Source organism: Streptomyces cucumeris, from assembly GCF_024295805.1.
Lineage (GTDB): Bacteria > Actinomycetota > Actinomycetes > Streptomycetales > Streptomycetaceae > Streptomyces > Streptomyces cucumeris.
This window is the reverse complement of sequence record NZ_JANCLX010000006.1, coordinates 128,192-183,324: the sequence shown is the minus strand read 5'-3', so window position 1 is coordinate 183,324 and position 55,133 is coordinate 128,192. Positions and strand designations below refer to the sequence as shown.

Below are 55,133 nucleotides of genomic sequence, written 5' to 3'. Positions count from 1 at the left end.
ACGCCAGGGGCGGGAGTGAGCTGCGGGGTTGTTCGGTTGTGCGGGCGTAGTGGTTTCCGGCTGCGGCGGCAACGGGCGGGCGCCGCGGCGGTCAGGAGCGGTCAGGCGATCAGGAAGTCGGCCTCGCCCGCCTTGGCGGCCTCCAGGAAGGAGGCGACCTCGGAGCGGGTGTATATCAGCGCGGGGCCGGAGGGATCGGCGGACTGGCGCAGGGCGACCCGGCCGTCGGGGAGCCGCTTGGCCTCGATGCAGGTGCCGCCGTTGGTGCCGCTCCAGGGCTTCTGCCAGCCCTCCGTGCCCAGGTCGTCGGCCGGCATACCGGTGTAGACGGGGTCATGCATCTCAGAACTCCTTACGCAGTTCGGCCAGGACGGTGCCGGTGTCGGCGATGGGTTCCGCCTGGACCGCCATCCGGTCCAGGACCTCCAGATAGGCGACCACCTCGGCCGGCTGGTCCACGTAGACCGCGCCGGTGAGGCTCTCGGTGTAGACCACGTCCGGGAGTTCGGAGAAGCCGAACCGGAAGTAGTGGAACGGGCCGAAGGCCCCCGGATGCGGACCCGCCGCGAACCGCATCACCTGGAGCCGGATCCTGGGCCGGTCCAGAGCGGCGATCAGATGGTCGATCTGTTCGCGCATCACCTGGTGACCGCCGACCGGGCGCCGCAGCACCGTCTCGTCGAGGACGGCCCAGATGGTCGGCGCGTCCGGTTTGGTGAGCAGCTCCTGCCGCTGGACGCGCAGGGCGATACGCCGGTCCAGCTCCTCCTCGGTGTCATTGGGGAAGCCGGTGCGCAGTACCGCTCGGGCGTAGTCCTCGGTCTGCAGCAGCCCGGGGACGTAGTGCGGCTCATACGCCCGGATGACGGTCGCCTCGCTCTCGAGACTGACATACGCACTGAACCAGTCGGGCAGGACATCCCGGAACTGATGCCACCAGCCGGGCTGGTTGGCCTCCCGGGCGAGGGCGAGGAAGTCCTCGATCTCCGGACCCCGGACACCGTAGTTGCGCAGCAGTTCCTTGACGTACGGGATCTTGAGGCCGACCTCCGCCTTCTCCATCCGGCGGACGGTCAGCGGGGTGACCTCGATGGCCTTGGCGGCATCCTCGAACGACACCTTGGCGCGTTCGCGCAGTTGACGCAGACGCTTGCCCAGCACCCTGCGCAATACGGTGGGGGCGGCCCCGGCCGAGCGTGCCTCGCTCACGTCCCGCCTCCCCAAATGGCCGTCATATGCCCGCACAGTGTGCCACGCATCTGCGCGACATATACAGCACGCGCGGATCGATTTGAAATTATCAGAACGACGGTTGCGGGGTGAGTGTGTCACCACCCATAGTGAGCACGTGACCCATCTCACCCTCCATGGCGAGGGCTCCCATTCACCCCTGCCCACAGCGCCGTTGGGGTGTCCGGCCGGCCGGTCGGCGCCCCGCGGCGGGGATCCCGCAGATCGCCGTGGCCCGAACTCGGGACGGTCACGGTGACGCACGACGCACAGTCCACGGGCCCACGCCGGAGCGCCGCCAACGGCGCCCTGGCCGCCGCCCTCAAGGAATCCGGGTGCTCCTACGCCTCGTTGGCCCACCGGGTCAATGAACTGGGCCGCCGTCAGGGACACGAGTCGAACTACGACAAGGCGTCCGTGACCCGCTGGCTCCAGGGCGGACAGCCGCGCGGCAGCACTCCGGAGCTGATCGCCGCCGTGCTCTCCCACCGGCTCGGCAGGCCCGTGGGCCCCGCCGAGCTCGGCTTCATCGCCGACCGACAGCGCCCGGTGGTCGCCAGGGCGCTGGCCTACCGGGAGGACGTAAGCGAAACCTTGCACACGCTCGCCGAACTCGGCTCCACCGATATCTCCCGCCGCAGCCTGCTCGGTGCGGTGCCCTTCGTCGCCGGCGCGCTGGTGACCCCACAGCGCGAATGGCTGCTGTGGCTGGTCGAGAACCAGGACTCCGCCCGTCTGGCCGCCGCGGCCGACGGCGGACGCGTCGAGCAGGTCCACGCGGCCATCAGCATGTTCGACGAGATGGACAACCGGTTCGGCGGCGGCCAGGTCCGCGCCAGCATCGTGCTCTATCTGTCGACCGAGGTCGTCCCCATGCTCCAGCAGCGCGGCGCGCCCCCGCACGAACGGCGCCAGCTGTTCACGGCGGCCGCCAAACTGGCCGCCACGGCCGGCTGGAGCAGCTATGACAACGCCGAATACGGCCTGGCCCAGCGCTATATGACCCAGGCCCTGCGGCTGTGCGCCGAAGGCGGCGACCGGGTGCTCGGCGGTCAGATCCTCGCCGGGCTCTCCCATCTGTCCACCAGCCTGGGCCAGCCCGAGGCGGGGGTCGAGCTGGCCCGGGTGGGGGTGGCCACCGCCAAGCACGCGGGCAGTCCGCTGGGACTGATGCGGCTGCACGCCATGGCGGCCCGTGGCCATGCCGCCCTCGACCGGCCCCGGGAGGCGTCCAAGTCGCTGCGCGCGGCCGACGCCCAGCTCGAGGCGAGCCGCGGCGCCGAACAGGAATCGCCGTGGGTGCGCTTCCTCGACCACCACTATCTGGCGGCCGAGGCGGCGCTGTGCTTCCGCGACCTGGGAAACTCCGCGGAGGCCGAGCACGCGGCGGCCGAGTCGGTGCGGGCCAATGCCGACCGGCGGCGCCGCCAGGCCATCAGCCGGTCCGTCCTGGCCACCGCCTACCTCCAGCAGAACCGGCTGGATGAGGCGATAGGCACGGCGAGTGAGGCGCTGGACACCCTCGGCGGGGTGCACAGCGAGCGCTCCATCCAGGCGCTGCGTGACTTCCGGGCGCGGCTTCGGCCGCGCCAGAAGGAGCCTCTGGTCAGGGAGTTCGAGCGGCGGTCACGGACCGTGCTCGGGACGGCAGCCTGACCGGTGGCGTTCGGCAACGCCCCTTCGGGGGAGCGCCGGGTGGTTGTTAGTAGCCCCCCGGCGTAGGGGCGTTCTGAGCGCGGTCGACGGGCAGGTGTGCGCCGGAGATACCGCTCGAGGCATCCGAGAGCAGGAACGCGATGACTCGGGCGACCTCTTGCGGCGCCACCAGCTCGCCGTGCGGGAACTCCGCCGCGAACCGGGCGAACGCCTCGGGTTCCTCGGCGCGCATCCGGTCCCAGCGCTTCCCGGGGATGAGCATCGACCCCGGTGAGACGGCGTTGACCCGGATCCCGTCCGGCCCCAGTTCGCGGGCGAGTGAGCCCGCCAGATGGATCTGGGCCGCTTTCGCGGCCCCGTACTGGGCCTGCGGCCCCGGCTTCCATCCGGAGATGGAGGCGATCACCACCACCGAGCCGCCGCCCGCCCGCCGCAGATGCGGCACCGCGGCCTTCACCAGCCGCGCGGTGTGACCGACGTTCATCTCCCAGGTGAGGGACCAGTCCCGGGCGTCGGCCTCCTCCAGCCCGCGGCCACGGGCCCCACCCGCGCAGGCCACCACTCCGTCCAGTCCGCTGAAACGTTCCGCCGCGGCAAGGACGAACTCCTCCAGCCGGTCCGGCTCGGTGAGGTCCAGGGCCCGGGTGAACAGCGGGCCATATCCCTCGGCGGCCAGTGAAGCCGAGAGTCCGCGCAGGTCAGCCGCTGTCCGTGCACAGGTGGCCACCCGAGCGCCGTCCACGGCCAGCAGCCGCACGATCTGCTCGCCGAGCCCGCGGGTACCGCCGGTGACCAGAATCCGCTTGCCCTCCACACCGGACCGGTCCCTCGGGCGGAACCGCCCGTTCCGGCCCCCGTTCATCCGTGCCACGCCGGGACCGTACAGCCCGAACCACTACGCCCGTACAACCGGACAACCCCCATGCCCTCTCGCCCGCCGGTCGGTCCAACCGTTTGTCTACATGAACGGCGGCCGTTGACGCTGTGCGCTGCCTTCGAAGGAGGAATCATGCCGGTATCCGGCACTCACCGCGACCGGGCCCTCTCCGTCCATGGCAGCCGGTCCAGGCGGCTCGGGCTGGGCGCGCCCCCCACCCTTCACCAGCACGGATACGGCGTGGTCGGTCGCCAGAATGCGCTTACCCGCTCCCCTGGACGTCAACCACGCCCCGTGCCCGTATGCCAGCAGAGCCGACAGACCGAAGAGGACCGTGAGGACCGACACCGTGAGCCGATCCTTCCCAGGGCCGCAGCGGCGGCCGGCGGCGGCCGATGAGGGAGGTGAACCGACCGTGTTCCCGTCCACGACCACCGCGCTCGCGCCGTCCGCGAACCGCCCCCGCGCCGAACCGGGCACCGCGTCCGGCCAGCGCACCCTCCCCGGCCGGCGAGGGGGGAGCCCGATGATGTCCGTGGACACCTGCCGGCTCTTCCGTGCCGAGTTCCCCGCGCTGGCCGACCGCGCCTCGGCGGTACGCCGTATGGTCACCGGTCATCTGCACGAATGGCGGCTCGACGCGCTGCTGGACTGCGCCGTCCTCGCGACCAACGAACTGTTCGCCAACGCCGTGGAGCACGGCAGCGCCGGTCCCGCCGACACCGTCACCATCACCGTCACCCTGGAGAACCGCGGTCATGAGCTGAGGGTCGAGGTGGCCGACGGCTCGCCCGTCGTCCCCCGGTTCCGCGAGGCGGCGCCGACCGCCGAGTCCGGCCGGGGGCTGGCCATCGTGGACGGTCTGGCCAGCGACTGGGGCACCGAGCCCCCCGATCCCGGGAGCGTGGGCAAGAAGGTGTGGTTCACCCTGCCGCTCGAGCACCTGGGGAGCCTGTCATGAGGGCGGGGGAGCGCCGGACGCGGCTGACCGCCGAGGGCGACGCGGCCGACTGGCTGCTGTCCGCCAGTGAGGACCCCGGCCGGGTACGGCTGGAGTGGGCGAGCGGCAGCGGTCTCGCCGACCTTCCGGTGGGCCCGCTCTTCGACCTGATCAGAATGGCCGATGACATCGGCACCTCGGTGATCCAGGCCCTCCAGCGGCGGGACGCGGCCACCGGTCCGGTGATGCTGGCCACCGCCAGCCATGTGCTCTCGTTCCTCGTACCGCCCGGCTCCGCGGCCGAGTGGAAGGCGTGGCTGACCGGGACGCCGTACGCCCGTCGCCGTTCGGTGGCCGCGGCCGGACCGGGCCGGACCCTGCGCTGCCCCCGGCCCGGCTGTGTACGGCAGGGCCATGTGTGGCTGATCCGCCCCGGTGGCGGACTGACCGACAGTCACACCCTGCGCGCCGCGCTGGAGGAGGCCGCCGACCGGCCCGCCGACCGCCTCGCGGGCGCCCTGTTCCGCTGAGCGTTGGCGGAGAGCGCCGGGGGAGCGGGCTCAGAACGGGCGCAGCCCCTCCGGGATCTGCACCACGAGCGTGGCCCGCTTCTCCTCGGCGGTGGCGCCCTCCCGCCGGGCCCACGGCTCCGCGGAGCGCATCCACGCGGGCAGCCCCGCGGGCAGATCGGCCTCCGGGATGGCCGCGAGATCGCCCGGGGCGAAGCCCGAGCCGCCGTACGGGGCCAGGGGGCGTGCGTGGTCGGGGCGGACGATCGCGCCGTGCAGCGCCTCCAGGGCGGTGTTCCAGTCGGCGAGCAGCTTGGCCATCGCCGTGGCCAGCGGGGTGCTCCCGGAGGACGATGCGCTCTCGGGGTAGGTGGGGTGCAGTACGTGCTGGTAGGCGCCCTTGTAGCGGCGGCCCGTCGGGGTCGCGTGCCAGGTGCGGAACGCGGTGTCGGCCAGTCCGCCGAAGGCGATGACCGCCTCCACCGGGTTGTGCTCCATCAGTGCGTCCAGCCAGGCGTGGCGGTAGTCGGCGATGGCCGGGTCATGGGCATGGGCGGTGCCACCGCCCTGTCCGTACACGCTGTACAGGAACGTGTTGACCATGACATAGCCGGTGTCGATGCCCAGTTTGGCCAGGAACCCCTGGACGCGGCGGCCCGCGGTGCCCACCAGGATCCGCCGGGTGACCGCTTCGTGGGCCGCCGGGTCCTGTCCGATGACCAGGACCCGGGCGCTGCCGTCGAGCCGTCCCCGGTGGAAGACCGGGCCCCACTCCACGCGGAAGTCCGCCGGTGGGTAGACCTCGGGGCCGGGGTGGGAGCGGACCAGGGTGGCGTAGGGCTCGTGGGCGTACCCGGTGTCGAAGTCGTGCACCGCGGACTCCTCCTCCGTGGGGGCTTCCGGTCTCTCCACCGGATGGGCCGGAGAACAGGGCATAGCTGGATAAGTCACATCATCATCGCTTAGTGGGGCGGCGGTCGCCCGTGGACGGCCGCCGGTCCGGCAGCGAGGTGAAGGGACCAGCCATGCCACCTCCGGTGGATTCCGAGGAGGAGCCGCGCTTCGCACTGCGGGGCCGGATCGTCACGATGGACCCGCATGACACCGTGCTCGACGACGGTGTGCTCTACATCGGCCGGGGCCTCATCGACGCGGTGCTGCCCGCGGGCGCGCCCCGGCCCCCGGGCCATGAGGACACCCCGGTCGTCCGCACCGGCGGCACGGTCTACCCGGGTCTGATCGAGCTGCACAACCATCTGCCCTACGATGTGCTCCCGCTGTGGCGGATCCCGCGGCGCTACGACAACCGCTCCGACTGGGGCGGCCGGGTCAACCCGGCCTACCGCACCCTGGTCACCGGACCGATGACGGTGCTGGGCGAGGACCCCGGGCTGATGCCCGCGGTGGTGCGCTACGTCGAGGCCAAGGCCCTGGTCAACGGCACCACCACCAGTCAGGGCATCGCGCTGTTCAGCAACACCGGCTCCCGCCGGATGTACCGCGGTATCGTCCGCAACGTCGAGGCCACCGATGACCCCGCGCTGCCCGAGGCCGCCTCCCGGATCGCCGATGTCGAGGCGGCCGACGCCCGCCGGTTCCTCACCCGGCTCCAGCAGCCCCACCGGCTGCTGCTGCACCTGGCCGAGGGCACCGACGAGGAGGCGCGCGGCCACTTCCAGGCGCTGGAGTTCGAGCGGGGCCGGTGGGCGATCACCGACAACCTCGTCGGCATCCACTGCACCGGGCTCAGCGCCGAGGACTTCACGGTCTTCGCCGGGCACGGCGGCTCCATGGTCTGGTCACCCCTGTCCAACCTGCTGCTCTACGGCCGCACCGCGGACATCGCCGCTGCCCGGCGCACCGGCATGCTCATCGGGCTCGGCTCGGACTGGTCGGTCTCCGGGAGCAAGGGGCTGCTGGGCGAGCTCAAGGCGGCCCGGCTGGCCTCCGCCGCCGCGGACGGTGTGTTCGACGACCGCGACCTGGTCGCCATGGCCACCCGTGACGCGGCCGCCATCCTGCGCTGGGAGCACACCCTGGGCTCGCTGCGGCCCGGGATGCGCGCCGATCTGGTCGCCGTCGCCGGGGCGGACGGCGACCCGTACACCGCGCTGATCGACGCCCGTGACCGGGACATCGTCCTCGTCGCCATCGACGGTGTCCCGCGCTACGGCACCACCGCCCTGATGCGCAAGCTCACCCCCGACCCCGGGGAGCTGGAGCCGCTCACCGACGGGGCACCCGCCCGGCGCAGCGTCCGGCTCCGGCAGACCTCCGCCGATCCGGTGGTCGGCGGTCTCACCCTCACCGAGGCCGCCGAGCGGCTCAGCCGGGCCCTGGCCGATCTGCCCGGCCTCGCCGAACGGGCCGCGCGACGGGCCCCGCCCCCGGCGGACGAGGGCCCGCGCTGGCGGCTGGCCCTGGACGAGATCGAGCCGAACGGTACCGAGCTGCGCCCCCGGCTGGCACCGCGCGGAGCCGCCCGGCAGGCCCGGCCCGGTCCCAGCGGACCCGAGATCGCCCCGCCGGCCGCCGGTGCGGCCGCGCTCACCGCCCTGGCGCTGGACGGTCTGACCGCCGGAGGCGACCCCGGGTTCCTGGCGAGCCTGGCCGCCGAGCCCAATCTGCCCCCGGACTACGCCGCCGAACTCTCCGACCTGCTGACCTGACCGCCCCGCCCGACACCCCTGACCAGGAGTCCCCCATGGCAATCGGCCTCTCCCTCCACATCGGACTCAACCAGGTCGACCCCGCGGCCTACGACGGCTGGAGCGGTGAGCTGAACGCCTGTGAGCAGGACGCCACGGACATGGCCTCGCTCGCCGACAGCGCGGGGTTCGATGTCACCGATCCGCTGATCACCTCCGAGGCCACCTCCGAGGCGGTCGTCTTCGCGCTCGAAGCGGCCGCCGGGCGGCTGGCCGGCGGTGACATCCTCTTCCTCACCTACTCGGGCCACGGCGGCCAGGTGCCCGACCTCAACCACGACGAGACCGGCGACCGGCTGGACGAGACCTGGGTGCTCTACGACCGCCAGCTCGTGGACGACGAACTCTTCGAGCTGTTCGGCAAGTTCGCCAAGGGGGTGCGGATCTGGATGCTCTCCGACAGCTGCCACAGCGGAACCGTGGCCCGCCGGCTGCCGGAGCTCCTCAGCGCCCGAGAACTGGACCGCCGTTTCCACACCGAGGACCCCGACGAGGTCGGCCGCAGGATCAGGGCGATGCCCCAGACGGTGCAGTCCACCGTCTACCGGCGCGACCGCGAGATGTACGACCGGATCCAGAAGGCGCGGACCGCCAAGGACCTCGCCAAGATCGAGGCCAGCGTGCTGGAGATCTCCGGCTGCCAGGACAACCAGACCTCGGCGGACGGCATCGTCAACGGGCTGTTCACCGGCACCCTGCTGGAGGTCTGGCGCGGTGGCGCCTTCCCCGGCAGCTACCGGGGGCTGCACCGGGAGATCGTGAAGCGGATGCCGCCCGACCAGACCCCCCATCTGTTCCTGGCCGGGGCGCCGAACCCGGCCTTCGCCCGGCAGCGTCCGTTCACCATCTGATGGCGCGGTCGTATCCCACTGGTGTGCGCGGGTCCGCCCGGCGAGGTATGACAGAAGAAGCGCACACGAGCCGGTGAGGTGCCGGTATGACGCATGACCGTCTTGACCAGGGCGGCGAGGCGGGCATGAGCGGCCTGACCGCCGCCCCGGGAGGGGTGCTCGACCTGTTGCAGGTCGCCGCCGTGGTGCTGGACGGCGACGGCCGCATCGTGCTGTGGAGCCCCGAGGCGGAACAACTGTTCGGATACCGGGCCGCGGAGGCGCTGGGCTGCCGGGCGGACCGGCTGCTGGTCCACCCCGACGACCGCCGGTCGGCCGTGGAGCTCTTCGCACGGGTACGGGCGGGCGACACCTGGGCGGGCGTCTTCCCGGTACGGCACCAGGACGGGCGTACCCTCCAGGTCGAATTCCGCACCATGGGTCTGCGGGATGTGGACGGCGACGCCTACGCCCTCGGGCTCGCCGCCGACGAGGGGACCGTCCTCCGGCTGGAGACCGATCTGGCCGTCTCCGGATTCCTCATCACCCAGTCGCCCGTCGGCATGGCGGTCTTCGACACCCGGCTGCGGTGGGTGCGCGCCAATCCCTCGCTCCAGCAGATGAACGGGCTGACCGAGGACGAGGTACGCGGCCGCCGGATCGCCGAGGTGCTGCCGGGGCTGGACGCGGAGGCCATGGAGAGCGCGATGCGGCACGTCCTGGAGTCCGGCGAACCGCTGCTGGACCAGCAGAGCGTCGGCCGCACCCCCGCCGACCCCGACCACGACCACGCCTGGTCGGACTCCTACTACCGGCTGGAGGACCCCAGCGGCCGCATCCTGGGCGTCGCGGTGTCGGTCATCGACGTCTCCAAACGCCACCGGGCGGCCAGTGAGATCGCCGAGGCACGGGAGCGGCTGGCCGTCATCGCCGACGCCGGGGTCCGCATCGGGACCACCCTGGATCTGCGGCAGACCGCCCAGGAGCTGGCCGATGTGACCGTGCCCCGGCTCGCCGACCTCGCGGCCGTCGATGTGCTGGACGCCGTGGTGCACCGCGAGGCCATGGCCCGGGTGCGCACCGACGGCTCGGCCCGCTTCCGGGCCCTGGCGGTGGCCGCCGGCTATCCCACCGAGGCGGTGCACGCGGCCGACCCGGTCGGCGAGATCGCCCGCTACGACCCCACCCGCCTGATCACCAAATGTGTGCGCGATGCCCAGCCGATCTTCGTTCCGCACGTCACCGAGCAGGACGTCCGCCGTATCGCACGGGACGAGGCAGCCGCCGCGGTCCTCCACCGGGAAGGGGTGCACTCCTACCTCGCGGCGCCGCTGATCGCCCGGGGCAGTGTGCTGGGGACGCTCAGCCTGCACCGCACCGTCAACCCCCGGCCGTTCGACGAACAGGACCTCACCCTCGCCTGTGAACTGGCCATCCGCGCCGCGCTGTGCATCGACAACGCCCGGCTCTACGGGCGGGAACGCGACGCCGCCCTCACCCTCCAGCGCAGTCTGCTCTCCCAGCAGCCACGCGACCTGGACGGGCTGGAGATCGCCTCACGCTATCTGCCCGCGGTCAGCGCGGCGGGCGGTGACTGGTTCGATGTGCTGCCCCTCCAGGACGGCCGGGTCGGACTGGTGGTCGGGGACGTCATGGGCAAGGGCATCCACGCCGCGGCCATCATGGGCCAACTCCGCACCGCCACCCGGGCCTTCTCCCAGCTCGACCTGGAGCCCGTGGAACTGCTGCGCCATCTCGACGAGATCACCCTCAGCCTCGGCGAGTCCATCGCCACCTGTCTCTACGCGGTCTGCGATCCGCGCACCGGCCGGTGCGAACTGTCCACCGCGGGTCATCTGCCCCCGGTGCTGGTGCACCCCGGCGGGGACGCCGAGCTGATCGACATTCCCACCGGGGCACCCCTGGGCGTCGGCGGTGTCCCCTTCGCCGCGGTCGACTGCGTACTGGCCGAGGGCGCGCTGCTGGCCCTGTTCACCGACGGTCTGGTGGAGAAGCGGCACCAGTCGCTGGACGTCGGACTGCACACCCTGGTCCAGCTGTTGCGCCGGCACCACGGCTCCCTGGAGCGGATCTGCGACCAGGTGCTCGCCGCACTGCACGGCGCGCCCGACGACGATGTGGCGCTGCTGCTCGCCCGGCTGCGCGCGCCGTCGTAGCCGGGGTTCCGGTTCCCGTGGCGGTCAGCGGGCCGGGGTGCCGCGGAAGGCGGACCGGTAGGCGCGGGGGGAGACACCGAGTGCGGTGTGCAGATGCCGGCGCAGTGACGCGGCGGTGCCGAACCCCGCGTCCGCCGCGATCCGGTCCACCGGCAGATCGGTCTCCTCCAGCAGCTCCCTGGCACGCTCCAGCCGGGCCCGGGTCAGCCACTGCACCGGTGTCATCCCGACCTCCTCGCGGAACCGCCGGGTGAAGGTCCGTACGCTCATCGACTCCCGCTCGGCCATCTCCCGCAGGCTGACCGGCCGGTCCAGCCGGGTCAGCGCCCAGGCGCGGGCCGTGCCGGTGGACGAGCCGCGCCGCTCGGGGACCGGCCGCCGGATGAACTGGGCCTGTCCGCCCTCCCGGTGCGGGGCCACCACGGAGCCCCGGGCGACCTCGCCCGCCACCGCCGAACCGTGATCGCGCCGGATCATATGGAGGATCAGATCGATCCCCGAGGCGTCCCCGGCGGAGGTGAGCACCGCGCCCTCGTCGGCGTAGAGGACATCGGGGTCCAGTTCGACGGCGGGGAACAGCCTGCGGAAGTGGTCGGCGGACTGCCAGTGGGTGGTCGCCCGGCGGCCGTCGAGCAGCCCGGCGGCGGCCAGGACGAAGGCGCCGGTGCAGATCGAGGCGATCCGGGTGCCGGGGCGGATCCGTGCGAAGGCGGCGCCGAGTCCGGCGCCGAGAGACCCCTCGGTCTGCGGCGGATCCGCCTCGTTGGCGGCCGGGACGAGCACCGTGTCGGCCTCGGCCAGCGCCTCGGGCCCATGGCGGACGTTCACGCTGACGTCGGAGTCGGTACGGACCTCGCCGGGCACCAGGGCGCAGGTCACCACCTCGTACAGCAGCTCGCCCGCGGCGGACACCGCCCGGCCGAACAGCCGGTGGGCCATGCCCAGCTCGAACGGCAGCAGTCCATGCCGGACCAGCACGGCGACCCGGTGGCGGTCGGTGTGGACGAAGGACGGCGAGGCAGCCATGGCCCGATTTTTTCACGGCGGCCGGATCCGGCCGGAACGCCGGTGGTCCACCGGAGGTCCCCGGGAGTCCACCGGAGGTTCAGCCCTCGCTCCTCGCCCGGCTCGGCTGCACCCGCTTGGGCTCGCCCTTCATCTTGGGATGCTCCGGGGGATAGGGCAGATCGCCCAGTCCGTGTTCCCGTTCGTCCCGGTCGGCCAGTTCCAGCGCGCTCTCCAGCCGGAAGGCGTGCTCGTCCATATCGGCGTGCACATCGCCCAGTTCGCGGTAGCGCACCGGCATGGTCACCAGGTCGAAGTCCTGCGGCCGCGCGTCGGCCACCTCGTCCCAGCGCAGCGGCGCGGAGACCGGGGCGTCGGGGCGGGGGCGGACGGAATAGGCGCTGGCGATGGTGCGGTCCCGGGCGGTCTGGTTGTAGTCGACGAAGATCTTCGCGCCGCGCTCCTCCTTCCACCACGCGGTGGTGATCCGGTCCGGTGCCCGCCGCTCCAGCTCCCGCGCCACCGCGATCGCGGACCGGCGCACCTGGGTGAAGGTCCACCGCGGTTCGATCGGGACGAAGACATGCAGCCCGCGCCCGCCCGAGGTCTTGGGCCAGCCGCGCAGCCCCAGTCCGTCCAGCACCTCGCGGAGCTGCTCCGCCGCGCGCACCGCGTCCCGGTAGTCGGTGCCCGGCTGCGGATCGAGGTCGATCCGCAGCTCGTCGGGGTGATCGGTGTCCTCGCGCCGCACCGGCCACGGATGGAACGTCAGACAGCCGAGATTGGCCGCCCACACCACCGCCGCCACCTCGGTCGGGCAGATCTCGTCCGCATAGCGCCCGCTGGGGAAGGAGATCCGGCCGGTGGGGATCCAGTCGGGGTGGTTCTTCGGCGCCCGCTTCTGGAAGAACGACTCCCCGTCTACGCCGTCCGGGTAGCGCTCCATCGTCGTCGGCCGGTCCCGCAGCGCCCGCAGCACCCCGTCACCGACCGCCAGGTAGTACCGGGCGAGGTCCAGCTTGGTGTACCCGCGCTGGGGGAAGTACACCTTCCCGGGGTTGGACAGCCGCACCGTACGCTCGCCGACCGTGAGCTCCACCGTCTCTCCCATAGGGTCACGCTAGGCCCGGCCGGCCATGGTCACCTCCCGGCGGGCACCTCCCGGCGGGCGCGCGGCCCCTGGCCGACGCACAATCGGACACCATGGACCTTCCGGTGATGCCCCCCGTCGCGCCGATGCTGGCCAAGTCCGCGGCCGCCATCCCCGCCGGTATGCGCTACGAGGCCAAGTGGGACGGTTTCCGGGCCATCGTCTTCCGCGACGGCGACGAGCTGGAGATCGGCAGCCGCACCGGCAAACCGCTGACCCGCTACTTCCCCGAACTGGCCGAGGCCCTGCTCGCCCAGCTTCCGCCGCGCTGCGTACTGGACGGTGAGATCGTCATCGTGCGCGGCGGACGCCTGGACTTCGACGCCCTGCTGGAGCGCATCCACCCCGCCGACTCCCGGGTCCGGATGCTGGCCGGGGCCACCCCCGCGAGCTTCGTCGCCTTCGACCTCCTCGCCCTCGGCGACGCCTCCCTGATGGACGCCCCGCTGAGGGAGCGCCGGGACGCCCTGACCGAGGCACTGCGCCAAGCCACCGATCCGGTCTTCACCGCGCCCTGGACGGACGACCAGCAGGTGGCCCGGGAGTGGTTCGAGCGGTACGAGGGCGCGGGGCTGGACGGAGTCGTCGCCAAACCCTTCGACCTCGGCTACCGGCCGGGTGAACGCGTCATGGTCAAGGTCAAACACGAGCGCACCGCCGACTGTGTCGTCGCCGGACTGCGCCACCACAAGTCCGGCCCGGTCGTGGGCTCGCTGCTGCTGGGACTGCACGACGCCACCGGCCGTCTCCAGCACGTCGGGGTGTGCGCCGCCTTCCCCATGCGCCGCCGCCAGGAGCTGATGACCGAACTGGAGCCGCTGGTCATGCCCACCGTCGAGGGCCACCCCTGGGCGGACTGGGCCCGGGAGGAGGCGCACGCCCGGTCCCGGATGCCCGGCGCGCCCAGCCGCTGGACCGGGGTCAAGGATCTGTCCTGGGTGCCGCTGCGCCCCGAGCGGGTCTGCGAGGTGGCCTATGACCATATGCAGGGCGACCGCTTCCGGCACACCGCGCGGTTCCGCCGCTGGCGCCCCGACCGCGACCCCGACGGTTGCACCTACGCCCAGCTGGAGGAACCGGTCTCCTACGACCTGGCGCAGGTGCTGGGCACCGGCGCTTAAGGGCAGTCAGCGGCGGGCGCCGCGGGCCGGACGGCGGCTCATCCGCGCGAACCAGTCGCGCGCCGCCTCGGCCGCCTGCTCCAGGGTGCCGGGTTCCTCGAACAGATGGGTCGCACCGGGCACCACATGGACCTCGTGCGGGGCGGCGAGCATGGCGGCGGCCTGTTCGTTCAGCGCCAGCACCTCATGGTCGTCACCGCCCACCACCAGCAGGACCGGCGCGCCCACCCGGTTCAGCACCCCGCCCGCGAGATCCGGCCGCCCGCCGCGCGAGACCACGGCCCGCACCCGGTCCGGCCGCTCCGCCGCGGCCGTCAGCGCCGCCGCGGCGCCGGTGCTGGCGCCGAACAGGCCGACCGGCAGCCCGGTGGTGGCCGGATGTCCGGCGAGCCAGTCCACCGCGCCCACCAGCCGCCGCCCCAGCAGCGGAATGTCGAAGCGGTGCTCGGCGGTGATCGCGTCCACTCGCTCCTCGGCCTCGGTGAGCAGGTCGAACAGCAGGGTGGCGAGGTCCGCCCGCTGGAGCACCTCGGCCACCGCGCGATTGCGCGGACTGTGCCGGGAGCTGCCGCTGCCGTGCGCGAAGGCCACCACGCCGACGGGGTGTTCGGGTACCACGAGATCTCCCACCAGCATGGCGTCGTCCACGGCGATTCGGGCGGTCTCGGAGCGCATCGGCACCTCCTGCCGGGGGTCAGGTGTCAGGCGTCAGGCGCAGGCCATGAGTCCCTGGCGCAGCTCGCTGTAGAGGCGGGAGAGCCTGCGGGATATGTGCATCTGTGAGAAGCCGAGGATCTCGCCGATCTGGCTCTGTGAGAGTCCGGCGAAGAAGCGCAGGTACAGCACATAGCGGTCCTGTTCCGAGAGATGCGAGATCAGTACCCGCAGCGCCTCCCGGTTGACGACGCGTTCGATCGCCGCGTCGTCCGCGCCCACCGTCTCGGCGAGCAGCCGCTCCTCGGCGCCCTGGACCGCGGCGTTGAGCGAGAGCGGGGTGCACGAGGCGCTGGCCTCCAGCCCGGCCTTCACATCCTCCTGCGGCATCCCAGTGCGCAGACAGATCTCGGTGACGGTGGGGGTGCGGCCGCCGAGCTCCTGTTCCAGCGCGTCCCGGGCGGAGCGGGTACGTGAGCGCACCTCCTGGATGTTGCGCGGGATGTGCAGCGTCCACAGGTAGTCGCGGAAGTGCCGTTTGAGCTCACCGGTGATGACCGGGATGGCATAGGAGGGGAACGCGTGCCCGAGGTCCGGGTCATAGCGGTCGACCGCCTTCACCAGGGCCAGCGAGGCGACCTGGGTGAGGTCCTCCATGTTCTCGCCCTTGTTCCGGAAGCGCAGCGCCAGCCGTTTCGCGACCGGCAGCCAGGCGCAGATGATGGCCTCGCGCAGGGCGTCGCGCTCGGGCCCGGAGGGCAGTCGGGACAGACGCTGGAAGGCACCGCCGGTGTCGGGAGTGTCGTCATGGCGCCGTCGGCGAGTCGCGGTTGCTGACATGGTCACTCGCCTCCGTGGTCCGATGTCACGGCGGTTTCCCCCCACCGTCGCATGATCCTTAACCACTCGCAATTCGGCCATATTGGTATGCGTTTATGCGCTTTTCAGGGGGAATGCGGACTGGTCCGGGGTTCGGGGATCCGGCACCGGGTACACAGCCGGGATGGACGCCACCCTTCGCCTCGCCCAGCAGCCCGCGGCCGACGCCCTGCTCGGGCGCAGCCCGCTGGCCCTGATGACCGGGATGCTGCTCGATCAGCAGGTCCCCATGGAGTGGGCGTTCTCCGGTCCGCACACGATCGCCCAGCGCATGGGTTCCGACGATCTGGACGCCCGGGAGATCGCCGCCCAGGACCCCGAGCGGTTCGTGGAGCTGCTGTCGCAGAAGCCCGCGGTGCACCGCTACCCCGGGTCCATGGCCAAGCGGATCCAGCAGCTGTGCCAGTACCTCGTCGAGCATTACGACGGGGACGCCGAGGCGGTCTGGCGCGATGTGGACAGCGGTGCCGAACTGCTGCGGCGGCTGCAGGAGCTCCCCGGGTACGGCAAGCAGAAGGCCCAGATCTTCGTGGCGCTCCTCGGCAAGCGGCTGGGGGTGCGCCCCGAGGGCTGGCGGGAGGCCGCCGGTGCCTACGGCGAGGAGGACGCACACCGTTCGGTCGCCGACATCACCGGCCCCGATTCGCTGGACAAGGTCCGCGCCCACAAGCAGGAGCTCAAGCGGCAGGCGAAGCGCGCCGCCGGGAAGTGAGTCCCCGGCGGCGGTTCAGCCGGTGTGCAGCGCACCGCGCAGGGTGTCCACGGCCAGGTCCAGGGCGGCGCGCGCGGCCCGGGTGTCGCGGAGCGCGTCGAGCATCAGGAAGTCATGGATGATGCCCTGCATCCGCGCGGCGGCGACCGGCACTCCGGCGGTGCGCAGCTTCGCCGCGTACGCCTCGCCCTCGTCCCGCAGCACATCCGCCTCGCCGGTGATCACCAGGGCCGGGGGCAGTCCGGCGAGCTGGGCGGGGTCGGCGCGCAGCGGGGAGGCGGTGATCTCGGCGCGCTGGGCCGGATCGGTCGTGTACTGGTCCCAGAACCAGCGCATCCCCTCACGGGTGAGGTAGTAGCCCTCGGCGAACTGGTCGTAGGAGCCGGTGTCGAAGGCGGCGTCGGTGACGGGGTAGAACAGCACCTGGTGGATCAGGGAGAGATCGCCGCGCTCCTTGGCCATCAGGGTGAGCGCGGCGGACATGTTGCCGCCCACCGAGTCACCGACCACCGCGATCCGCGCCGGGTCGAGTCCCGCGCCCTCGCCGTGGGCCACGATCCACTGCCCGACGGCGTAGTTCTGCTCCAGCGCCACCGGGTAGTGGACCTCGGGCGAGAGGTCGTACTCGGGGAAGACCACCGCGGCGCCGACCCGGACGGCCAGCTCCCGGACCAGCCGGTCATGGGTGTGCGCGTTGCCGAACACCCAGCCCGCGCCATGGATGTAGAGGATCACCGGCAGGGTGCCGCCCACCCCCGGCGGACGCAGGATCCGGGCCTTGACACCGCCCTCCGGGATCCCCGTGACGCTGATCCACTCCTCGTCCACCTCGGGTTTGTCCACCTGCCCTGACTGGGCCTCGTCCACCGCCCTGCGGCCCTCGGCGGGCGACATCTGGTACAGGAACGGCGGCTTGGCGCTGGCCTCGGCCAATTCGGCGGCGGCGGGCTCCAGTACCGGGCGGGCCGGGGCGGTGTCACGGGACATCTGCTTCTCCATCGCCTCTCCTCGACATGCGGGGGCAGCGCCGCCGTCCGCCCGGCCACCGCCACCGTCACACCGCGACGCGGCGCTCCCCGGCGGTGATGGGCAGGTCGTTGATGCTGGCGTAGCGCTTGCGCATCAGGCCGTTTCCGTCGAACTCCCAGTTCTCGTTGCCGTAGGCGCGGAACCACCGGCCCTCGGTGTCGTGGTACTCGTACTCGAAGCGGACGGCTATCCGGTCGCCGGTCCAGGCCCACAGTTCCTTGCGCAGCCGGTAGCCGAGTTCGCGCTCCCACTTGGCGGTCAGGAATTCGACGATCTCACCCCGGCCGCGCAGGAACACATCGCGGTTACGCCACTCGGAGTCCTCGGTGTACGCGAGGGCGACCCGGGCGGGGTCCTTGGTGTTCCAGGCGTCCTCGGCGAGCCGCACCTTCAGGCGGGCGGTCTCCTCGGTGAAGGGCGGCAGCGGGGGCTTCTGGCCGGTCATGGCGGTGTCTCCTCGGGACGGGCACGGCGAACGGCCGCGCCAAGGCGAGAGAACCATCGTTCTCCCCTGGAGTCACCACGGTAGGAGAACGGTCGTTCTCGCGCAAGCGGATGCCCGTGGACGCACCGCGCCCCACCGTGCGGCGAGGGCACGGCGGGGCGCGGTGGACGGTCCGGGGGCTACGGGTTCTCGGTGAGCGGTCCCGGGGCCGGTGAGGGATCGGGGACCGGGTCGGGGCCCGGCGGGTTGGGCACCGGGTCCGGGGACGGCCCCGGCGGCGGTCCCGGAGTGGGGCTCGGTGGCGGGCTGGGCGGGGGAGTGGGTACCGGGTCCGGCGAAGGTCCCGGCGGTGGGCCGGGTACCGGCCCCGGTGCGGGACCCGGCTCCGGGCCGCCCGGGCCGGGTGACGGGGTGGACGATGCCGGCCCGGGGTCACGCGGTGCCGGGTGCGGGGGAATCGGGTCGTTCTGCCGTGCCACGGTGTCCTCCCGGGGTCGTCGGCGGTGGCCACGTCATCTGCGGGGCGAGTGCCCCGTCCCCCGCCGTCCACGCATGACCCCACGCCGTTCGCGGCGGAAATTCACCCGTACGACGGACCTGGCCGATTCCGGTCGTTGGCTCGGATCGCCCCGTTGACCACTCCCATCTCGTCATGGCCCTGACACAGAACCTCTGCAGATTGTTCACCATCGGACGATCACGTGTCTGACACGCTTTCGGGGATCGAACAACGGTCGCAAAGAGGGGAAAGGAGACCACCCGTGCACGTCACCCCCCACCGATGGAAAGCACTGGCCCTGCTGGCCGGCGTCACCACCATCGCCGTCACGGTACAGACCCCGGCAACCGCCGAGGTCACGGCCACTTCCACGCCGTACGACGACACCTACTACAAGGACGCCATCGGCAAGACCGGTGACCCCTTGAAGAACGCGCTGCACACGATCATCAGCACCGACGTCACCAAGCTGTCGTACGACGAGGTCTGGGACGCCCTCAAGAAGACCGACGAGGACCCGGACAACTCCGCGAATGTGATCCTGCTCTACACCGGGACTTCACAGAGCAAGGACGCAGGCGGCTCCGGACCCGACCAGTGGAACCGTGAGCACGTCTGGGCCAAGTCGCACGGCGACTTCGGCACCGCGACCGGTCCCGGGACCGATGTCCACCACCTGCGTCCGGCCAATGTCACGGTCAACAGCATCCGGGGGAACAAGGACTTCGACGCCGGCGGTTCCGAGGTCGAGGGAGCCCCCGGCAACCGCACCGACGACGACTCCTTCGAGCCGCGGGACGAGGTCAAGGGCGATGTGGCCCGGATGGTCCTCTACATGTCCGTGCGCTACCAGGGCGACGACGACTTCCCCGACCTGGAGGTCAACGACAAGACGGACAACGGCTCCCAGCCCAACCTCGGGCGGCTGTCGGTGCTGAAGAAGTGGAACGACGAGGACCCGCCGGACGCCTTCGAGAAGCACCGCAACGACGTCATCTTCGACACCGTCCAGCACAACCGCAACCCGTTCATCGACCACCCGGAGTGGGTCGGCGAGATCTGGAAGTAGGCCCCGCCGCTCACGCCTCGTCCGCGCCGACGGCCCCGCCGTCGGCGCGCAGCGGCACCGGGTCCGTGCTCCGGGCCGCCGCCAGCAGTTCGGCAGCGGACCCGGGGCGGGCCTGGAGCGAGGGCAGCAGCAGTGTCCACAGATCGGTCAGATGGTCCTCGACCAGCCGTCGGCCGTCCAGCGCCTCCGAGACGGTGTGCAGACCGAAGAAGGCGCACACCACGGTCCTGGCCGCGGCCTGCGGCTCGACATGGGCGGCCAGCTCGCCCTCGGTGTGGGCGTGCTCCAGCATCTTCCCCACCGCGTCGATCCAGCCCACGAAGGGCGGCGGAAGCGGTGCCTCGATCAGCGTGCGCTCCGTCCACAGCCGGGCCCCCGCCCGCACCACGATGTCATCGCGGAAGGCACGGGCCACCGCGAAGCTGAGCCGGACGAGTTGCTCCAGCCCGGAGGCGGCGATGGCGGTGTGCTGCTCGATCAGCGGCGGCCAGGTCGCGAAATGCTCCTCCACCACCGCCAGCGCGAGCCTTTCCTTGCTCGTGTAGTGGAAATACATGGCGCCGCTGGTGTGCCCGGACCGGTGGGTGATGTCGCTGATGCTCGTCCCGGCGTATCCCCGTTCGTCGAAAAGGGATGCGGCCGCCTCCAGAAGGGATCGGCGCGTCTGTTCGGCCCGCTCTTGCACGTGTTCGCCGTCCTTCATCAGCCGCTTCGGGTACGGAGCGAACTTAGCGGAATTTCACCCCGCCATGGAGATGAGGCGAGTCAGGTCAAACATTATTAGTATTTTATAGTGATCGTTCGTGAGGCTCATGGCCTTTCGGAGCCGTCCGGTCCCACCGGGCGGCCGCTCAGTTGGTCCCGCACCGTGGAACGCGAGGCCGTGCACCGGGTCTCGGTGGCCGAGGTGCTGCTCACCGACGTGCGCACGCTCGGTGACGACCGTTTCGAGGCCGCCGCCCAGTGGCCCCGCTCCCATCCGACCTTCCCGCACGGCGGGGACGGGCGGCACCATCCGCTGATGATCGCGGAAACCCTTCGGGAGCTGGGGATCTACATCCCCACCCGGTACTACGCGGTGCCCGCGGGCGCGCACTTCCTCATCCGCGACCTCTTCTACCGCCTCGACCCCGAGGCCGAGCCGCGCGCGCCGCACGGCGCCACCGACATCACCTGCCACGCCGCCGTGACGGACCTCCACACCACGCCCAGCGGGCGGTTCGTCTCCGGGATGCGGCTCGACATCGCGCTCTCGGCCGGCGGCAGACGGTTCGCCTGGGCCGGGGGCACCGCGCGCTTCCTCGACGGCACCTCCTACGCCGAGACCCGCTCGGCCGCCTCGGGCCAGACCGCACGGCGCCGGCTGCGCGCCGCGGTCCGTCCCTCCCCAGGTCAACTGGGCGTTCCCGCGGCCCGCGACGTCCTGGTGGTCAGGGACGGGGGAGTGGTGTACCTGGACCCGGCCGACACCCGCCACCCGTTCTTCTTCGACCACTGGAGCGACCATGTCCCGGGCCTGGTACTGCTGGAGAGCGCCCGGCAGGCCGCGGCCCTGGCCACCGAGGGAACGCTGATCCGCCCCGTCGCCTGCCGGTTGAAGGCGATCCGCTTCACCGAGTCGTATCCGCCCGCCGTGGTGGAGTGCACCTCCCACGGCAGGACCTGTGTCTTCCGGCTGCGCCAGGCGGCGATCTGCACGGCGGTCGGCGTGCTCCAGTACCAGTGACCGTACATCTGACCGTCAAACCGCCCGTACGACGAACGCATTGAGTGACGAACGCGCGCGACGGTGAACGAACCGCCGACGTTCCGTGATGTCTTGCCTACTCCGGGTCATCCAATTAACGTAGTGATCGTTATGTTTCGGGCAGGCGGATTCTCCGTCTGTACGGCCTCCCATGTCGCGCACGCCATAAGGCGCTCGTGCATCGGACAGCAGCGGTGGGCGCATTCGCGCACCGAGCCGCCAGGAAATCCACTGCGCTGCTCCCCGCAGGTACAGGCACCCCCTGCGCCGATTCCTCCACCTCCCATGGAACGGCAGGCAGATGACAGCCGAAAAGCTCCTCGCATGGACCCCAGCCGCCATCGTCTTCGACTGCGACGGCACCCTGATGGATTCCGAACGGCACTGGGAGGAGGCGCGTGAAATCGTGCTCAGAGAGCACGGAGCCGCCCCCACCGAAGAGTTCGCCCGGCGCACCAAGGGTCTCCACTTCAGCGAATGCGGCCGAATGCTGGCGGAATTCGCGGGACACCCCGAACTGGCCGAGCAGATGACCGAGCAGCTGCTCGACGCCTTCCGCGCCCTGGTGGCGGAGGACCCGGTCACCATGCCGGGCGCGCCGGAACTGGTCGAGAAGGCCGCGGCGTTCGCCCCGCTGGCCATCGCGAGCAACTGCCCGCGGGACGTGGTCGAGGACGGGCTCGCCAAGGCGGGGCTGCTGCGCCACTTCGGGCATGTACTCGTCCCCGAGGGCGAGATGCGGCCCAAACCGTACCCCGACGTCTATCTTGAGGCCGCCCGGCTGTGCGGGGCGGCCCCCGGTGACACCCTCGCGGTCGAGGACTCCCACTGTGGATTTCTCTCCGCGGCCCGCGCGGGCATGAAGGTCCTCGGCGTCGGCCCGCGGAAACCGGTGGACGAACGCCCCCCGGTGGACCTGTGGGTGGACACCCTCGCCGACCCCGATCTGGTCAGGTGGGCCGAGACGAGGGTGGCATGACCGGCTGAAACGCTTCGCCACCTGGTCGGCGGCGCGGGTCACATACCGTCCATGCCCTCCATACCGTCCATGCCGTCATGCGATCCGGAACCACCGTGCGATCCGGAGCCGCCCTTCGAGGGGGAGCCCTTGTGCGAGCCCGAACCCCCGTGGGACATGGACATCCCGTGCTCGATGGCCCCGCCGATCTTCGCGCGCAGGGGCTTGAGCGCACCGGTGGACAGGCCGGTCACCGACCAGCGCTTGCCGACCAGGTAGGTGCCTCCGTAGTCCTTGGAGGTCGCCAGCCACTCGTGCTGACCCTTGGCGGTGGCGAAGGTCACCATCGTGTAGCGGTTCTTACCGGAGGTGCAGGCACCCTGCCGGAGCTCCTCCGCCTCGGTGATGACATTCGCCTTGCAGCCGATGGCATCGGCGATCCCGGTGAGCTGGGCGGGTTTGCCGGGTTTGCCGAACTCCTTGGCAGGAGCCGCCTTCTCCCGCGGATGCTTCGCGGCGTCGTGCTCCGTGCTGCTCCCCGCGCAGCCGCCCACGAACAGCAAAGCCGCGCACAGCGCGGTGGCTCGGAGTGCGGGTGACACTACAACCTCCTGATGGGAGTCCGGCGGGGGCCCGGGTCCTCTGCGACCTCGGGCCCCCTGCGGTGACCGTGTTCCGTGTTCACTGCGCCGCGGCGCTCGCCTTCTTGCCCTTGTCGGTGACCGCGAACCACTGGCCCGCCTTGCCCTGGCCGTTGATGTCGCCGGGCTTGGTGTCACCGGTGAAGGTGTAGAGCAGCCAGCAGTCGAAGGCCGCCTGCTTGCTGCCGTCGGGACGGGTGAAGGAGGTGACCTTCGTGGCGTCCAGACCCGCGACCTTGGAGGTGTTCACGGCCTTGACGGGCTTCCAGGTGTCCAGGCAGGCGCCGAGGCAGCCGGTCTTCATCGGCCAGGCGCTGTCCTTGTTGAACCGGTAGACCGTCATTCCCTTGCCATCCACGATGATCTTGCCCAGCTCGGCGTTGTTGTTCACCATCAGCTGGAGGCTCTCGTCGGTGCCCGCGGCCTTCTTGCCGGCCGGCTTGCCGTCGGGTGCCAGCGCGTTCCAGGTGCCGCCCACGCCGTGGCCCTTGGTGTCACCGGCCTTGGTATCACCCGCGTAACGGTAGACCGGCCACCCCTCGAGTGTCAGCTGCTTGGTGCCGTCGGAGCGGGTGACCGAGCCCAGCGCGGACTTCTCGATCCCGGTACCGGCGGCCGCGTCGGCGGGCACCGGGGGCCACTTGGTGGCGCAGGCGTCGTTGCAGTTGGACTTGGCGGGCTTGGGGGTGTCCTCGTCGAACCGGTAGAGCGTCCAGCCCTTCGCGTCCGTGACGATCTCGCCCAGCTTGGCGTCCTTCTTGGCGGTCACCTTCTTGGCCGAGCCGGAGTTGCCGGTGCTGCCGGAGCCCGCAGCCGCACCGGTGTCGCCGCCCGCCTCGTAGCCGCCCGCCGCACCGGAGGACGCCCCGGCCGTACCGGGCGTCGAGCCCGCGCCCACGTTCTGGGCACCGCCGGCGGGCTGGACATTGGAGCTCTGACCGGAGGAGTTGTCCTTGCTGGCTCCACACGCCGCCGTCAGCAGAACCATCGCGACGGACACTCCGGCGAATGCGATCTGACGCCGCTTCTCCATGACCATTCCTCTGCAATCTCTCTCGGTCCGGCGGTGTTTGCGCCGACGCCATGTGCATACGGAGCCGGTGCCGAGCGACGTTCAGCGGGCCCGGAATTTGTCATCCGACGCAAAAAAACGGGAATCATTGAGCACACAGCAGTCGACGGCCGTTGAATAACGGCCGTCGGGGATGGTGCCGGGGGTACTGGGGGCGGCTACTCCTCGATGCGCAGGGCCAGCGCCGGGCAGCGCCGGACCGCGCGCACCGCCTGGGCCCGCAGCTGGCGAGGAACGTCCATCTTCGCCGAGGCGGGATAGCCGTCGATGCCCAACTGGAGCACATCGGGAATGATGTCCGCGCACAGGCCGTGGCCCTGGCACAGCGACCAGTCCACGATGAGCTGCTCCATCCGCTCCCGTGGCTCCCGTTCACGGCGGGGCTCGGGCGCGGAGGGGCCCGGGGGCAGTGCCAGGGGCTGGGAGTCCTCGGGCAGCGGCAGCACACCGAGGGTCGGCCGGCCGCACCCCATGCCCAGGGCGTGGGACTCGATCTCCTCGGGGAAGGCGTCCAGCGCGGTGGTCACAAAACCGGCCGTACCGTCCGGATGGCTGCAGGCACCGCGCTTCTTCACCGAGTTGATGAACGCCCGGACGCTGTCGACGGCGGCCTGGCCGCCACCGCGCTCCACCTGGCCGAGCGCGTCCGCGAGCGCGGGCAGCCCGATGAAGCAGGGCCCGCACTGGCCTGCGGTCTCCGCGGCCAGCCAGCGCGTCACCCGGGCGGTCTCACCCAAGGGGCAGGTGTCCTCGGGGATCGGCAGCACCGCTCCGGCGCCCAGCCGGGCGCCGTACTTCTTCATGGACTCGCGGGAGATGGTGGTGGCGTTGATGCTGTTGGGGTCCAGCCACTTGCCGTGGTACCCCCCGACCAGAACGCCCTGGCCGGGGGTGAGGTTGCACAGCTCCAGGATGTAGGTCAGCGGGACCCCGGTGGGGGTCTCCATGACGAACTTGCCCGCCACCGTCAGCAGTGTGGTGCCCGGTTCGGTGGGCAGTCCCACCGAGCGGTACGGCAGGGCGCCCATCCGCGCCGCCACGGCGAGCTGGGCGAAGGTCTCGGTGTTGGACAGCAGGGTGGGCAGACCCCCGAGCCCGCTGTCACTGGTGCGGATCTTCCGGCCGTTGGGGATGGCCGGGGCGCCGCTGATGCCGTTGACGACGGCACCGCCCTCACCCGCGACGAAGCGGTCCGGGGTGCGGGAGACCCGCAGCCGGGGCCCGCTCGGGCCGCGTTCGGCGATGGCGGCGGCGAGGGACTCCTCCACATCGGGCCGGTGCACCGCGATGCATACGTCCTCCGCACCGAGTGCCTCGGCGGCCAGCATGGCCCCGTCGATCACCAGATGCGGAGTGTGCAGCAGCAGCGCGGTGTCCTTCAGACAGCTGGGCTCGCCCTCACTGCCGTTGACGACGACGGCGCAGCGGCCGTCCCGGCGCGACGCCGACTCGATGACGGCGGTGAGTTTCTTGGCGAACGGGAATCCCGCGCCACCACGACCACGAAGGTCGATGTTCTCCGCGAGGGCCACCAGTTCATCGGCGCGCAGGGCGGGCATCTGCCCGTGCACCGTCAGGTGGCCGACCCGGTCAAGCCGGTATGCCTCGTCCAGCCCGGCGAGCAGCCGGGGCGGATCGATGCAGGCCAGCCTGGGCTTGGCTGTGATCACCGGTCCCACCCGCGGGATGCGCCGAGCGGCTCAGTGTTCCGCCGGTCGGGCTCCGCGGAGCGCGGACGGGGAACACTCGGTCCGCTGCGTGCGGTCCGGCCGTCCTGTCGACCGCGAGCTGGGGGATTCCGCACCTCGATGCCGTCCGTCCTCTCACCGTGCCGGGCCCGCCGGGAAGCGAGCCGGATCCACAACGCGACCGCCACACCAGCCAGGGCCATGACATACCCGATGGTGGCCCAGTCCTTGGCGGCGCGGCCTGCCTTGAGGCCGTGGATCAGCGCGGCACACCACGCCGGATACGCGGCCACGTGCAGCGCACGCCACCAACGGTACCGCCAGCGGGATTTGCCGGCCGATGCGAAAGCGCTGCGGACCGCCCCGGTCACCGCCGCGGTGGTGAAGAGGTACGCGGCGATGGTGCCAAGGCCGATGAGCACAGGCCGATTTGCGTCAGCGAACGGTATCACGATGGATGCGGCGGGCGTGTGGCTCTCCGCCACCTTCACCCAGACATGCAGCGCGAGGAAGCACAATCCGCCGACGGCGGCGGCCCGGTGGACCCCCTGCGCGATCAGCCGGTGGTTGGTGCGCAGGAAGAGCTGGTCGGTGGCCGCGAGTCCCCACAGTACCGCCGAAGTGAGAGACACCAGAGCGAGCACACCGGCACCGAAGTCCAGAAAAGCCCAGGTCTTGGTGAATGCGCCCGCGTTGTTCGCCACAACGAGGGACAACAGCACCGCCGCACCGATAGCGTAGAGACGAAGGTGCCGGGACTGACCGCCCCCGGGGCGGGCACGTGTCCGGGACCGTCGGTCGGCTCGTCGGCCGCCGGGTGCTCCGAGGGTTCCCTCGGGAACCGATCCGGTGTGACGTCCCCTTCGGCGCGGCCCCTGGGAGCGGGGAGTCGGCAACTGGGACATGGACATGGAGCCTCCCGATCGCGCGGATTCGCGCGGGTGACGAGATACGTCAAAGTCGTCTTGGGATCAGCAGCTTCTCGGAACTACACGTGATCTCCATAAGATTTGTCGTAACGTGACAACTTCTTGTGGAGAAACCGTGTCCACACCGTCTCCCACCGATCCGTTGCCATCCCCGTGGCAAAGAAACGGCAAAATGCCGGGACCGGTGGGGGTGAGGATCCTCTATGACGTAGCGGAGGACCCTCGACTCCCTTTCCGGACTGGACGAACCGGAGACGGAGGCACCTCCACGGGCCTGACCGACCCCCCAACGGCCAGGCCCTCCCCCCGGCAAGAACGAGGTAATGATGGGCGAACTCGTGAACCGCATGTGGTCCCGCCCCCGTGGCGAGTGGACCCGCGTTCTGCGGAATGAACTTCCGTCCCTGGCCGATGAGGTGGTTGAGACCCTTCGGCACAGACTCCCGGGATTCTCCGAACTCCTGGAGGACTCCGAGCGGGAGAAGGTCCGGTCCGGAGTCGAGCAGGCTCTGCTGGCGGCACTGGGCTACCGGAAGCCCGGTGAGGAAGGCGCCGGTGAACCGGTCACCTCCGCCCCGACCCGCCCCGGTGACGAACGGATGGCGGAGGTGCCGCCCGAGCGGGCCCGCCGTGAGCTGTTCGAGGCCCTGACCAGCGAAGTGGCCGTCCCCGAACGGACCCTGGCGGAGCTTTCGCGGGCCGCCCGGTGGCCCCTCCCCGAAACCGTCCAGGCCATCGCCCTGCCCACCCCGGGCGAGGCGCCGCAATTGGCCGCCGTGCTGGGAGACACCCTGATCGGCGCGGTCGGGGACGAACTGTGCCTGCTGATCCCGGACCCCGACGCGGACACCGAGTCCGCGCCGGAGGCCGTCGCCGACCGGGCCCTGGACGGTGAGCGGGACCCGGACCGGGAGCCCCCGGTGGACTGTGCCACCCGTGGCGCGCTGGAGACCGCACTGCGCGGCCGCACCGCCGCGGTCGGTCATGTGGTGCCGCTCAACGACGCGGCGTCCTCGGTGCGCTGGGCGCGGAAGCTGCTGACGATGGCTCCCGCACGCAGCGGCCCCGAGGCCCGGGTGCTCTTCGTCGACGACCACCTGTCGATGCTGCTGCTGCTCCAGGACGAGTCGCTGGTCCGGGCCCTGGCCTCACGGTGGCTCAAACCGCTGGTCGGGCTGACCCCCCGGCAGAGCGAACGGTTGCAGATGACCCTGCTGGCGTGGCTCGAGGGCGGTGGCGCACCGGAGGCGGCGAAGGCGCTCAAGGTGCATCCGCAGACCGTGCGGTACCGGCTGCGCCAGATAGAGAAGCTCTTCGGACCGGGGCTGCGGGATCCGCGGATACGCTTCGAGCTGGAGATGGCGCTGCGCGGACGGCGGTTGATGGCACAGATGGACCGGATCCGCCGGCACGCCTCACGGGTGGGCCGCAGGACCCGTACCGGAACGGCCCCCGGAATCCGGCCGCTCGGGATCGCCCGGGAGGCCCGCGTCAACGGACTGTGATCCGGGTGGCCGTCGCATCGCGCCGGCCACCGCACACCGGAACTGCCGACCGCGTCACGCGGTCGGCAGTTCTGTGTGTCCAGGACGTGGCCGAGGACATGGCGAGGGTGTGGTGACGGACACCTTGTGCGTGGTGTCCGGGCAGGTCAGCGCCGGGCGGCCGCGGGCGCCTGGGCCGGTGCTGCGGTGCGCATCGCGGCGTTGAGCCCGAGCAGTTCGCCGTACGCATGGGCGCAGAAGGCGCAGGACGCGAGGTGGTGTGCGAGGGCGTGGCCGCGGACGCCGCCACGGCGCACCGAGGCGCCGATCATCGCGCTGAAGTGGCGGCACCGGTCGTCCCGGGCGGACTCCAGATGTGCCTGGAGGTAGGACTCGCGCAGCCCCTCCCGGGCCCGGAAGGCGAGCGAGGTGACACCACTGGGGGAAATCCCCAGTATGCCGGCCACCTGGTGCGGAGTATCGTCCTCGACGAGGGTCAGCCACAGCACGGTCTGCCAGCGCTCGGGCAGTCTGCGGAAACTGCGGACGAGCAACTGGCGGTTCTCCCTGGCCACCAGATACTGCTGGGGGTCGGCCGAGGGCGCGAGCTGGCGCCATGACTCGAAGTCGGCCGTGAGCAGGATCTGCCGTTCCCCGGCGCTCCACTCGACCGCGGTGTGACGCACCACGGTCAGCAGATACGGCCGCCAGGGCCCGCGCGGTCCGCCACCGGCCCGTACCGCCTGGAAGGTGCGGATGAACGCCTCGGACGCCAGGTCCTCCGCGTCATCGAGGGCGCGGCAGCAGGTCCGCGCATACGACAGTGTGGCCGCGTGGTGGCGGCGGTAGAGGATCTCGCCCGCGGCCGGGCTGGTGGTGCCCGAGCGATAGCCCTCCAGGAGCAACCGGGTCAGCTCCGGGTCGGAGAGCGAGCGGACCGGTCGGTCGGTATGTCCCGGGCCCGCCACATCGGGATGTTCCACGCCATGCTGGTCCGACGGCTCGTCGGCCGCCTCGTGGGAGGTCGCAGCGCGGCGCGCGCCGGCCTGGTGGCCGACGCGCGCCTCGTGGTTCTCGTCGTTCATCAATTGCACTTTTGGCCGCTGTTGATGCAGTCCACCGCCTTGCTCATCAGGTCGTCCGGCATGACGTTGATGAAGTCGTCGTGGTCGGTGATGGGCTTGTGCAACTGCTCGGGGAAGCCGTCCACGGCGAACGGGGTGTTCGGCGGTACATCGTAGGTGATGGTGTTCACCAGCTTGGGAATGGCCTTGAACCCGTTGGGGCAGGAGCCGTCCTCGCCTGCGAAGGCCACGTGGTCCCGGTGGTTGGCGCTGTCGATGTTCTGGCCGTCCCAGCAGCTCTGGAAGTCGAAGGTGCGCGTCACCGAGCTGCCCTCGGGGCAGAGCGGGTACTTGTCGGTGAGCTGCCGGTCCTCGAAGCCGGTGCAGCTCCAGGACGCGTTGGCGTTCTTGTCGCCGTTGGTGAACGCCTTGGCGTCACCGGTGATGATGCGCAGGAACTTCGGCATCGCCACGACCTCGCTCTGCGGGTTGCCCTGGAACTCGATGGTGGAGCTCTTGGGCGTCAGGATGGTCCCGACGTTGCCCTCCTGGCCACCGCCGAGGTCATTGGCGTCCGCTTCGTCCTGACCGTCCTGTGCGCGCACCACCGGCCAGTAATAGGTCGACTTGTCGCCGTTGTTGCAGGAGGTCCCGGCCTGCTCGAAGGTCTGGTTGTTGGCGAACGCGTCGTTGCCGTCGTTGCCCACGTAGTCGTGCATGTGGTGCGCGCCGTTGCCCACACCCGGCGCGACGATCACGTTGTCGCTGTTGCGCAGGTTCGCCTCACCGACCCCGCACTCCGAGGTGAAGGTGCCGTTCGAACCGCCCTGCTGCTGGCCCTGGCCGTCGTCGCCCTGGGCGTTCGGCTGCACCTGGGTGATGTCCACGAAGTCGTCCTGCGACGGGCCGTTGCCCGCCTGGCCACCGGCGTTGCCGGGCACGTCATTGGCGCCCTCGCCACCCTGCTGGTCGCCACCTTGCTGGTCGCCGCCCTGCTGGCCGTCGCCCTGCTGCTGACCGTCACCCTGCTGGTCGTTCTGGCCGTCGTCCTGCTGCTGGCCGTCGCCCTGCTGGTCGTTCTGGTCACCGCCGTCGTCGACCTGCTGCATCTGGCAGTTGCTCATCGAGTCCAGGTCATCGGGGCGCTGGCCGTCCTGGTCGATGGCGTTCCCGATGTTGTCGATGGTCTCGCCCCGCTGCTGTTCCAGGGAGGAGAGCACCGTGTCGTTGGAGTCCCCGCCCTCGGACATCTGCTGGTAGGCCTTGGCCACCTGCGAGTCGAGTTCGGCGAGGTTCTTGTCGACCTCGGGGCGTGCGCCGCTCGGTACGGACGACAGCTGCTGGCCCACGTCGGGGCAGCTGATGGTCCACGATCCGGCGGCCACCGTGCGGTTCTCGCCGGAGTCGTTGTTGTCGCCGCTGGCGGACGCGTTCGCCGCGATGATCGCGGCCCCGCCTCCGCCCAGTGCCAGTGCGGCGACGATAGCGACGGTTTTGTTCGTGAACCTGCCGCGTTTGTGGGTTTGTTGCCTCATGAGATCACTTCACTTAGTCGTTGAGGGCGTCGTAGTCGACGAGCCCGGTGTCCTCGAGGACCGTGATGTGGTCGAGAACGATGGTGTTGGCCCTGGTGGCCAGTGATCGCACCATGGAGTTCTCGCTCTCGGCCCGGATCTTGGCGACCAGCGAGAACACCTTCCCGTGTGCGGCGCGGAGCAGGTTCGCGAACAGCCGCTCGAACTCGGCGCTGCTCGGGGCGCTGTTCATCTGGTTGAGCCAGCCCTGCTGCTGCTCATTGGGCTGGTTGGGCAGATCGATCCCCAGTGCCCGTCCCACCTCGTTGGCGCGGCGGTCGAGTTCGGTGTGGCCCTCGATGAGGTGCTCACCCGCGGTCTTCACGGAGTCCTTGGTGCCGCGCTCCTGGGCCTCCCGGCCGGAGGGGAGCTCCCAGAGGCCGGCGAGCTTCACCTTGCGGACGAAGTCCCGGTCCAGGGCGGTGAGCGGCCCGTACTGGGTGCTGACCGTGCCGCCACCGTCGTCAATGACGCCGGGCGGCAGTGACGATGCGGCGCTGCTCTCACCGAACAGCTGCACGGGGATGAGGATCGCCGCGAGTGTCATGGCGAGTGCCCCAATGATGAGGCCTGTGCCGATGGTTCGGCTGGATGCGATGGATCTGCTGACGAAGGTTGATCGCACAGCGCCCTCCTTGCTTCGGAGTGACACCGGACGCTAGTGCCTGGTGTGGCCCGGACGTGGAGACCTCATCACTAACGAATAAACCCGGGACAACCATCGTTACCGACTGGTACCCTGCGCGGTCGACCTTCGGCCGCCACGTCCATGGCGGCCCCGGAAATTTTTTTCCGGCGCGTTGAGCACATCGCCGGTGCCGTCCGTACAACGGGGAGAAGCCGTCCCCGTCCGAAGGGCATCTGTGATGCGAACAGCGACATCGATCTTCGAACCGTTACTCCCGCGGGCCGGGGTCCGCTCCCCCCTGGCCCGCTGTCACGCGTCCGAAGTGACCGAGTCTCCTGAGAAAGGCCGTGTGTGTTCAGGGTGGAGTGATGGTCCGGCTCCGCCGTAAATCGGCGACTATAAAAGAAAGGGGACAGACGGGTGGTTCCCCGGGGCCGTGAACGGCTCCAACACCGCGTCCAGCACGTTCCGTTCGGCCGTATGGCGGCCCCTTGTGTCACCCGTCCCTGACCTGGTGTGTTCCCCCGTTCACCCCGGAGGTAGCCTGTGCCGCGCACAGGCGGCCGGAAGGCCGGGCACAACGGTGAGGAGCGGCACATGGCCGGGGGCGAACGGCGTGAACCCGTCTCGGATCAGAAGCGGCGGGTGCGCCAGGAGCGCTGGGGACGGTGTGCCCCGCTCTTCGACGGCAGCCCGCGAGTGGAGATCTCCAACGTCAAACTGCCTCCGGACGACGCCGTGTACCTGGCCACCGCCTTCGGCTACCGCTATCTGCGCACCCGGGGGCAGAAGGCCGTCCGGTACCGGATCTTCGTACCGGACCCGGACCCGGCGGCGGGTCAGGAGGCGCTGGCCCCCGGCACCCCGGTCGAGGTGGTCGCCGAGCACCCGGCGTTCCATGGACTCAGCGCCCGTGCCGCCCGGAACCACGCCGAGATGATCCGGGGTGAGCGCAATCTCCCCAAGCTGATCGCGGTCCTGGTGGTGATGGTGTTCGGTATCGCCGTCATGGCGGTGCACGCGGTGAATGCCGGTGCCCCCGCCCTGCTGGCACCGATCGTGTTCTTCACCCTGCTGGTGACCGCACTGCTGCTGATGCTCCGCAAGGGGCTGCGCACCGAGCGGGAACTCAGGGAGCGGGCCGCCCGGCTGTCGGGCGTGTCCTGACCGCCGCGACGGTCGTGGACAGCGGTGAACGCCATGTCCGATTTCCGCCAGCGCCATGCCCCGGACCGGGGCACAGTGGAAAGGTGACGACGGCAGACGGTAAGTACGAGGCGGTGCGTGGCCGGGACGCGCGGTTCGACGGTGAGTTCTTCTTCGCCGTGGCCACGACCGGTATCTACTGCCGTCCGAGCTGTCCCGCGACCACGCCCCGGCAGAAGAACGTGCGTTTCTTCCCCACGGCGGCGGCCGCGCAGGGCGAGGGGTTCCGGGCGTGCCGCCGCTGCCGTCCCGACGCCGTACCGGGCTCGGCCGCGTGGAACACCCGCGCCGATGTGGTCGGCCGCGCGATGCGGATGATCGGCGACGGGGTGGTGGACCGCGAGGGCGTGGCGGGACTGGCCCACCGGCTGGGCTACAGCCCGCGCCAGGTGCAGCGGCAGCTCAACGCGGAACTGGGCGCCGGACCGATCGCGCTCGCCCGCGCCCAGCGTGCCCACACCGCCCGGATCCTCCTCCAGACCACGCGGATGCAGGTCGCGGAGATCGCGTTCGCGGCGGGGTTCGCGAGTGTGCGGCAGTTCAACGACACCATCAAGGAGATCTACGCCATCACCCCGACCGGGCTGCGCGAGGCCCGGCCCGGCCATGCCTCACGGTTCGGCCCGGTGGCGCCGCGGTCGTTCTACGGCGGGGTGCCCCTGCGGCTGGCCTTCCGCGGACCGTACGCCGCGGCCGCGTTGTTCGACCAGCTCGCGCGGCACGCCGTCGCCGGGGTGGAGGAGGTGGTCGGCGAACGGGGCGCCCGCACCTACCGGCGCACCCTGCGGCTGCCGCACGGCCATGGCGTCGCCGAGGTCGACGAGCGCCCCGGTGACGGCTGGCTGGAGTGCCGGCTGTGTCTGACGGAGCTGCGCGATCTGACCACGGCCACCCAGCGGATGCGGCGGCTGTTCGACCTCGACGCCGATCCGTACGCGGTGGCCGAACACCTCGGAGCCGATCCGCTGTTGGCGCCCCTGGTGGCCGCCCGGCCGGGGCTGCGTTCCCCGGGCGCGGCCGATCCGCGGGAACTGGCCGTCCGCGCCGTCCTCGGCGAACAGCTTTCGCCCGAGGAGGCGCGGGCCCACGGCGCCGCGCTCGTCAGCGCGTACGGGCAGCCGCTGGCGACGCCCAGCGGGGGACTGACCCATCTCTTCCCCGGCACCGACACCCTGGCAGGGGCCGCGCTGGAGGAGCCGGTCCCCTCCGCGCCGCGGCGTGCGGCGCTGCGCGCGCTGGTCACCGCGCTCGCCGACGGCACCGTGCCGCTGGACGCCGGGGCCGACCGTGACCAGGCGGAGAAGGAGCTGCTCAACCTCGACGGCATCGGACCGCGCACCGCCGGATACATCCGGATGCGCGCGCTGGGCGATCCCGATGTGCTGCTCCTGCCGCCGGGTACGGAGGTGGACCCGGAGACGGCCGCGCGGTGGCGGCCGTGGCGCTCGTACGCCACCCACCATCTGGGGGCCGCGGGCTGAGTGTTTCCCGGGCGGCGCGGCCGCGTGCTCACCGCCCGCCGGGGGAGGCGCCGTGCGAGGTGGTGTCCTCGATGGTGCCGCCGAACCGTTCGCGCAGCTCCTCCATGTTCTTCCGCGGGGACGACGAGAGCACCCAGCGATTGCCGATGAGGTACACCCCGCCGTACATCTGCGCCGTCTCCAGCCAGTCGCGCTGCCCCTTGGCCTTGACGAAGTCCAGGAGGAGGTACTTGCCGCGGGAGGTCTTGCACACCGCCTGGCGGTAGTCGTCGACGTCCACGGTGAACTGCGGCTTGCAGCCGACGGCCGAGGCCAGCTTCTCCACCGTCGCCGGTCTCGGTGTGGCCTTCGCGGTGGCGCCCGGCCGGTCCGCGCCGCGCCGTCCGGTCTCCGCGGTGGCCTCATCCGCACCGCCGCCACCGCACCCCGCGACGGTGAGCACTCCGCACACCGCCGCCACCACCGGTGTCAGACGCGGGCCGGGGCGGGACCGGGCGCGCCCCGCTCCGGTGGCGGCGGTGCGGACCGGGTGGGGGCAAGCGTCCATGAGGGGCCCTCTCGTGGCGTGTCCGGAACGGGCGGTGGCGAGGCGTGACACCCACGGATACGGACGCGCCGGGCGGATCGTTCAGCGTCCCGGCGGCGCGATGCGCGAACCCTTGACAGCCAGGGCGGATGCTGGATTACTGGTGCGCACTCTGGCGGAGACCGAATGTTCGGTCGGTATCTGAAGGCGGTGGAGAACCAGGTGACAGGCTCCGGATACGCGGCCGTCGGGCCGGTGGAGGAGATGTTCGCCGCGGACCGGGCGTCCCGCGGGCTGGGTATCGAACTGCTGAAGACGGGGGACGGTGCGGCGGTGCTCGGGATGACCGTGACCGCCTCGATGGTGAACGGACACGGCATCGCCCATGGCGGCTATGTCTTCCTGCTCGCGGACACGGCGTTCGCCTGCGCATGCAACAGCCACGGCCCGGTGACCCTCGCCGCCGGTGCCGACATCACCTTCGTCGCCCCCGCCCGTGAGGGCGATGTACTGGAGGCCACCGCCGAGGAGCGCACCCGCTACGGGCGCAGCGGTGTCTACGATGTGACGGTGCGCCGCGGCGACGAGGTGATCGCCGAGTTCCGGGGCCGCAGCCGCACCCTCGCCCGCCGTGCGACCGAGCCGGGGGAGGGACCGTGACCGGCACCCCACCACCCCCCGAACTGCTGGACGCCGCTGAGCGGATGAGCCGCGCGGAGCTGAGGGACCTCCAGTTGACCCGGCTGCGCGCCACCTTGCGCCATGCGTACGACAACGTGGAGCTGTACCGCGAGAAGTTCCGCGCGGCCGGAGTGGTTCCGGAGGACTGCCGCACCCTGGAGGACCTGGCCCGGTTCCCCTTCACCACCAAGGCCGATTTGCGGGACACCTATCCCTTCGGGATGTTCGCCGTGGACCAGAGCGAGGTGCGCCGCGTCCACGCCTCCAGCGGCACCACCGGCAGACCCACCGTCGTCGGCTACACCGAGAACGACCTGTCGATGTGGGCGGATGTGGTGGCCCGTTCGCTGCGCGCGGCGGGCGGCCGCCCCGGCCACAAGGTCCATGTCTCCTACGGGTACGGCCTGTTCACCGGAGGTCTGGGCGCGCACTACGGGGCGGAGCGGCTCGGCTGTACCGTCATCCCCGCATCCGGGGGCATGACCGCGCGTCAGGTGCAGATCATCCAGGACTTCGCACCCGAGATCATCATGATCACGCCCTCCTACATGCTCACGCTCCTCGATGAGTTCGAGCGCCAGGGCGTGGATCCGCGGACCACCTCGCTGCGGGTCGGGGTGTTCGGCGCCGAGCCGTGGACCGAGGAGATGCGCCGCGAGATCGAGGACCGCATGGACATCCATGCGGTGGACATATACGGGCTCTCCGAGGTGATCGGGCCCGGGGTGGCGCAGGAGTGCGTGGAGACCAAGGACGGTCTGCATGTGTGGGAGGACCACTTCTACCCGGAGGTCGTCGATCCGTTCACCGGTGAGGTGATGCCCGACGGCGAGGAGGGCGAGCTCGCCTTCACCACCCTCACCAAGGAGGCGCTGCCGGTCATCCGCTACCGCACCCGGGATCTCACCCGGCTGCTGCCCGGTACGGCCCGTCCGGCGTTCCGCCGTATCCAGAAGATCACCGGCCGCTGCGACGACATGCTCATCGTGCGCGGGGTGAACGTCTTCCCCAGCCAGATCGAGGAGATCGTGCTGCGGGTCCCGGCGGTGGCGCCGCACTTCCAGGTGGAGCTGACCCGGGCCGGCCGGATGGACCGGATGACGGTCCGTGTCGAGGCCCGCCCGGGAACCGGTGGTGAACAGCGCGAGGCCGCGGCCGCGACGATCGCCCGGGGGATCAAGGACGGGGTCGGGGTCACGGCCGAGGTCGCGGTCGTGGATCCGGAGACCCTGGAGCGCTCGGTGGGCAAGATCCGCCGGGTGAAGGACCTGCGCGAGGGCTGAAGCCGGGCCGGGTGAGGGGAGAGGTACCGCCGGGCGCGAGGGGTGCGCGCCCGGCGGACCGGTCCGGGGTGCGCGGTACCGTATGAGAACGACAGTTCTCAGGTGGGGGTGACCCGTGAGGGACCAGGAGCCGGCCAGGGCCCGTGTGCTCGACGCCGCGGAGGCGCTGTTCTACGGCCGCGGGGTGCAGAGCGTGGGCATGGATGAGATCCGGAACGCCTCACAGGTCTCCCTCAAACGTCTCTATCAGCTCTTTCCGTCCAAGGGGGAGCTGGTCGAGGCGTATCTGAGACGGCGCGACATCCGCTGGCGGGAGGCGCTGGCCCGCCAGGTGGAGGCCGAGGAGGACCCGGGGGCGCGCATCCTGGCGGTCTTCGACTGGCTGCACGGCTGGTTCGCCGCACCGGACTTCCGGGGATGCGGCTTCATCAACTCCTTCGGTGAGCTGGGCGCCACCACCCCGGCGGTGGCGGAGGCCGCCCGTGCGCACAAGGAGGCGTTCCGGGCGTACCTGGGCCGTCTGGTGGCGGACGCCGGGCGGCCCGCGGCCCTCGCCGGGCAGGTGGCGCTGCTCGCCGAGGGGGCCATGACCGCGGCCGCCATCCGCGGTTCGGCCGAGCCCGCCCGGGAGGCGCGCGAGGCGGCGCGGGTGCTGCTGGAGGCGTCGGCCGCGGACCGCCGGGCCGTCGCTCCGGGGTGATGTCGGTTACTCCCGGGTGAGCGGAGCTCGCGGGCGGTGAACCCGGTGGGGCGGGAATGAAGGCAGATAGTTCACTGTTCAACTAGATGTCTCAGGGTCGGCCGTCCTGGCCGGCCGGCCGCCGTCCGCCAGGAGGAGAGCGTCATGCCCGCCGTGACCGTCGCCAACACGCTGGAACTGCCCCGCGTCCCCACCCCCGATCCGCAGACCGCCCCGGCCCGTCCGGTCCGGTCCGTGACCGGCGCCCCGCAGGGTTTCGAGGGGGAGGGCTTCCCGGTGTACCGGGCCTTCGCGGGCGCCTCGCTGCGCGATCTCGACCCCTTCATCCACATGGACCAGATGGGCGAGGTGGAGTACGCGCCCGGTGAGCCCAAGGGCACCCCCTGGCACCCCCACCGGGGCTTCGAGACCGTCACCTACATGATCGACGGCCAGATGGAACACCAGGACTCCAACGGCGGCGGCGGTCTGATCGCCGACGGCGCCACCCAGTGGATGACCGCCGGTGGCGGGATCCTCCACATCGAGGCGCCACCGGAGCATCTGGTGGTGTCCGGCGGGCTGTTCCACGGCATCCAGCTCTGGGTGAACCTCCCGCGCGCCAACAAGTGGAATCCGCCGCGGTACCAGAGCATCGAGGGCCGCGCGGCCACGCTGCTGTCCTCGCCCGACGGCGGTGCGCTGGTGCGGGTGATCGCCGGTGAGATGGCGGGCCATGAGGGCCCGGGCGGCACCTTCACCCCGATCACCATGATCCACGCCACCCTCAGCCCGGGCGCCCGGCTCGACCTGCCCTGGCGCCCCGACTTCAACGCGCTGGTCTACTCGCTGTCCGGGCGGGGCACGGTCGGCGCCGAGAACCGTCCGCTGGACACGCATCAGCTCGCCGTCCTCGGCCAGGGCGGAGCGCTCAGCGTGGCCGCCACCGACCGCCCCGACGCCCGTACCCCCGACCTCGACGTCCTGATCCTCGGCGGGCGGCCGATCCGCGAGCCCGTCGCGCACTACGGACCCTTCGTGATGAACACCAAGGCGGAGATCGCCCAGGCCGTCGACGACTTCCGCAGCGGCCGCCTCGGGGTCGTCCCCGCCGGGCGCGTTCCGCACACCGCGTCCGGAGAGGAGCACGCATGACCGCGCACCCCACCGCGTACGTCCCCGAGGAGACCCTGGCCGAACGCTGGGCGCGCGCCGGGCTGTTCTTCGAGGCGGAGGAGTACACCGAGGCCGCCCGTATCCTCACCACCGTGGTCGAGGACGAGCCGGAGCAGATCGCCCCGCGGCTGCTGCTGGCCCGCGCCTACTACCACTCCGCCCAACTCACCCGCGCCGAGGAGCAGTTGCGTGCGGTGATCGCCCGCGATCCGGTCGAGGCGTACGCCCATCTGATGCTGGGCCGCACCCTGCAGCGGCAGGGACGGGACCGGGAAGCGGCCGGAGCGCTGCGGGTGGCGGATGCGTTCCGCGGGGAGTTCGCGGACACGGCGGACTGACCGGGCACCGCGCCACACCGTCCGGCCCCGGGAACCCGCCCGGGGCCGGACGGTGCGGTCAGCCGTGCCGGGCCGGCCCCGTTCCGCATACCCTGGCCTGCGCCCGCGCGGCGAGCGTACGGCGGTCGTCCCTCCCCGGTACGGGCAGCAGCGGCCGGTGGTTGCGCACCCGGATGGTCAGCCCGTCCGCACGCAGCACCCGGCGCAGTGAACTGCCGAAGTCGTCCTCGCCGACGAAGGCCGCCACCGTGGACGGCGCGCCGTGCTGGAGGTACTCCAGGGCCACCGGACGCACCGGCGCGCCCGCGTCGAGCGCGGCCTGGAAGGTGGCGCGGCGGAAGTCCCCGCCCGTGCCGGCACACCAGGTGACGCCCTGGGGGAAGACCACCACCGACCGGCCCGCGCGCAGCAGATGCGAGATCTCCCGTACGGTGCCGGGCAGTTGGCGCAGTCCGGCCCGGTCGATGAACACCGTTCCGGCCCGCTCCGCCAGCGGGCCGACCACCGGCCAGTCCGCCACCTCCCGTTTGGCCAGCATGACCACCGGCTCCACGGCCAGCAGCGCCACGATGTCCAGCCAGGAGATGTGATTGGCGACGACGAGGGTGCCGGTCGGGCCCGGTGCGCCGAGCGCGGGGTCGCCCGCCACCTCCAGCCGTATGCCCAGCGCGGTGAGCAGCCCGGCGGCGTGGGAGCGCAGCGTCTCCGGTTCGGCGATCCGCTCACCCCGCGCCACCGCGCCGACCAGCGCCCGGCCGAAGGCGGCGGTGCGCCGCAGGGCGCGGAGGGCGGGGGTCCGGCCGGCGGCGTGGGCGACACAGTCCGGGCCGCACGGGGACCATACGGTCCACGCCTGCGCCGGTGCGCCCATCGGTACCGTGACGGTCACCTGGGCTCGCCCAGGAAGTAGCGGCGGTAGCGGTCGTTCATCCGCTCGGTGTCCAGCAGGACGAAGAAGTCGGCGTCGTCGAAGCTCCGGTCGTGCTGCGGGGAGCCGCACATCCAGGCACCGACCCGCAGATAGCCGCGGAGCAGCGGCGGCATTCCGGCGTAGCTCGGCTCGGTGTCCAGCGGCTGGTCCGGTACCCACGGGTCGAGCGGATGCACCCGCAGCTCGGCGGGGGCGGCGTGCCGGGTGGTGCCCAGCAGCCAGGCGTTGGCCGCGGCCCGTCCGCCGTCGCCCAGCGGGACCGAGGCACAGCCCGCGAGGTAGCGGTGGCCGGACAGCAGGACGTAACGGGCCAGTCCGGCCCACATCAGATTGATCACGGCGCCCGAGCGGTGGTCGGGGTGCACACAGGCCCGTCCCGCCTCGACCATGGCGGAGCGGACCTCCTCCGGAAGGCCGCGCAGATCGAACTCGGTGTCGGAGTAGAGCCGTTCGCTGCGGCCCGGGGGGAGCAGCCGGTAGGTGCCGACCACCGTGCCCGTCGCGGTGTCCGTGACGATCAGGTGGTCCATCAGCGCGTCGAACTCGTCCACGTCGCGTCCGGGGAAGGGCGAGGACAGCCGGCCTCCCCGCTCCACGCCGAACACCTGGTGGCGCAGTCGCTGCGCGGCGTGGACCTGCTCCTCGGTATGGGCGATGGAGGTGACGTACGAGCTGGTGGACGCCGGTACGGGGGACGTCGTGAGCACGGACATTCCGGTTCTCCGTTCAGGGGGACGTCAGGAGCGGCAGCGGGAGAGAGGAAGGAGAAGGAGAAAAGGGGAGAGAAGGGAGCGGGCGGGGGACAGCGGCCCGCTCATCGGCGCGGTGCGGAAGACGGTCCGCACCGCTCGCGTCGACCCCAGTCTCGCCGTGGCGGCGAACGCCACAGTGTCCGCGTGGTGATTCGGCGACTGCCAGCCGATGACGAACGCATGCCGTGGCGAGCCGGGCGGTCGGCCCGGTGCCACGGCGGTGCGGTGGCGGGAACGCGCCCGCCGTCGGGTCAGCGCGTGCCGGTGCCGTCCAGCGGGAAGCCCAGCGAACGGGCCGCCGCTTCCGGTGTGGGCTGGGACCAGTAGTCGGTGACCGCCTGCGCGGAGGCCAGCGAGCGGGTCTCGGCGCGGTCCAGGTAGAGCACACCGTCGAGGTGGTCGGTCTCGTGCTGGACGATCCGGGCGGGCCAGCCGGTGAACTCCTCGTCCACCTCGCGCCCCGTCTCGTCCTGACCGCGCAGCCGGATCCGCTCCGGGCGGCTGACCACGGCCTGCCAGCCGGGAACGCTCAGACATCCCTCGAAGAACGCCGCCCGGCCCCCGCCCACGGGTTCGTAGGACGGGTTGACCAGGACGCGGTACGGCTGCGGCACCCGGCCGCGCGCCTCCCGCACCTCGGCCGTCACCTCGGCCGGGTCCTCGATCACGGCGAGCCGCAGCGGTACGCCGATCTGCGGGGCGGCCAGCCCCACACCGGGCGCGGCGTGCATGGTGTCGCGCATCGCCCGCAGCAGCCGGTCGAGCTGGTCCGCGGAGAGCTGGCCCTCGTAGGGGAGGGCGGGCTGCCGCAGGACGGGGACGCCCGCGGAGATGATCGGCAGTGGATGGGTGCCGCAGAGCAGTTCGTCGACGAGTTCGGACAGGCTGGAGGTCGGCATAGGGCACAGCCTGGCAAGCCGGACAGGCCGCGGCAATGTGTGGGACGGGGTGGCTGCCCGCGGCCGGGCGTGACCCCGTCCACGACCGGTGAACGCGGGGCGGACGGGGTCCGTACTCACTCATGAGACGCCGGGGAATCCCACGCCCCGGGCGCTCACCCGGGTCCTTCCGACTCGGGACGCCGCCGCTCCCGCGGTGCTTTCCCCGTTGTGCCCGCGGGGCGGCGGCTCCTCGCGTCCGGGAGGCGGAGGGAGACGGTGCGCTACGGGGCGGCCGTCTCCCGGGCGGCCGCCTCCCGGACGTCCGTCAGATCGCGGACGTAGGCGAGCCCGGGCCGGCCGCTGAGGACGACCTCCTCCCCGGTGGGGACGAACCCGGCCCGGGTCAGGACGGCGCGTGACCCGGCGTTGTCGAGGGTGGTCTCGGCGCGCAGCGCGGTGAGCCCGTACGCGGTGGCCGCCAGGACACAGATCTGCCGGACGGCGCTGGTCGCGAGGCCCTGCCGGGTGGCCCGCTCGGCGATCCGGTACCCCAGCTCGGCCGTCCCGCCGGTCACGGCGACCAGATTGACCCGGCCCAGCACCTCGCCGTCGGAGTCCACGATCAGATGGAAGTGGTCGAGTCCGGCCTCCTGTGCGGCGAGCAGCTCGGCGTGGCGCGCGTCGAACCCGGCGAAGTAGTCGTCACCGCGGTCGGGAATCGTCTGCGCGAAGTAGGCGCGGTTCTCCCGCTCGAAGGCGAGCAGGGCCGCGGCGTGATCGCGCCGGAGGCGCTGGAGTTCGGGCATGGCAGCACCGTACGCCGCGCGGGCCCGGGATGATCACTGAGTTTCGCGGCCCGCGGATCCGGCGCCGCCCGTGGGGCCGTCGTCGCGGGCGTCGACATCGGCCCGTGCCTCAGGGAGCAGTGCGCGGATGTCGCCCGGCAGCACCCCGTACACCTTCTCCATCAGCTCCGGGTCCACCGCGGCGTCCAGCACTTCGAAGAAGGCGCTCGCCTCGCGCAGCGCCTCCTCCTCGGTGCGCTCGGCGCGCCAGGCGATCCGGCCCGCGAAACCGGTGAGGCCGAACCGCTCGCCGTGGTCGCGCCGGTGCGCCCGCTCCTCGGGCGAGCCCCGGCCGGAGGCGGTCACCCGGAGCACCGGCTCCGCCGCCTCGGCCGGGAGCTGGGCCGCCAGATGGGCCGCCAGCCCACCGGGGATCCGCTCGGCGAGGGTCTCCAGCGTCGCCCGGACCGCCCGCTCGGCCGACCGCCGGTCCCGCAGCCGGGCCCGGGTCCGGACCTGGTCGGTGAGTTCTTCGTAGCGCATCGTGGATCAGCGCTCCCTGGATCGGTCGATGCCCGCGCTTGCGCGCCGAGTGCCCAGCGGTACCGCCCCGAAGCATCCGCCCCGGCCCCGCCGGGCGGCCTCCGGCGGCGCCGTGCGGCCGGACGGGGCGGCGGCCCGGCCGCTCCGGCCGCACACTGGGCACTGTGACGGAGAAGAGCACGGAGCACGGCACGGAGCGGCGCACCGGGCGGCGGACCGAGCGGCGCAGCGCCGGAATCCTGCTGTTCCGCGGCACGGGACCGGCCGTCGAGGTGCTGCTCGGTCATATGGGCGGCCCGTTCTGGGCCACCCGGGACGAACGTGCCTGGTCCGTGCCCAAGGGCGAGTACACCGAGGAGGAGACCCCCGAGGCCGCCGCGCGCCGGGAGTTCGCGGAGGAGCTCGGTATGCCGCCGCCCGACGGCGAGCTGCTGCCGCTCGGCTCGGTCCGGCAGACCGGCGGCAAGCTGGTGACCGTCTGGGCCCTGGCGGGCGATCTCGACCCGGACCGGATCACTCCCGGCACCTTCACCATGGAGTGGCCCCGGGGATCCGGCCGGATGCGGGAGTTCCCGGAGCTCGACCGGGTCGAGTGGATGGATCCGGAAACGGCCCGTACGAAGATCGTGGCCAGGCAGGAGCTCTTTCTCGACCGGCTCGACGCGCTGCTCAACGGGGCGCCGCTACCGTGAAGGGGAAGACCGTGGGGACGCCGCGCCGCGCGCGCTGAAGCCGACGGAGGCACGGTGGGCATGGAGAGCGCGAGGAGTTCGGAGTACCTGCCCCGCCTGCGGCTGGACGAGCTGCTGGAGGAGTTGCAGGTCCGCATCGACGCGGTGCGCGGCACCCAGGACCGGGTGCACAGCCTGCTGGAAGCCGTCCTCTCGGTCGGCCGCGAGCTGGATCTGTCCCATGTGCTGCGGCGGATCGTGGAGGCCGCGGTGGTCCTGGTGGACGCCGAGTACGGGGCGCTCGGCGTCATCGGCGAGGACCAGCGGCTCGCGGAGTTCCTGCCGGTGGGCATCGGCAAGGAGCGGATCGAGACGATCGGTGACCTGCCGGCCGGGCACGGCATCCTCGGCGAGCTGATCCGCCACCCCGAGCCGCTGCGGCTGGCCGAGCTCTCCGAGCACCCCGCCTCGTACGGCTTCCCGCCGGGCCATCCGCCGATGCGCTCGTTCCTGGGGGTGCCCATCCGGGTGCGGGACGAGGTTTTCGGCAATCTGTATCTGACCGAGAAGCGCGGGGGGAAGGAGTTCGACGGCGAGGACGAGACGGTGCTGTCGACCCTGGCCGTTGCCGCGGGTGTGGCCATCGAGAACGCCCGGCTGTACGAGGAGGCCCGGCACCGCCAGGCGTGGCTGGAGGCGAACGCCGAGGTCACCAACAGTCTGTTGTCCGGGGTGGACGAGACCAGCGTGCTGGAGCTGATCGTCGACCACGCCCGGCGGATCCTGGCCGCCGACCTCGGGGTGCTCATGCTGCCCGTCGAGGGGAGCGACGACCTGGAGGTCGCGCTCGCCTCGGGCACCGACGCCGAGGCCCACCGCGGACTGGTGCTGCCCTGCCGGGGCTCCTTCGCCGGGGCCGCGTTCACCGCCTCCGAGCCGGTCACCAGCACCGACGTCAAGAACGATCCGCGGATCACGGTCGGCCCCCGGCGCTGGGAGGGGCTCGGTCCGGCCGTCGCGGTACCGATGCGCACCAGTGACGGGGTGGGCGGGGTGCTGTCGCTGGCCCGTTCGGTGCACAGCGCCCCCTTCACCCAGATCGAGACCGACACCCTGCTGGGCTTCGCGGGCCAGGCGGCCATCGCCATGAGACTGGCCGAGCGGCGGCGGGACGCCGAACAGCTCGCCCTGCTGGAGGACCGCGACCGGATCGCCCGCGATCTGCACGACCTGGCCATCCAGCGGCTGTTCGCCGCGGGGATGACACTGCAGAGCACCCTGCGCTTCGTCCAGCACCCCGAGGGCTCCGAACGGCTGCTGCGGGTGGTGGACGACCTCGACGACACCATCAAGATCATCCGGTCGACCATCTTCGGCCTGCGGTCCCATGAGGCGGGCCCCGCCGTCCAGGGCCTGCGCGTCCGCACCGCCAAGACCATCGAGGAGGCGGTGCCCGCGCTCGGCTTCACCCCCTCGCTGCGCACCGAGGGCCTGGTCGACACCGATGTGCCGCGTCCGGTCGCCGACGACATGGTCGCGGTCCTCGCCGAGTCGCTGTCGAACACCGCCCGGCACGCGGAGGCCGGGGCCGCGGAGGTCTCCCTGGTGGTCGCCTCCGGGCGGCTGACCCTGACCGTCACCGACAACGGCGTGGGCGTCCCGGAGGGCGGACGGCGCAGCGGACTGCGCAATCTGGCCGAGCGCGCCGAGAAGTACGGCGGTGGGCTGGACATCCAGGTGCCCACCGGCGGCGGCACCCGGCTGGTGTGGGGCGTACCGCTGCGCAGCCCCTGAGCCGCCGGGCCCCGCTCGGTGCCGACTCCGCTCAGTGCCCGGCGGCCGTACCGCCCGGGCCCGCCGGGCCGCCGTCCAGTGCGTCATGGGCGCCGCTGCGCGGGGTGGCCGGACCCGCCGGCCCGTAGCCGAGCCGGATCAGCATCTGCACATGGCCCGGTGTCCGGCGGCCGTCGTTGAGCGCCCACCGCAGATCCGACCACTCCAGCGCCTGGTGCAGCAGCGAGGCCCGTACCGCGTGCGAGGTCGCCAGCAGCAGGACGTGCTCCAGGGCCTGCCCGGCCCGCAGCCAGTCCGCCCGCCGGTCGTGGCCGGTGGTCAGCACCGCCAGGGTGGGACGGCTCTCGAACAGCGCCGTCGGCTGCCGGGCGCCCGTGCCCGTGGCGCGGAAGTCCCGCACCGGCATCCGGTGCGCGCTGTCCTGGGGGCCGACGGCCGCGGCGGGGATCCCGTACGGACCGCTGTCGCGCAGCCACTCCCGGCTCTCGGAGACCCGCCGCGGGTCGTGGGTGTTGCGCTGTTCGGCCTCGGCGGTCAGCCGCAGCAGATGGGAGGTCTCCTCCGGGCCCGCGAGATGCAGACCGGCGCCGTCCTCACGGGCGGCGTCGGCCAGCCGGTACAGAAGCTGACGGGGCAGCCGGCGCCCGGTGAAGGGCAACCGGCTGCTGTGCCGGCGCCAGATCACGTCGTACAGCTCGTCGTGCGCGGGGTGCGGACGGGCACGGGACGACGCGGCCAGCCGCACCGTGGCCAGCAGATCCGGCTGTGAGCGGTGCGGCAGCAGCCGGACCACCGGCTCCCAGCCGAAGTGGGCCACCGCCACCCGCAGGTTGAACACGGCGGCCCCGGCGGAGACGCTCATGGCCCTCCCCATCGGGTCGGCCTCGCGCAGGGCGCGTTCCGGAGCCGCCCGTACCTCCAGCGTGACGGTGTCGGGGTTCAGCCGGTAGCGCCACGGCTGGGTGTTGTGCATCGACGGAGCGGCCACGGCCGCGGAGATCAGTTTCTCGAGGATCGCCGCGTCGAGTACTGCGGGCTGCATGGTCTTCTCCTCGCCGGTGGGCGCGGGAGGTACCCCGCGCAGTCAGCGTGCGGCTCGGGAGAGCGGGTGGGGCAGGGGCCGTTGGTCCCGGTGGGGGACCGATGGGTGCGTACCGGCCCTCAGCCGTGGGGCACATGGGGCGCCTGGGGCGCGGAGCGCGCCGTATGGTCGTCGGGGGCCGCCGGGGAGGAGTGGGTCGCCAGCACCGCCGCCTGGATGCGGCGCTCGACGCCCAGTTTGGCCAGCAGCCGGGAGATGTGGTTCTTGACCGTCTTCTCGGAGAGGTAGAGCCGTTTGCCGATCTGCCGGTTGGTCAGTCCCTCGCCGATCAGCGCCAGGATCTCCCGTTCCCGGGGTGACAGCCCGGCCAGCACCTCGTCCTTGGGCTCCTGCGGGGCGGTGTCCCCGCGCAGGGCGCTCATCAGCCGGGCGGTGGTCGCCGGATCGAGCATCGACTGCCCGGAGGCGACCGTACGGACCGCGGAGACCAGGTCGGAGCCCTTGATCTGCTTGAGGACATAGCCCGCGGCCCCGGCCATGATCGCGTCCAGCAGGGCATCGTCGTCGTCGAACGAGGTGAGCATCAGACAGGCCAGCCCCGGCATCCGGGACCGCAGCTCGCGGCAGACCGTGATGCCGTCCCCGTCCGGCAGCCGGACGTCCAGGATGGCCACGTCCGGCCGGAGCGCGGGGCCCCGGGCCAGCGCGTGGTCGACGGTTCCGGCGTCCCCGACCACCTCGATATCCGGTTCGGCGTCCAGCAGGTCGTGCAGACCGCGCCGGACCACCTCGTGGTCATCCAGCAGGAACACCCTGATGGGGTGCGGTGTCGGCGGGGATTCCCGCGTCTCGGTCATGGCGCTCCTCGCACCGCTGGTCCGTATCCGCCCGTTGTCCGGCTCCGGCCGCCCGGCCGGTGTCCGCCTGGCCGGTGTCTGCCCGACCCGTGGTCCTGCCCGGCCCCCTCGCTGACGAGCGTGGCGCATCCGGCGGGGACCGCACCAGGGCCGAACGGGCCCCCGGGGAGCGGCGACGGGACCGAAAGGCCCCCAACACAGGGGTCTGCCCGGCCCTCGTCCCGGGCTCCCGCGCATGCGACGGTCGCGGCATGGGCACGAATGTGCGGGGGCGGTGGCTGTGGCGCTGGCGGCGCAGTCCGCTCAGACGCCGCTCCGACGTGGCCGAGGCGTGGGTCGTACTGGTGACCACCGCGGTGATGGTGGTCGGCGGCCCGGCCGCGGGTGTGCTCGCGGGCAGCGCCGTGGACGAGACGCTGCGCCAGGAGCGCGCCGAACGCTACCGGGTGCCCGCGGTGCTGCTGGAGCACGCGCCCGCCGCGCCGCCCACCGGCGACGGCACCGACACCGACCAGGTGCGCACCAATGTGCGGTGGACCGCTCCCGACGGCGCCGTGCAGACCGGCTCCGCCCTGGTCCACGAGGGACGGCGGGCCGGTACGACGACGCCGGTGTGGGTCGACGGCCGCGGCCGGCTCGTCCCCGCCCCGCCCACCGAGGAGCAGGTCGCGACCCGGGCCTCGCTGGCCGGGGCGTCGGCGGCGGCGGGGGTGGCGGCGGTGGCGCTGGCCGGGCGCGGTGTGGTGCGGTGGCGGCTGGACCGCGGGCGGGCACGGGAGTGGGAGCGTGCCTGGGCCGAGGTCGAACCGCGCTGGAGCCGTCATCTGTGACCGTCATCTGTGACGGTGCGGACCATGTCCGACGGACGGTTGGCTCAAGATGGCCGGGCCGCGGGCGGCGCCGTCGTCAGCCGGTTGTCGAAGTCAGCCGGTTCTCGAAGTCCACCACGCCCTCGACCGCCCGGATCAGCCGGGCCGCCGCCGGTACCAGCACCGCGTCCCGGACCCGCCCGGTGAGGGTGACCACGCCCTCACTGACACTGACCCGCACCGTCTGGCCCGGGCCCGGGAAGAGATGGGCCACCACCTCGTGGCGCACCTCCTCCTCGATGTCCTCGTCCGGCCGCAGGAAGACCTTCAGCAGATCGGCACGGCTGACGATGCCCTCCAGACGGCCCTCGTCGTCGACGACCGGCAGCCGTTTGACGCGCTGGTGCGTCATCACACGCGCCGCCTCCGCCAGCGTCGCGCCCGCGTGCACCGTGATGGCCGGGGCAGTCATCAGCTCGTCGGCGGTCACCGCGCCCGCCTTCGCCGCGTCCGGCAGATCGCGCAACTGGGCCACCCGGGCGGGGTCGCTGTCCCGGAACTCCTCCTTCGGCAGCAGATCCGCCTCGGAGACCACTCCGACGACCCGGCCCTCGCCCTCCAGCACCGGCAGCGCGCTCACCCGCCACTGCTCCAGCGTTCTGACGATCTCCTTGAACGGCGCCTCACGGCCGACGGCCACCACCGTATGCGTCATCACATCACTGACGATGTGCGAGCCCCGCTGCACGGTGACCACCCCTCGGTCCCTCAAACGTCGAACGCGTGGCTGTGGGGCCCGTAGAGGTCCAGCAGCCGGCTGCGGGTCGAGCGCAGCCGCCGTCCCACCACACCCGCGACATACGTGGACAGCGCATTGCCCAGTACCGGGTCCTCCTGGATCAGCGCACGCACCGTGGCCGCGTCGAACTCCTCGGCCCGCACCGGGCTGACCGCCTCCGCGCCCAGGTGCCACCGGCAGGGCGGGATCAGCCACGACCAGCCGAGCAGATCACCGGGGCCCAGGGTGGCCACGACGGGTGCCTTCCGCCCCGGTACGTGCACATCGAGGGCGACCCCTCCGCTGCTGATGATCCAGAAGCGGTCGGCCAGACCCCCTTCCTCGAAGATGCGGGTGCCCATCGGGAAGGACACCTCATGGGCGAGACGGACGAACTGGTCGCGGTGGTCCGGCGGTACGGCGGCCACCACCCCGTTTCTGGTGATCATCAAGGGCCCCTTCCACAGGTGCGCGGGTCACGGGTGGCGGGCATCGGCGCCGCCGACGCCGTCATCTCCATCGTGCCGGCGTGCCGCCCGCCGAAGGCAGGGGCCGAGCGGCCCCCGGCCTGGTCCGCTCGGCTCCGGGGGCCGGCCGTTCGGCCTGGTGTTCCCCGGCGATCCGGTGCTCGATCCGGTGGCGCACCCGGCCCGCGAGCCGGGCCAGCGGAGGTGAGGTGGCCGGACGCGGCGGCATGGGTTCGCGGATCCTGCGGGCCTGCGGCGGCAGCCCGGCCAGGTCGGCGTCGAGGCGCTGCCGCGCCCGCTCCAGGGTGTCGGGCGGCCCGGTCCTGCGGCCGTCGCGCATCACCGTCTCCAGCAGCGGGCTGCCACCGCGCGGCGGCAGCTCGTCCCGTTCCCCGATCACATCGGCGAAGCCGGGCCGCCGCCAGACCTGTTTGGCGCCGGGCGCCGTGGCCTTCGCCGAGGACAGCTTCATCACCGGCAGTCCGTCGTAGGCGACCAGTTTGTAGGCGGAGTCCAGATAGGCGGAGTCCGCCGAGACCCCGACCCGGGTGCCCACCGCGAACACGTCGATCGGAGCCCCCGCGCGTACCAGCTCGGCCACGGCGTACTCGTCCAGCCCGCCACTGGCCACGATCCGCACCCGCTCCAGCCCCGCCTCGTCGAGGATCCGCCGCGCCCGCACCGCGAGCGCGCCGAGGTCGCCGCTGTCCAGCCGGATGGCGGAACCGGCGTCCGGACCCAGGTCGCGCAGGACCCGGGCGGCGGTGGCCACGCCCGTCAGGGTGTCGTAGGTGTCCACCAGGAAGGTCACCGGACCGGGATGGGCACGGGCGAACGCCCGGAACGCGCTCTCCTCGTCCGGGAACGCCTCGATGTACGAGTGCGCCATCGTGCCGCTCGCCGTGAGTCCGTACGCGGTGGCCGCCTCGACATTGCTCGTCCCGGCGAATCCGGCCATGGCGCTCAGCCGGGCGGCCTGCATCCCGGCCTGCGGGCCGTGGGTGCGGCGCAGTGCGAAGTCCAGCACCGGGTGGCCGTCGGCGGCCAGCACACACCGCACCGCCTTGGAGGCGATGGTGGTCTGGTGGCTGAGCTGGCCCAGCAGATACGTCTCGACGAGCTGGGCCTGGGGCAGCGGCGCCGTCAGCTCCAGCAGCGGCTCCCCGGCCAGGACGACCCGGCCCTCGGGTACCGCCCGCACCTCACCGTCGAACTCCAGGCCCAGCAGGGGCTCCAGGTCCTCCCGGGGGCGGTGCAGCGCGTCGGCGAACGCCTCGACGTCGTCCGGCCACACCCGGAAGCCGGACAGGTAGTCCAGCGCCGGTTCCAGCCCCGCGGCCACCAGGAACCCGCGCTCGGGCGGGAGGTCGCGGACGTAGAGGTCGAAGGTGGCCGGTGCGGTCATGCCCTCCCGCACATAGGACAGGGCCATGGTCGCCTCGTAGAGATCGGTGGTCATCGCGTTCGACATCGTCGTGCTCTCCCTCGTCCCAACTCATGCCTCGTCCCGACTCATGGGCTGCCAGGGCGGGTTGACCGGCGAACCGGGCCGGTGTTCAGCCGCACGGCACCACCGCCACCGGACACGGCGCGTGGTGCACGGCGGCGTGGGTCACCGCGCCCAGCCGTGGTCCGCCACCGTGTCCGGCCCCGTCGCGCCCCAGGACGAGCAGTCCGGAGCCCGCGGCGGCGCGCACCACACCGCGGCCCGCGCGCTCGGAGGTGATCTCCTCGGCCACCGGCACCCGCGGATACTTGTCCCGCCACGGCAGCAGCGCCGCGCTCAGCGCGGCCGTGGCGTCGGGGTCCGCCCGGTGGGCGCCCGCGTGCACCGCGCGCAGCGAACCGCCGCGCCGCGCAGCCGCGTCGAAGGCGAACTCCAGCACCTCGTCGGACGCCCGCCGCAGCCCCAGGCCCACGGTCACATCCGCGTTGCGGCCGCCGTCGTCCGCGTGCACCAGCACCATCGGCCGGGTGCCGCGGGCCAGGGTCTGCCGCCCGGTGGAACCGAGCAGGAATCCGCCGATGGTGCCGCGTCCGCGTGAACCGAGCACCAGCATCTCCGCGTCGCGGCCCGCGGCCAGCAGCGCGGGCACCGTCTCCTGCGGCACCAGTTCGGCGGTGACCCTCAGTTCCGGATGGGCGGCGCGCAACTCGCCCACGGTGTCGCTCAGCAGACGGCGCGCCCAGTAGTTCTGGTCGTCTCCGCGGGGGATGTCCTCCCCGGACGTCACATCCGGGTCCGTGGGCGCGAGCAGGATCCAGGCGTGGACGAGCCGCAGCGCCACATCGCGCAGCAGCGCCTCACGTGCCGCCCAGTGCGCGGCGGGCGGGCTCTCGGGAAAACCGTCGATGCCGACGGTGATGGGCGGTCGCACGACCGTCACCTCCGTATCTCTCTTCCGGCGTGTGGTTGCGCCGTGTGGTGTTCCTTCTCCGTTCAGCCCGCCCGGATCCGGCGGCCGGTGATGCTGCCGGGTTCGATACGCAGCCACAGATCGCGGCTGCCGCCCGGCCAGGGGGCCGAGTACGCCGTGTCGGCCAGCCGCCGGACCGCCGCCGGGTCGGTGACCCGCTGCGCGCGTCCGACGACCAGCACGCTCCAGCCCTCGCTGAGCGCCTCGTCGATATGGTCCACCTCGAAGGCGACCTCGGTGTCCGCGGCCGCGGCGGGGGTGGCGTCGGGCGCGGTCCGGAAGACCACGGCGTCGTCCACCACGCTGTAGTTGACCGGGATGACGGCGGGGCCCCGCGCGGTGGACACCGAGACCCGGCCCACGCCGTGGGCGGCCAGCCGCTCCCGGCACTCCTCGGGTCCCATCTCCAGCAGATCGGGGTGGGGTGCCGCACGCGCCCTGCCGGGCGGCCGCTCGGTGCCGCCGCCGTGCAGTGCGGCCGCGGTGGTGTCCAGGGCCGCCGCGACCCGCAGCAGCGCCCCGGCCCCGGGATCGGCCGGATACTCCTCGAGATAGCGCACATAGCCCGGTGAGGTGCCCGCGCGTTCCGCCAACTCCTCACGGGAGAGGTGCAGTTGGACGCGGCGGTCGGCCACCCGGCGCCCGATGTCACCTGCGCCGGTCACCGGACGCGTCACCGCCTCCGGATCAGGTCCCGTCGCCCCGGGCGCCACCGGTCATCCCTCCCGGGTCGCCAGGGGCCGGGCCGGGCCACCGAGCGCGATCTTGATGGCGCCGGTGTCGATGGCCTGGGAGAAGACGTCGTACGCCTCCTCCATCTGGTCCAGCTCGAAGAGATGGGTGATCAGCATGGCCGCGGGCAGCCGTCCGGCGGCCAGCATGGACAGCAGGGTGGGCGTGGAGTACGTGTCGACCAGCCCGGTGGTGATCGTCACGTTCTTGATCCACAGCTTCTCCAGGTGCAGGGTGGCGGGCCTGGCGTGCACCCCGACGTTGGCGATCCGGCCACCGGGCCGCACCATGCGGGTGCACGCCTCGAAGCTCTGCGGTGTGCCCACCGCCTCGATCACCACATCGGCGCCAAGTCCCTCGGTGAGGTCGTCGACCAGCCGCTCCGGATCCTCGTCCGCGGCGGCCACCGCGTCGGCGCCGACCCGCTTCGCCGCGTCCAGCCGTGCGCCGGGGTAGTCGACCGCGATGATCCGGCCGGGGGAGAAGAACTCCGCGGTGGCGATGGCCGCCAGCCCGATCGGTCCGGCGCCCACCACGGCGACCGTGTCGCCGGGCCCCACCCGGCCGTTGAGCACCCCCACCTCGTAGGCGGTGGGGAAGATGTCCGCGAGCAGGACCGCGTCCTGCCCCTCGGCCGAGCCGGGCAGCGGATGCACCGACAGATCGGCGAACGGCACCCGGACGTACTCCGCCTGGGTGCCGTTGATCGTGCGCCCCAGGATCCAGCCGCCCCCGCCGCGGCACTGCCCGTAGGCCCGCTCCCGGCAGAACCGGCAGTGGCCGCACGCCGAGATGCACGAGATCAGCACCCGGTCCCCGGGCCGGACGCTCCGCACGTCCTCCCCGGTCTCCACCACCTCGCCCACGGCCTCGTGGCCGAGGACCGTACCGGGCCTGACGTCCGGTACGTCGCCGTTCAGGATGTGCAGGTCGGTGCCGCAGATGGTGACCGTGTCGATCCGCACGATCGCGTCGGTGACCTCCTCGAGGTCGGGGTCGGGCACCTCCTCCCAGGAGGACCGCCCCGGTCCGTGGAAGACGAGTCCTTTCATGGCCGTTCCCTCTCCTCACTCAAGTCTGGGGTACGACGGCGACCGGACAGGCGGCGTGGTGTGCCACGGCCTGGGCGACGGGACCCAGCCGAGGCCCCGGGCCCGACCGGCGCGGACCGCGCCCCACGACCAGCAGCGCCGCTCCGCGCGCGGCCTCCACCAGTCGCCGGGCCGGGCTGTCGGACGCGATCTCCTCGACGACCCGCACCTCGGCGAACTTGTCCCGCCACGGCGCCAGCGCGTCCGCCAGTGTGCGCTCGGCCTCCTCGCGGGCATCGGTCAGCCCGACGTCCACCACCCACGGCGCGGAGCCCCGGATCGCCGGGACCCTGCTGGCGTACACGCACAGCAGCCCGGCGGTGCGCCGGGCCGCCGCGTCGAACGCGAACTCCAGGACGTCGTCGCAGGTCCCGCGCAGATCCACCCCCGCCACCACATCGCTGTCGCGGGTGTCCGGCGCGTCCGCCCGCACCAGGACCACGGGCGTGGTGGCGTGGGCGGCCAGCTCCAGCCCGACCGAGCCCATGAAGAAACCGGCGACCGCCCCGAGCGAACGGGACCCCACCACCAGCAACTGGGCCCGTTCCGCCTCGGCCAGCAGTACCGGTCCGGGGTAGCCGGGGATCTGGTCGGTGAGGATCGGCATGTCCGGGTGCGCGGCGTCCAGTTCGGCCCGCGCCGAACGCAGCGCGCGCTCGGCCCAGTAGTGCCAGGCGGCCTCCCGGCCGGGGGTCAGGTCCAACTGGTCCGGGCCCGGCCAGGCGTTGACCAGCCGTAGCGGAGCGTCCCGCAGCATCGCCTCGTGCGCCGCCCAGTCGGCGGCGGCCAGGCTCTCGGGGGACCCGTCAAGGCCCGCGGTGACGGGGCGCGCCATCGCAGCCTCCTCTCCGGCGTGGCGGGGGAGCGGCCGTCGGACCTCCCGGGCCCGTCGGCCCCCGGGACACCCGCCGGAACGTGTCGTCGCCGATCGGTCCGACCGGCGTGTTCCGGCGGGGTGATACGGGACGGTGGGGCCCATCGGGTCCGCTCGGGGCCGCTCCCGCGGTACACCCGCGGCGCCGGGGGCCGCCCGCTTCTCGCGGGCCCTGATTGCGCGGTGCGCGGTCGTCGGTGTCAGTGACGCCTCACCGGTCCGCTTCTCCGCGTCTGCTGGATGCCCCCGGTGCCACTTCCAGGGCACCACGCCCGGCCCTCCGATGCCAGGGCCGACCGGTCCCGCCACGAGGACCCCCCCGGGACAACCGGCCCATCCACCCCGCGCAGGCCCCCCGCGGCCGGGGGCGCCCGCGCGCCACCCGTATCCGACGGCCGCGGACATCCCGGCACCCCGTTCACCGGATGCCTCGCGGGAGGAACGCCGCCCGCGGCCGAACGCGCGGCCGGGCCTCGCCCGGAAGCGCACGCCCGGGAAGCCCGGCGCGGCGGTGGTGCCGTGCGGTGCCTGCGGTCTGTTTCCCGCGGGTGCCCTGCGGGGGAACGCCGCCCCGCGGGTTCGAACGGGCATGCCCGCGGTGCTCCGAGCCCGGCAGCGCTCTGCGGGCCGGTGCTCGGCCGGCCCGCGGCTCCCGCGCCTGTCCGGCCGGTCGACGGCCGCCGCGTGGTCGCGGGGGCGCTCAGCCGACCGGGACCAGGACCACCGGGCAGTGCGCGTGGTGGAGGACCGCGTGGGTGACGGGGCCGAGCTGGAGGCCCAGCCGGGCGGTGCGGCGGTGGACGGCCAGGACCAGGACGTCCGCCGCCCGTGACGCCTCCACCAGGGCCTGCGCGGGGGCGCTGTGCACCGTGTCCTCGCGGACACCCACCTCGCCGAACTCCTCGCGCAGCCCGGCCACCACGCGGTACGTCTCCTCCTGTGCGCGCTCCGCGCGCAGGGCCACGACCTCGCGTGAGGGCAGGGTGTGGTCGCCGCCGAAGGCGCGCGGGTGTGTCCACGCGTACAGCACACGCAGCCGCGCCCCGCGCCGGATCGCCTCCTCG

General features: G+C 72.2%; 56 protein-coding genes (1 of these 56 cut by a window edge). 22 read left to right on the top strand and 34 right to left on the bottom strand.

The window, feature by feature from the left end; translation table 11 throughout:
- Window positions 1-101: 101 nt before the first annotated feature.
- Window positions 102-341: a DUF397 domain-containing protein gene (locus NMK44_RS11525; protein ID WP_254741252.1), complete on the bottom strand. Its 240-nt coding sequence runs from the start codon at window positions 339-341 to the stop codon at window positions 102-104.
- A gap of 1 nt (window position 342) precedes the next feature.
- On the bottom strand, window positions 343-1,209 hold the full coding sequence (locus tag NMK44_RS11520) for a Sco1979 family transcriptional regulator (protein ID WP_254741249.1): 867 nt from the start codon (window positions 1,207-1,209) through the stop codon (window positions 343-345).
- A 276-nt stretch (window positions 1,210-1,485) separates the two neighbouring features.
- On the opposite strand from NMK44_RS11520, the gene NMK44_RS11515 reads away from it, so the two are divergent.
- Window positions 1,486-2,886: an NsdA family TPR-like regulatory protein gene (locus NMK44_RS11515; RefSeq protein ID WP_254741246.1), complete on the top strand. Its 1,401-nt coding sequence runs from the start codon at window positions 1,486-1,488 to the stop codon at window positions 2,884-2,886.
- Between the two features lie 46 nt (window positions 2,887-2,932).
- Here NMK44_RS11515 and NMK44_RS11510 read toward each other — a convergent pair whose 3' ends face one another.
- On the bottom strand, window positions 2,933-3,748 hold the full coding sequence (locus NMK44_RS11510) for an SDR family NAD(P)-dependent oxidoreductase (protein WP_254741742.1): 816 nt from the start codon (window positions 3,746-3,748) through the stop codon (window positions 2,933-2,935).
- Between the two features lie 430 nt (window positions 3,749-4,178).
- Here NMK44_RS11510 and NMK44_RS11505 point away from each other — a divergent pair, with 430 nt between their 5' ends.
- On the top strand, window positions 4,179-4,724 hold the full coding sequence (locus tag NMK44_RS11505; protein ID WP_254741243.1) for an ATP-binding protein: 546 nt from the start codon (window positions 4,179-4,181) through the stop codon (window positions 4,722-4,724).
- On the top strand, window positions 4,721-5,233 hold the full coding sequence (locus NMK44_RS11500) for a hypothetical protein (protein ID WP_254741240.1): 513 nt from the start codon (window positions 4,721-4,723) through the stop codon (window positions 5,231-5,233). The genes NMK44_RS11505 and NMK44_RS11500 overlap by 4 nt, the downstream gene beginning before the upstream one ends.
- A gap of 30 nt (window positions 5,234-5,263) precedes the next feature.
- On the opposite strand, the gene NMK44_RS11495 is transcribed toward NMK44_RS11500, so the two are convergent.
- Entirely contained in the window at window positions 5,264-6,085 is an 822-nt protein-coding gene (locus tag NMK44_RS11495; RefSeq protein WP_308358457.1) for a uracil-DNA glycosylase family protein, read from the bottom strand.
- 152 nt (window positions 6,086-6,237) lie between these two features.
- On the opposite strand from NMK44_RS11495, the gene NMK44_RS11485 reads away from it, so the two are divergent.
- The 3 genes from NMK44_RS11485 to NMK44_RS11475 all read left to right on the top strand — a co-directional run bounded on the left by NMK44_RS11485 (window position 6,238) and on the right by NMK44_RS11475 (window position 10,927).
- The gene (locus NMK44_RS11485; protein ID WP_254741237.1) at window positions 6,238-7,881 is read left to right on the top strand and encodes an amidohydrolase family protein; all 1,644 of its coding nucleotides are present in this window, start codon (window positions 6,238-6,240) and stop codon (window positions 7,879-7,881) included.
- A gap of 35 nt (window positions 7,882-7,916) precedes the next feature.
- Entirely contained in the window at window positions 7,917-8,771 is an 855-nt protein-coding gene (locus tag NMK44_RS11480) for a caspase family protein (protein ID WP_254741234.1), read from the top strand.
- Window positions 8,772-8,857: 86 nt separating this feature from the next.
- Window positions 8,858-10,927: a SpoIIE family protein phosphatase gene (locus NMK44_RS11475; protein WP_254741231.1), complete on the top strand. Its 2,070-nt coding sequence runs from the start codon at window positions 8,858-8,860 to the stop codon at window positions 10,925-10,927.
- A gap of 24 nt (window positions 10,928-10,951) precedes the next feature.
- On the opposite strand, the gene NMK44_RS11470 is transcribed toward NMK44_RS11475, so the two are convergent.
- A complete protein-coding gene (locus NMK44_RS11470; protein ID WP_254741228.1) occupies window positions 10,952-11,953 on the bottom strand; it encodes a GlxA family transcriptional regulator in 1,002 nt (333 codons plus the stop codon).
- Between the two features lie 79 nt (window positions 11,954-12,032).
- A complete protein-coding gene (gene ligD, locus NMK44_RS11465) occupies window positions 12,033-13,043 on the bottom strand; it encodes a non-homologous end-joining DNA ligase (protein WP_254741225.1) in 1,011 nt (336 codons plus the stop codon).
- Between the two features lie 92 nt (window positions 13,044-13,135).
- Between ligD and NMK44_RS11460 the strand changes: the two genes are divergently transcribed.
- Complete coding sequence (locus NMK44_RS11460; RefSeq protein WP_254741222.1) at window positions 13,136-14,203, top strand: ATP-dependent DNA ligase; 1,068 nt, start codon at window positions 13,136-13,138, stop codon at window positions 14,201-14,203.
- Between the two features lie 6 nt (window positions 14,204-14,209).
- Here NMK44_RS11460 and NMK44_RS11455 read toward each other — a convergent pair whose 3' ends face one another.
- Both NMK44_RS11455 and NMK44_RS11450 read right to left on the bottom strand, forming a co-directional pair.
- Window positions 14,210-14,878: a dienelactone hydrolase family protein gene (locus tag NMK44_RS11455; protein WP_254741219.1), complete on the bottom strand. Its 669-nt coding sequence runs from the start codon at window positions 14,876-14,878 to the stop codon at window positions 14,210-14,212.
- A 33-nt stretch (window positions 14,879-14,911) separates the two neighbouring features.
- On the bottom strand, window positions 14,912-15,697 hold the full coding sequence (locus NMK44_RS11450; protein ID WP_254741218.1) for a SigB/SigF/SigG family RNA polymerase sigma factor: 786 nt from the start codon (window positions 15,695-15,697) through the stop codon (window positions 14,912-14,914).
- A 163-nt stretch (window positions 15,698-15,860) separates the two neighbouring features.
- On the opposite strand from NMK44_RS11450, the gene NMK44_RS11445 reads away from it, so the two are divergent.
- On the top strand, window positions 15,861-16,448 hold the full coding sequence (locus NMK44_RS11445) for an HhH-GPD-type base excision DNA repair protein (RefSeq protein WP_254741216.1): 588 nt from the start codon (window positions 15,861-15,863) through the stop codon (window positions 16,446-16,448).
- Between the two features lie 15 nt (window positions 16,449-16,463).
- Here the strand turns inward: NMK44_RS11445 and NMK44_RS11440 are convergent, their stop codons facing one another.
- Window positions 16,464-17,447 (bottom strand): alpha/beta hydrolase, encoded by a 984-nt coding sequence (locus NMK44_RS11440; protein ID WP_254741214.1) that lies wholly within the window; start codon window positions 17,445-17,447, stop codon window positions 16,464-16,466.
- 55 nt (window positions 17,448-17,502) lie between these two features.
- Window positions 17,503-17,922 carry a nuclear transport factor 2 family protein gene (locus NMK44_RS11435; protein ID WP_254741212.1) on the bottom strand — a complete coding sequence of 140 codons (420 nt, stop codon included), beginning with the start codon at window positions 17,920-17,922 and terminating at the stop codon, window positions 17,503-17,505.
- 791 nt (window positions 17,923-18,713) lie between these two features.
- On the opposite strand from NMK44_RS11435, the gene NMK44_RS11430 reads away from it, so the two are divergent.
- Window positions 18,714-19,490: an endonuclease I family protein gene (locus tag NMK44_RS11430; protein WP_374215262.1), complete on the top strand. Its 777-nt coding sequence runs from the start codon at window positions 18,714-18,716 to the stop codon at window positions 19,488-19,490.
- Window positions 19,491-19,500: 10 nt separating this feature from the next.
- On the opposite strand, the gene NMK44_RS11425 is transcribed toward NMK44_RS11430, so the two are convergent.
- Window positions 19,501-20,175 (bottom strand): ScbR family autoregulator-binding transcription factor, encoded by a 675-nt coding sequence (locus NMK44_RS11425; protein WP_254741210.1) that lies wholly within the window; start codon window positions 20,173-20,175, stop codon window positions 19,501-19,503.
- Window positions 20,176-20,283: 108 nt separating this feature from the next.
- Here NMK44_RS11425 and NMK44_RS11420 point away from each other — a divergent pair, with 108 nt between their 5' ends.
- Together NMK44_RS11420 and NMK44_RS11415 are read left to right on the top strand one after the other, a co-directional pair.
- Window positions 20,284-21,216 (top strand): ScbA/BarX family gamma-butyrolactone biosynthesis protein, encoded by a 933-nt coding sequence (locus NMK44_RS11420; protein ID WP_254741208.1) that lies wholly within the window; start codon window positions 20,284-20,286, stop codon window positions 21,214-21,216.
- Between the two features lie 322 nt (window positions 21,217-21,538).
- The gene (locus NMK44_RS11415) at window positions 21,539-22,216 is read left to right on the top strand and encodes an HAD family hydrolase (protein ID WP_254741206.1); all 678 of its coding nucleotides are present in this window, start codon (window positions 21,539-21,541) and stop codon (window positions 22,214-22,216) included.
- A 38-nt stretch (window positions 22,217-22,254) separates the two neighbouring features.
- Here NMK44_RS11415 and NMK44_RS11410 read toward each other — a convergent pair whose 3' ends face one another.
- From NMK44_RS11410 to NMK44_RS11395, 4 genes are all read right to left on the bottom strand, one after another.
- A complete protein-coding gene (locus NMK44_RS11410; RefSeq protein ID WP_254741204.1) occupies window positions 22,255-22,797 on the bottom strand; it encodes a hypothetical protein in 543 nt (180 codons plus the stop codon).
- Window positions 22,798-22,876: 79 nt separating this feature from the next.
- Entirely contained in the window at window positions 22,877-23,869 is a 993-nt protein-coding gene (locus tag NMK44_RS11405; protein WP_254741201.1) for an SCO0930 family lipoprotein, read from the bottom strand.
- A 197-nt stretch (window positions 23,870-24,066) separates the two neighbouring features.
- Complete coding sequence (locus NMK44_RS11400; protein WP_254741198.1) at window positions 24,067-25,578, bottom strand: NADH-ubiquinone oxidoreductase-F iron-sulfur binding region domain-containing protein; 1,512 nt, start codon at window positions 25,576-25,578, stop codon at window positions 24,067-24,069.
- Window positions 25,575-26,300, bottom strand: coding sequence for a ferric reductase-like transmembrane domain-containing protein (locus tag NMK44_RS11395; protein ID WP_254741195.1), 726 nt, complete (start codon window positions 26,298-26,300; stop codon window positions 25,575-25,577). The genes NMK44_RS11400 and NMK44_RS11395 overlap by 4 nt, the downstream gene beginning before the upstream one ends.
- A 548-nt stretch (window positions 26,301-26,848) precedes the next feature.
- Between NMK44_RS11395 and NMK44_RS11390 the strand changes: the two genes are divergently transcribed.
- Complete coding sequence (locus tag NMK44_RS11390) at window positions 26,849-28,030, top strand: PucR family transcriptional regulator (RefSeq protein WP_254741192.1); 1,182 nt, start codon at window positions 26,849-26,851, stop codon at window positions 28,028-28,030.
- A gap of 146 nt (window positions 28,031-28,176) precedes the next feature.
- Here NMK44_RS11390 and NMK44_RS11385 read toward each other — a convergent pair whose 3' ends face one another.
- Genes NMK44_RS11385 through NMK44_RS11375 form a run of 3 tightly spaced genes read right to left on the bottom strand, consistent with a single transcriptional unit; the run spans window position 28,177 to window position 31,194 of the window.
- Window positions 28,177-29,094: an RNA polymerase sigma factor gene (locus tag NMK44_RS11385; protein WP_254741189.1), complete on the bottom strand. Its 918-nt coding sequence runs from the start codon at window positions 29,092-29,094 to the stop codon at window positions 28,177-28,179.
- Window positions 29,094-30,608 (bottom strand): DUF1996 domain-containing protein, encoded by a 1,515-nt coding sequence (locus tag NMK44_RS11380; protein ID WP_254741186.1) that lies wholly within the window; start codon window positions 30,606-30,608, stop codon window positions 29,094-29,096. Before NMK44_RS11380 ends, NMK44_RS11385 begins: the two co-directional genes overlap by 1 nt.
- 13 nt (window positions 30,609-30,621) lie before the next feature.
- Window positions 30,622-31,194 carry a DUF4142 domain-containing protein gene (locus tag NMK44_RS11375; RefSeq protein WP_254741184.1) on the bottom strand — a complete coding sequence of 191 codons (573 nt, stop codon included), beginning with the start codon at window positions 31,192-31,194 and terminating at the stop codon, window positions 30,622-30,624.
- A gap of 627 nt (window positions 31,195-31,821) precedes the next feature.
- Between NMK44_RS11375 and NMK44_RS11370 the strand changes: the two genes are divergently transcribed.
- Both NMK44_RS11370 and NMK44_RS11365 read left to right on the top strand, forming a co-directional pair.
- Window positions 31,822-32,442 carry a hypothetical protein gene (locus NMK44_RS11370; protein ID WP_254741181.1) on the top strand — a complete coding sequence of 207 codons (621 nt, stop codon included), beginning with the start codon at window positions 31,822-31,824 and terminating at the stop codon, window positions 32,440-32,442.
- Between the two features lie 83 nt (window positions 32,443-32,525).
- Window positions 32,526-33,962, top strand: a complete 1,437-nt coding sequence (locus tag NMK44_RS11365) for an AlkA N-terminal domain-containing protein (RefSeq protein ID WP_254741179.1) — start codon at window positions 32,526-32,528, stop codon at window positions 33,960-33,962.
- Between the two features lie 28 nt (window positions 33,963-33,990).
- Here the strand turns inward: NMK44_RS11365 and NMK44_RS11360 are convergent, their stop codons facing one another.
- Entirely contained in the window at window positions 33,991-34,509 is a 519-nt protein-coding gene (locus tag NMK44_RS11360) for a hypothetical protein (protein ID WP_254741176.1), read from the bottom strand.
- Window positions 34,510-34,752: 243 nt separating this feature from the next.
- Between NMK44_RS11360 and paaI the strand changes: the two genes are divergently transcribed.
- From paaI to NMK44_RS11335, 5 genes are all read left to right on the top strand, one after another.
- Window positions 34,753-35,148 (top strand): hydroxyphenylacetyl-CoA thioesterase PaaI, encoded by a 396-nt coding sequence (paaI, locus tag NMK44_RS11355; RefSeq protein WP_254741738.1) that lies wholly within the window; start codon window positions 34,753-34,755, stop codon window positions 35,146-35,148.
- 44 nt (window positions 35,149-35,192) lie between these two features.
- On the top strand, window positions 35,193-36,452 hold the full coding sequence (gene paaK, locus NMK44_RS11350; protein WP_254741736.1) for a phenylacetate--CoA ligase PaaK: 1,260 nt from the start codon (window positions 35,193-35,195) through the stop codon (window positions 36,450-36,452).
- A 115-nt stretch (window positions 36,453-36,567) separates the two neighbouring features.
- On the top strand, window positions 36,568-37,152 hold the full coding sequence (locus NMK44_RS11345) for a TetR/AcrR family transcriptional regulator (protein WP_254741173.1): 585 nt from the start codon (window positions 36,568-36,570) through the stop codon (window positions 37,150-37,152).
- Window positions 37,153-37,296: 144 nt separating this feature from the next.
- A complete protein-coding gene (locus NMK44_RS11340) occupies window positions 37,297-38,286 on the top strand; it encodes a pirin family protein (RefSeq protein WP_254741170.1) in 990 nt (329 codons plus the stop codon).
- Window positions 38,283-38,645 (top strand): tetratricopeptide repeat protein, encoded by a 363-nt coding sequence (locus NMK44_RS11335; protein WP_254741167.1) that lies wholly within the window; start codon window positions 38,283-38,285, stop codon window positions 38,643-38,645. Before NMK44_RS11340 ends, NMK44_RS11335 begins: the two co-directional genes overlap by 4 nt.
- A gap of 58 nt (window positions 38,646-38,703) precedes the next feature.
- On the opposite strand, the gene NMK44_RS11330 is transcribed toward NMK44_RS11335, so the two are convergent.
- From NMK44_RS11330 to NMK44_RS11310, 5 genes are all read right to left on the bottom strand, one after another.
- The gene (locus NMK44_RS11330; protein ID WP_254741164.1) at window positions 38,704-39,534 is read right to left on the bottom strand and encodes a lysophospholipid acyltransferase family protein; all 831 of its coding nucleotides are present in this window, start codon (window positions 39,532-39,534) and stop codon (window positions 38,704-38,706) included.
- A complete protein-coding gene (locus NMK44_RS11325; protein WP_254741161.1) occupies window positions 39,531-40,289 on the bottom strand; it encodes a GNAT family N-acetyltransferase in 759 nt (252 codons plus the stop codon). Before NMK44_RS11325 ends, NMK44_RS11330 begins: the two co-directional genes overlap by 4 nt.
- A 290-nt stretch (window positions 40,290-40,579) precedes the next feature.
- Window positions 40,580-41,227 carry a peptide deformylase gene (gene def, locus NMK44_RS11320; RefSeq protein WP_254741158.1) on the bottom strand — a complete coding sequence of 216 codons (648 nt, stop codon included), beginning with the start codon at window positions 41,225-41,227 and terminating at the stop codon, window positions 40,580-40,582.
- 263 nt (window positions 41,228-41,490) lie between these two features.
- Window positions 41,491-42,015 carry a GNAT family N-acetyltransferase gene (locus NMK44_RS11315; RefSeq protein WP_254741155.1) on the bottom strand — a complete coding sequence of 175 codons (525 nt, stop codon included), beginning with the start codon at window positions 42,013-42,015 and terminating at the stop codon, window positions 41,491-41,493.
- A 33-nt stretch (window positions 42,016-42,048) separates the two neighbouring features.
- Complete coding sequence (locus NMK44_RS11310; RefSeq protein ID WP_254741152.1) at window positions 42,049-42,537, bottom strand: DUF2267 domain-containing protein; 489 nt, start codon at window positions 42,535-42,537, stop codon at window positions 42,049-42,051.
- Window positions 42,538-42,701: 164 nt separating this feature from the next.
- Between NMK44_RS11310 and NMK44_RS11305 the strand changes: the two genes are divergently transcribed.
- Together NMK44_RS11305 and NMK44_RS11300 are read left to right on the top strand one after the other, a co-directional pair.
- Complete coding sequence (locus tag NMK44_RS11305; protein ID WP_254741149.1) at window positions 42,702-43,229, top strand: NUDIX hydrolase; 528 nt, start codon at window positions 42,702-42,704, stop codon at window positions 43,227-43,229.
- A 60-nt stretch (window positions 43,230-43,289) separates the two neighbouring features.
- Window positions 43,290-45,002 (top strand): sensor histidine kinase, encoded by a 1,713-nt coding sequence (locus NMK44_RS11300; RefSeq protein ID WP_254741146.1) that lies wholly within the window; start codon window positions 43,290-43,292, stop codon window positions 45,000-45,002.
- 31 nt (window positions 45,003-45,033) lie between these two features.
- On the opposite strand, the gene NMK44_RS11295 is transcribed toward NMK44_RS11300, so the two are convergent.
- A complete protein-coding gene (locus NMK44_RS11295) occupies window positions 45,034-46,044 on the bottom strand; it encodes an Acg family FMN-binding oxidoreductase (protein WP_254741143.1) in 1,011 nt (336 codons plus the stop codon).
- Window positions 46,045-46,163: 119 nt separating this feature from the next.
- Window positions 46,164-46,901, bottom strand: coding sequence for a response regulator (locus tag NMK44_RS11290; RefSeq protein ID WP_254741140.1), 738 nt, complete (start codon window positions 46,899-46,901; stop codon window positions 46,164-46,166).
- A 251-nt stretch (window positions 46,902-47,152) separates the two neighbouring features.
- Between NMK44_RS11290 and NMK44_RS11285 the strand changes: the two genes are divergently transcribed.
- Window positions 47,153-47,731: an Rv1733c family protein gene (locus NMK44_RS11285; RefSeq protein ID WP_254741138.1), complete on the top strand. Its 579-nt coding sequence runs from the start codon at window positions 47,153-47,155 to the stop codon at window positions 47,729-47,731.
- A gap of 76 nt (window positions 47,732-47,807) precedes the next feature.
- Here NMK44_RS11285 and NMK44_RS11280 read toward each other — a convergent pair whose 3' ends face one another.
- The 8 genes from NMK44_RS11280 to NMK44_RS11245 form a co-directional block, all read right to left on the bottom strand.
- Entirely contained in the window at window positions 47,808-48,458 is a 651-nt protein-coding gene (locus tag NMK44_RS11280) for a CBS domain-containing protein (RefSeq protein WP_254741733.1), read from the bottom strand.
- A 20-nt stretch (window positions 48,459-48,478) separates the two neighbouring features.
- On the bottom strand, window positions 48,479-48,937 hold the full coding sequence (locus NMK44_RS11275; protein WP_254741136.1) for a cyclic nucleotide-binding domain-containing protein: 459 nt from the start codon (window positions 48,935-48,937) through the stop codon (window positions 48,479-48,481).
- A gap of 61 nt (window positions 48,938-48,998) precedes the next feature.
- Complete coding sequence (locus NMK44_RS11270) at window positions 48,999-50,426, bottom strand: nicotinate phosphoribosyltransferase (RefSeq protein WP_254741134.1); 1,428 nt, start codon at window positions 50,424-50,426, stop codon at window positions 48,999-49,001.
- Between the two features lie 85 nt (window positions 50,427-50,511).
- The gene (locus NMK44_RS11265) at window positions 50,512-51,333 is read right to left on the bottom strand and encodes a universal stress protein (RefSeq protein ID WP_254741133.1); all 822 of its coding nucleotides are present in this window, start codon (window positions 51,331-51,333) and stop codon (window positions 50,512-50,514) included.
- 62 nt (window positions 51,334-51,395) lie between these two features.
- On the bottom strand, window positions 51,396-52,037 hold the full coding sequence (locus NMK44_RS11260) for a helix-turn-helix domain-containing protein (protein ID WP_254741131.1): 642 nt from the start codon (window positions 52,035-52,037) through the stop codon (window positions 51,396-51,398).
- A gap of 51 nt (window positions 52,038-52,088) precedes the next feature.
- A complete protein-coding gene (locus NMK44_RS11255; protein WP_254741129.1) occupies window positions 52,089-53,156 on the bottom strand; it encodes an alcohol dehydrogenase catalytic domain-containing protein in 1,068 nt (355 codons plus the stop codon).
- Window positions 53,157-53,175: 19 nt separating this feature from the next.
- Window positions 53,176-54,030, bottom strand: a complete 855-nt coding sequence (locus NMK44_RS11250) for a universal stress protein (protein WP_254741127.1) — start codon at window positions 54,028-54,030, stop codon at window positions 53,176-53,178.
- Window positions 54,031-54,769: 739 nt separating this feature from the next.
- A protein-coding gene (locus NMK44_RS11245; protein ID WP_254741125.1) for a universal stress protein crosses the window boundary here: on the bottom strand, window positions 54,770-55,133 show its 3' portion. The gene runs 539 nt beyond the window's last position; the window shows 364 of its 903 coding nt (coding positions 540-903); its start codon lies off the right edge, out of view; it ends in the stop codon at window positions 54,770-54,772.

What these genes read in the sequence shown, in the direction of transcription:
- NMK44_RS11390 (WP_254741192.1), top strand. Translation starts at nt 26,849, where the DNA reads ATGATGGGCGAACTCGTGAACCGCATGTGGTCCCGCCCCCGTGGCGAG.
- NMK44_RS11290 (WP_254741140.1), bottom strand. Translation starts at nt 46,901, where the DNA reads ATGACCGAGACGCGGGAATCCCCGCCGACACCGCACCCCATCAGGGTG.
- NMK44_RS11300 (WP_254741146.1), top strand. Translation starts at nt 43,290, where the DNA reads ATGGAGAGCGCGAGGAGTTCGGAGTACCTGCCCCGCCTGCGGCTGGAC.
- NMK44_RS11250 (WP_254741127.1), bottom strand. Translation starts at nt 54,030, where the DNA reads ATGGCGCGCCCCGTCACCGCGGGCCTTGACGGGTCCCCCGAGAGCCTG.
- NMK44_RS11450 (WP_254741218.1), bottom strand. Translation starts at nt 15,697, where the DNA reads ATGTCAGCAACCGCGACTCGCCGACGGCGCCATGACGACACTCCCGAC.
- NMK44_RS11380 (WP_254741186.1), bottom strand. Translation starts at nt 30,608, where the DNA reads ATGAGGCAACAAACCCACAAACGCGGCAGGTTCACGAACAAAACCGTC.
- NMK44_RS11455 (WP_254741219.1), bottom strand. Translation starts at nt 14,878, where the DNA reads ATGCGCTCCGAGACCGCCCGAATCGCCGTGGACGACGCCATGCTGGTG.
- NMK44_RS11485 (WP_254741237.1), top strand. Translation starts at nt 6,238, where the DNA reads ATGCCACCTCCGGTGGATTCCGAGGAGGAGCCGCGCTTCGCACTGCGG.
- NMK44_RS11525 (WP_254741252.1), bottom strand. Translation starts at nt 341, where the DNA reads ATGCATGACCCCGTCTACACCGGTATGCCGGCCGACGACCTGGGCACG.
- NMK44_RS11470 (WP_254741228.1), bottom strand. Translation starts at nt 11,953, where the DNA reads ATGGCTGCCTCGCCGTCCTTCGTCCACACCGACCGCCACCGGGTCGCC.
- NMK44_RS11255 (WP_254741129.1), bottom strand. Translation starts at nt 53,156, where the DNA reads ATGAAAGGACTCGTCTTCCACGGACCGGGGCGGTCCTCCTGGGAGGAG.
- NMK44_RS11385 (WP_254741189.1), bottom strand. Translation starts at nt 29,094, where the DNA reads ATGAACGACGAGAACCACGAGGCGCGCGTCGGCCACCAGGCCGGCGCG.
- NMK44_RS11445 (WP_254741216.1), top strand. Translation starts at nt 15,861, where the DNA reads ATGGACGCCACCCTTCGCCTCGCCCAGCAGCCCGCGGCCGACGCCCTG.
- NMK44_RS11360 (WP_254741176.1), bottom strand. Translation starts at nt 34,509, where the DNA reads ATGGACGCTTGCCCCCACCCGGTCCGCACCGCCGCCACCGGAGCGGGG.
- NMK44_RS11340 (WP_254741170.1), top strand. Translation starts at nt 37,297, where the DNA reads ATGCCCGCCGTGACCGTCGCCAACACGCTGGAACTGCCCCGCGTCCCC.
- NMK44_RS11310 (WP_254741152.1), bottom strand. Translation starts at nt 42,537, where the DNA reads ATGCGCTACGAAGAACTCACCGACCAGGTCCGGACCCGGGCCCGGCTG.
- NMK44_RS11405 (WP_254741201.1), bottom strand. Translation starts at nt 23,869, where the DNA reads ATGGAGAAGCGGCGTCAGATCGCATTCGCCGGAGTGTCCGTCGCGATG.
- paaK (WP_254741736.1), top strand. Translation starts at nt 35,193, where the DNA reads ATGAGCCGCGCGGAGCTGAGGGACCTCCAGTTGACCCGGCTGCGCGCC.
- NMK44_RS11285 (WP_254741138.1), top strand. Translation starts at nt 47,153, where the DNA reads ATGGGCACGAATGTGCGGGGGCGGTGGCTGTGGCGCTGGCGGCGCAGT.
- NMK44_RS11375 (WP_254741184.1), bottom strand. Translation starts at nt 31,194, where the DNA reads ATGACACTCGCGGCGATCCTCATCCCCGTGCAGCTGTTCGGTGAGAGC.
- ligD (WP_254741225.1), bottom strand. Translation starts at nt 13,043, where the DNA reads ATGGGAGAGACGGTGGAGCTCACGGTCGGCGAGCGTACGGTGCGGCTG.
- NMK44_RS11475 (WP_254741231.1), top strand. Translation starts at nt 8,858, where the DNA reads ATGACGCATGACCGTCTTGACCAGGGCGGCGAGGCGGGCATGAGCGGC.
- paaI (WP_254741738.1), top strand. Translation starts at nt 34,753, where the DNA reads ATGTTCGCCGCGGACCGGGCGTCCCGCGGGCTGGGTATCGAACTGCTG.
- NMK44_RS11325 (WP_254741161.1), bottom strand. Translation starts at nt 40,289, where the DNA reads ATGTCCGTGCTCACGACGTCCCCCGTACCGGCGTCCACCAGCTCGTAC.
- NMK44_RS11415 (WP_254741206.1), top strand. Translation starts at nt 21,539, where the DNA reads ATGACAGCCGAAAAGCTCCTCGCATGGACCCCAGCCGCCATCGTCTTC.
- NMK44_RS11440 (WP_254741214.1), bottom strand. Translation starts at nt 17,447, where the DNA reads ATGGAGAAGCAGATGTCCCGTGACACCGCCCCGGCCCGCCCGGTACTG.
- NMK44_RS11275 (WP_254741136.1), bottom strand. Translation starts at nt 48,937, where the DNA reads ATGATCACCAGAAACGGGGTGGTGGCCGCCGTACCGCCGGACCACCGC.
- NMK44_RS11500 (WP_254741240.1), top strand. Translation starts at nt 4,721, where the DNA reads ATGAGGGCGGGGGAGCGCCGGACGCGGCTGACCGCCGAGGGCGACGCG.
- NMK44_RS11315 (WP_254741155.1), bottom strand. Translation starts at nt 42,015, where the DNA reads ATGCCCGAACTCCAGCGCCTCCGGCGCGATCACGCCGCGGCCCTGCTC.
- NMK44_RS11510 (WP_254741742.1), bottom strand. Translation starts at nt 3,748, where the DNA reads ATGAACGGGGGCCGGAACGGGCGGTTCCGCCCGAGGGACCGGTCCGGT.
- def (WP_254741158.1), bottom strand. Translation starts at nt 41,227, where the DNA reads ATGCCGACCTCCAGCCTGTCCGAACTCGTCGACGAACTGCTCTGCGGC.
- NMK44_RS11460 (WP_254741222.1), top strand. Translation starts at nt 13,136, where the DNA reads ATGGACCTTCCGGTGATGCCCCCCGTCGCGCCGATGCTGGCCAAGTCC.
- NMK44_RS11335 (WP_254741167.1), top strand. Translation starts at nt 38,283, where the DNA reads ATGACCGCGCACCCCACCGCGTACGTCCCCGAGGAGACCCTGGCCGAA.
- NMK44_RS11435 (WP_254741212.1), bottom strand. Translation starts at nt 17,922, where the DNA reads ATGACCGGCCAGAAGCCCCCGCTGCCGCCCTTCACCGAGGAGACCGCC.
- NMK44_RS11295 (WP_254741143.1), bottom strand. Translation starts at nt 46,044, where the DNA reads ATGCAGCCCGCAGTACTCGACGCGGCGATCCTCGAGAAACTGATCTCC.
- NMK44_RS11480 (WP_254741234.1), top strand. Translation starts at nt 7,917, where the DNA reads ATGGCAATCGGCCTCTCCCTCCACATCGGACTCAACCAGGTCGACCCC.
- NMK44_RS11270 (WP_254741134.1), bottom strand. Translation starts at nt 50,426, where the DNA reads ATGTCGAACGCGATGACCACCGATCTCTACGAGGCGACCATGGCCCTG.